The organism is Rhodococcus xishaensis, from assembly GCF_004011825.1.
GTDB classification, from domain to species: Bacteria; Actinomycetota; Actinomycetes; order Mycobacteriales; family Mycobacteriaceae; genus Prescottella; species Prescottella xishaensis.
This window is the reverse complement of record NZ_RKLO01000005.1, coordinates 1-57167: the sequence shown is the minus strand read 5'-3', so window position 1 is coordinate 57167 and position 57167 is coordinate 1. Positions and strand designations below refer to the sequence as shown.

Here is a 57167-nt window from a genome sequence, read left to right as displayed (position 1 = left end):
CGCCCCGATACCGCGATCGGTGGGGGGATCAGCCAGCTCGCGACGACTCTGGGGAAGGATGTTGTCCATGGCGACCGGTCCGCAGTTGATGCCAACCGAACCTGAGGTACCTCAGGCGGCGTTCCCCGATTTCAACGCGTTCGTCTCACAGCGCCACGGCGATATCGGGTTGGGGCGCCCCGCGGCCCCGGCGTCACAGGGCCAGCACGCGACCATGTCTTCCGCAACGCCGTGCCGACAGGTCGGGTGAGGGCGTGCCAGTCAGAATGATCGGTAGGGACGAACAGCGGGCGCGAGTCTCGTCCATCGCAACCGCCGCGGCCGCGACTATCGGTGTCCTCGTCCTTACCGGGTGTGCAGCGACGGTCCCGGGCGCTCCGAGGCCTGAGGGCGCGGCTACGCCGGGGACGTCGTCGAGGTATGCGGCGCTGCTCACCGAATGCGATGCCGTCGATTCTGATCAGATAGCCCACGCGGTCGGTGGGGGAGCGATCGACCGGGGGTTCTTCGGTGCGATCTGTCGCTGGTCGGTGGCAGGACCGGCCGGTCCGGTTCGTGTGACGTTCAACTGGTTCGAGACCGGTTCGCTCGCTGTCGAGCGCGAAACCTCGCACCGTCTGGGCTACGCGGTCGAGGATGTGAGCGTCGACGGCCGGCGCGCGGTGCTTTCGCGGCAACCGCAGGACCCCGGCACGTGTGGGATCGCTTCGGGCGCACCGGACTCGGGCGTGATCGGCTGGTGGGTGCAGTATCAGGCCGCGGAACATCCCGATCCCTGTGAGGCAGCGGCCACGCTGGTGAAACTGACGCTCGAGCTGAGCGCCTGACCCCCCGGCCGCTTTGACCTCGAATGGAGCCGTTAGGTATTGTTGGGGGTCGTGTCCGACCACCGGGGTCGCTCCACAGGCATTGCTCCGGTGCGCCCGGGCCGATTTGTGTGCCTATGCCGGGGCATCGCCGTGCGCGCGTTTCTGTGTTCTGCAGGTACGAGCATCCGGTTGCCTGTGTGGGGGTACGCGACACGCCCGACCTCGTGTGCACGCGAGGGGCGGGTGCGGGGCAGCAGCGTTCTTGTCCCAACCGATGGATCCCTAATTTCAGAACAGCCAAGGTTGCTCATGTGAGCAGTCTGGAAACAACGAAGAAAGCCGGTACATGCCAACCATCAATCAGTTGGTCCGTAAGGGCCGCCGCGACAAGGCCGCCAAGGTCAAGACCGCGGCCCTGAAGGGCAGCCCGCAGCGTCGTGGCGTGTGCACTCGCGTGTACACCACCACCCCCAAGAAGCCGAACTCCGCGCTGCGGAAGGTCGCCCGTGTGCGCCTGACCAGCTCCGTCGAGGTTACCGCTTACATCCCGGGTGAGGGCCACAACCTGCAGGAGCACTCGATGGTGCTCGTCCGCGGCGGCCGTGTCAAAGACCTCCCGGGCGTGCGCTACAAGATCATCCGCGGCTCGCTCGACACCCAGGGTGTCAAGAACCGCAAGCAGGCCCGCAGCCGCTACGGCGCCAAGAAGGAGAAGAGCTGATGCCACGTAAGGGCCCCGCTCCCAAGCGCCCGCTGGTCGCCGATCCGGTCTACGGTTCGCCGCTGGTCACCCAGCTCGTCAACAAGATCCTGCTGGACGGTAAGAAGTCGACTGCCGAGCGTATCGTTTACGGTGCACTCGAGCAGGCTCGTGAGAAGACCGGCACCGATCCGGTCGTCACCCTCAAGCGCGCGCTCGACAACGTCAAGCCCGCCCTCGAGGTGCGCAGCCGCCGCGTCGGTGGTGCCACATATCAGGTGCCGGTCGAGGTTCGTCCGGGCCGGTCCACCACGCTGGCCCTGCGTTGGCTGGTCACCTTCTCGCGCCAGCGTCGCGAGAAGACGATGGTCGAGCGTCTCGCGAACGAGCTCCTCGATGCGAGCAACGGCCTGGGCGCTTCCGTGAAGCGTCGCGAGGACACCCACAAGATGGCTGAAGCCAACAGGGCGTTCGCGCACTACCGCTGGTGATAGTGCGCCAGGCCGGGGGCCTGACGGGTACGAGACCGTTGCGAACTCCCGGCCTGGCGTCGTCACTACTGTGTCGGTTCCGTCACGGGCCGGCTGACAACGACAAGAGACGTGGCCCCGGAAGGGCCGACACGATTTACGAGCGGGGAAGAATCCTGTGGCACAGGAAGTGCTGACCGACCTGAACAAGGTCCGCAACATCGGCATCATGGCGCACATCGATGCCGGTAAGACCACCACGACCGAGCGCATCCTCTACTACACCGGTGTCAACTACAAGATCGGTGAGACCCACGACGGCGCGTCGACGACGGACTGGATGGAGCAGGAGAAGGAGCGGGGTATCACCATTACCTCCGCCGCTGTCACCTGTTTCTGGAACAAGAACCAGATCAACATCATCGACACCCCCGGTCACGTCGATTTCACGGTTGAGGTCGAGCGCTCGCTCCGCGTCCTCGATGGCGCTGTCGCTGTCTTCGACGGCAAGGAAGGCGTCGAGCCCCAGTCCGAGCAGGTCTGGCGGCAGGCCGCCAAGTACGACGTTCCGCGTATCTGCTTCGTCAACAAGATGGACAAGATGGGCGCGGACTTCTACTTCACGGTGCAGACCATCATCGACCGCCTCGGTGCGAAGCCGCTGGTCCTGCAGTTGCCCATCGGTGCTGAGGACGCCTTCGACGGCGTCGTCGACCTGGTCGAGATGAAGGCCATCACCTGGCGCGGCACCGTCGCGATCGGCGCGGAGCCGACCATCGAGGAGATCCCGGCGGACCTGGCCGACAAGGCGGCCGAGTACCGCGAGAAGCTGCTCGAGACGGTCGCCGAGTCCGACGAAGTTCTCATGGAGAAGTACTTCGGCGGCGAGGAACTCACCGTCGAGGAGATCAAGGGCGCGATCCGCAAGTTGACGGTCGCCTCCGAGCTTTACCCGGTGCTGTGTGGCTCCGCGTTCAAGAACAAGGGTGTCCAGCCCATGCTCGACGCGGTCATCGACTACCTGCCGAACCCGCTCGACATCGGTGAGGTCCACGGCCACGCCGTGAACAACGAGGACGAGGCGCTGACCCGCAAGCCGAGCAAGGACGAGCCCTTCTCGGCTCTGGCCTTCAAGATTGCGGCACACCCGTTCTTCGGCAAGCTCACCTTTGTGCGCGTCTACTCGGGTCGTGTCGAGCCGGGTGCCCAGGTGCTCAACGCCACCAAGGGCAAGAAGGAGCGCATCGGCAAGCTCTTCCAGATGCACGCCAACAAGGAGAACCCGGTCGACGAGGCCGTCGCCGGCCACATCTACGCCATGATCGGCCTGAAGGACACCACAACCGGTGACACCCTGTGCGACCAGGCGAACCCGGTCGTGCTCGAGTCGATGACGTTCCCGGACCCGGTCATCCAGGTCTCCATCGAGCCCAAGACCAAGTCCGACCAGGAGAAGCTGGGTACCGCGATCCAGAAGCTCGCGGAAGAGGACCCGACGTTCTCGGTCGAGCTGGACGAGGAGACCGGCCAGACCGTCATCGGCGGCATGGGCGAGCTGCACCTCGACATCCTCGTCGACCGTATGCGCCGCGAGTTCAAGGTCGAGGCCAACGTCGGCAAGCCGCAGGTCGCCTACCGCGAGACCATCACCAAGCCGGTCGAGAAGCACGAGTTCACGCACAAGAAGCAGACCGGTGGTTCCGGACAGTTCGCGAAGGTGATCATCGCCCTCGAGCCGTTCGTCGGCGAGGACGGCGCGAGCTACGAGTTCGAGAACAAGGTCACCGGTGGCCGCGTACCCAGGGAATACATCCCGTCGGTCGACGCTGGTGCCCAGGACGCGATGCAGTACGGCGTTCTTGCCGGCTACCCGCTCGTGAACATGAAGCTGACTCTGCTCGACGGCGCATACCACGACGTCGACTCGTCGGAAATGGCCTTCAAGGTCGCCGGTTCGCAGGCGCTCAAGGAAGCCGCTCGCAAGGCCGGCCCGGTCATTCTCGAACCGCTCATGGCTGTCGAGGTCACCACGCCCGAGGACTACATGGGCGAAGTGATCGGCGACCTCAACTCCCGCCGTGGTCAGATCCAGGCCATGGAGGAACGCAGTGGTGCCCGTGTCGTGAAGGCGCTGGTTCCGCTCTCGGAGATGTTCGGCTACATCGGTGACCTGCGGTCGAAGACCCAGGGTCGAGCGAACTTCTCCATGGTGTTCGACTCCTACGCAGAGGTTCCCTCGAACGTCTCGAAGGAGATCATCGCCAAGGCGACCGGCGAGTAACCTCGGTTTTCGTCGGCCGCAGCACGACCAACGTAATAACAACCGCACTGCTGCATACCGCAAGCACAATCAGTCCAGGAGGACATTCCAGTGGCGAAGGCGAAGTTCGAGCGGACCAAGCCGCACGTGAACATCGGCACCATCGGTCACGTCGACCATGGCAAGACCACCACCACCGCGGCCATCACCAAGGTGCTCGCCGACAAGTACCCGGATCTCAACGAGAGCTTCGCGTTCGACCAGATCGACAAGGCTCCCGAGGAGAAGGCTCGCGGCATCACGATCAACATCGCGCACGTCGAGTACCAGACGGACAAGCGTCACTACGCTCACGTCGACGCTCCCGGTCACGCCGACTACATCAAGAACATGATCACCGGCGCCGCTCAGATGGACGGCGCGATCCTGGTCGTGGCCGCCACCGACGGCCCGATGCCGCAGACGCGTGAGCACGTCCTGCTCGCTCGTCAGGTCGGCGTTCCCTACATCCTCGTTGCCCTGAACAAGGCCGACATGGTCGATGACGAGGAAATCCTCGAGCTCGTCGAGATGGAGGTCCGCGAGCTGCTGGCCAACCAGGAGTTTGACGAGAACGCTCCGGTCATCCCGATCTCGGCCCTGAAGGCGCTCGAGGGCGACCCGAAGTGGGTCAAGTCCGTCGAGGACTTGATGGCGGCTGTCGACGAGTCGATCCCGGACCCGGTCCGCGAGACGGACAAGCCGTTCCTGATGCCGATCGAGGACGTCTTCACGATCACCGGTCGTGGCACCGTCGTCACCGGTCGCGTCGAGCGCGGTGTGATCAACGTCAACGAGGAAGTCGAGATCGTCGGCATCCGCACGGACACCACCAAGACCACGGTTACCGGCATCGAGATGTTCCGTAAGCTGCTCGACTCGGGTCAGGCCGGTGACAACGTCGGTCTGCTGGTTCGTGGCATCAAGCGCGAGGACGTCGAGCGCGGCCAGGTTGTGGTCAAGCCCGGCACCACCACTCCGCACACCGAGTTCGAGGGCCAGGCCTACATCCTGTCCAAGGACGAGGGCGGCCGCCACACGCCGTTCTTCAACAACTACCGTCCGCAGTTCTACTTCCGTACGACTGACGTGACGGGTGTTGTGACCCTGCCCGAGGGCACCGAGATGGTCATGCCCGGTGACAACACCGAGATGTCCGTCGTGCTGATCCAGCCGGTCGCCATGGACGAGGGCCTGCGCTTCGCGATCCGTGAGGGTGGCCGCACCGTCGGTGCCGGTCGCGTCACCAAGATCATCAAGTGAGCTAGCTCTCGCTGACGCCAATGGCGCTCGCTCCTTCGGGAGTGGGCGCCATTCGGCGTTTCAGGGCATGAATGCGCGTCGAGCGTGATCGAGAAGTTCTCGCAGGGCCGGAGAGGTTGCCGGCTTCCAGACGAGCGCTAGGACCGCCTCGAGATCGGCGTCCACGATGGGGATCGGCTCGAGGTCCGGGTATGACGCTGCCATCGATTCGCTCAGGATCGCCACCCCGAGTCCGCGTCGCACGAGATCCGCGACCGCGTCGGGTGCGCTGGCCTGCATCGCGACAGTCGCGGTGACGTTCTGCGCCGCACAGTTCCGGTCCAGGACGCTGCGGACGCCCGTGCCCGTGGACAGGCAGATCAACGGCTGGCTACACAGCTCGGACAGTCGCAAGGCCGCGGACGCGGTCAGTGGATGACGCGACGGGACGAGCGAGACGAGCCGTTCGGACACGATCGTCAAGGACGCGAGATCGGCCGGTGGACGCTCCGCCACCCCGACGAGGGCTAGGTCGAGCGTGCCCGCCCGGACACGGTCGACGAGCCGGTCGGAGTTGTCCTCGACGAGATCGGTGGCGATTCCGGGGTGCGCTCGGCGGCAAGCCGCCAGGGCGTCGAACAACGGCGTCACGGTGCATGCCGTGACCATTCCGACCGCGAGCCGACCGCGCACCAACTGGTTGACGTCGTCCACGGCGTCACGCACTCCGGCCGCGGCGGCCAGCGTCGCGCGAGCGTGAGGCAATGCGGCTTTCCCCGCCGCCGTGAGCGTCGCGACCCTGGTCGAGCGGTCGAACAACGCTGCACCCAGTTCGCTTTCGAGCTGCCGGATCTGCGCGCTGATGCCGGGTTGGCTGATGTGCACGCGGTTTGCGGCCCGAGTGAAGTTGGCTTCCTCGGCGACGGCCACGAAGTACTCGAGGTGACGCAGTTCCATGAGCCTTGAGTCTATAAGAATTTCTTCTAGTTTCGAGAAAAACTATCTGTTGGACTTCTCTTTCGCTTGCCTCGATGCTGGAGTGACCGATTCCGGTTCACGAGAGGAAGACCATTCATGTCGAAGAGCGAGTTCGAGAAGGCCCGGTTCGAGAAGGCTAAGACCCCGGAGGAGATCACCCGGTTGTTCGTCGAGCGGTCCAACGCCGGGGACGCGGACGGTGTCGCCGCGCTGTACGAGGAGGACGCCGTCATGGCATACCCGCCGGGGTCGGTCACGGTCGGTCGGGCCGCGATCCGGGAGTTGTGGGCGCGGGTCCTCGATGACGGCCCGCGCTTCGAGCCCGAGCCGCCGCTCCCGACGCTCGTCAGCGGCGACCTCGCGTTGACGTCGACACCACCGCGGGACGGCGCCGGAGCCCGTGCCCAAGTAGTCCGGAGGCAGCCTGACGGCAGCTGGCTTCGGGTGCTGGACCAACCCGAGTTCCTACGTCCCGAAGGCTCTCGCTAGTGCTCGACGGCGCGCAGTCCGGGGGCGGCGACACTCGCGGTCTGCGCTGACATTTCACGTACTCGGTCGGTCTGCTCCGCCCGGCGCGGCGGACGGTCGTTCGGGCTCGGGGGCGGGTGGGTGGTCGGCGCGGTCGAGGTGCAGCAGCACGCGAACCGCCACATCGGTCACGCCGGGGCCGCCAAGGGCGGACGTCGTCGCGGCTGCGACCTCCTCCGAGGTGCGGATGAGGGAGTCCGTGTCGCTGTGTGGGTCAGCGTCCAAGGTCACCTGGATCGTCGCGAGACCTCGGTCCGAGAACGCCCGCCCGCGGGCCTGCCGCACTCCGGGCAGTCGGCCGAGTTCGGCGGCGACACCGGTGGCGATGGGACCGAGGTCGATCGCAACGGCGGTTCCGGTGGTCGTCTCGTGCAGTGTGCTCGGTGCCGCTCGTCGTCGCACGAGGTCGACCAGCAGCACTACGGTCCCGAGCACGAAACAGGCGGCGATCGTGGCGCCGAGAGCCCAGTTCCACCACCGCTGGTCCGGGATCGCCGTGACCCAGTCCGGATCGATGTGGGCGGCCGCATCGTGGACCGCCTGGACGTCGCGATCCCACGCGAGTGCGACGCCCCCGGCAGCGGCCAGCAGCAAACCGACGGCGAGTACGAGTATGCGATTCAGGGCCGCCGTCCCGCGCTTCACGTCGGGCCCTTCTTGTGGCGAATCTTCACGCGTAGCTTCAGTTTTCGGTCGAGAAGCGCCAGAGCGTCTTCGACGGTGGTCTCGACGGATGTTCCGAGATCATCGATCGGGGCACCGGGCTGCGCGGTCACGTGGACCGTGGCGCGCCGGCGGTCGACCGTCGTGTGCACGTCGGCCACCCCCGCGACGGCGCCGGCGCGGGTGCTGCACAGCCGGGCAACATCGACCGGGCGAAGCCACACCGTCGGCGTATCGCTGTCGGCACGCACCGGCACGTGGGTGCGGGCGCGGGGCGACAGCGCCAGTAGCACGAGGAGGATGCCGAGTGCCAGCGCGGCGAGCGCGACGATAACGAGCCAGTGGTTCCAGTGCTGTCGGCCCGCCCACTCGAAGGTGTTGCGGAGCCACGGGGCACCCGGCAGCGTTCCCCGGGAGATGAGAAGTTCTCTGGCCGCGACCACGCCGAGAGCGAGCAAACCGAGTGCGATCGAGACAGCGGCGGGGACAGCCGCCGGAGCCGCCGTCGGTTGTCGCGGCGCGTTGACGGTATCGGCCTGTGTGGGGGTCGGGTACTCGACGGCGGCGTCGTCGTCCGTGGTCTCCGCGTCGGTGCCGGCGACGAAGACGCCGAGTTGATGCAGTGGCATACCGGTCAGGTTCTCGACCTGGTCGCCGACCTTGCGGTGAACCCGCCGGGTCAGTTCAGCAACGTCACACGGCCACTGCACGCCGAGATACAGGTTGATGGCCACCGAGTGGCTTCCCGTCGAGACGTCGGCGCGGGGGAGGTCGCGGCCGGTGATTCGGATGAGCCCGCCGCGCTGCAACACGACGCCCGGAACCTCGAGCGCCGCCGTTGTCGCGATCCTCGCGATCGCACGGTCCTTGAGGATCAGCCGTCCCCGTGTGTCCGGTTCGTGGAAGTTGTCGGACGGATGGGTAGCGGTGGCGGCGGTGTCAGCCACGGCCGCGGGACCGGAGGAGGGCGCCGAGGTCGAGGTGGCCGTCGCGGTGGGCGCCGATCGCCATGCCGACCGCCCCGAGGAGGACGGCGAAGACGAAACCGCTGAAACCGCCGAGGATCCCGGCGAGCGCGAGGAGCAGTCCTGCAATCAGTCCCATGGTCGTGCTGGTCATAGTTCTGGTCCTGTCTCGTCGGTGAGGTCCTCGATAGTGACGTCCACCGGGACGCCCACGATTGCGTGGACGGCGGCGCGGACACGTTCGGCGGTCTCGAAGAGGTCGGCCGGGTACCGGAGGGTCACGTGCACGGCACAGCTGTCCGCGTTGATCTGGACACCGGTGACCCGCCGTCCGGGAAGATAGGTGGCGATCGTGCCGAACTCGCCCCCGTGCAGGCCCGCCACCCCCGGCACGGCCAGAACCGCCTCGGCGGCACGCTCCGCCGCCGAGATCGGCGCAGTCACGGGTTCGGTCACTGCACTCGGGGCTTGGTGTCGGTGTCGGTTTCGCCTTGGCCGAGGAGCACGACGTCGAAGACGGTGATGTTCACCTCGGTCACCTCGAGGCCGGTCATGTTCTCCACAGCAGCGATCACGTTGCGCCGGATTCCGGCCGCGAGTTCGTGCAGGGCCACGCCGTACTCGGCGACGATGCCGATGTCGATCGCGGTCTGCTTCTCGCCGACCTCCACCGCGACACCCTGACCGTGGTTGACCCGGGCCCCGGGAATGCGGTCGCGTAAGGCGCCGACGACGCGTGCGGTGCCACCACCGATGTCGTAGACGCCGCTGATCTCCCGGGTGGCGATGCCGGCGATCTTCGCGACCACAGCGTCCGCGATGATCGTCTTGCCTTGCGCGTCGATCAGGTCGTGGGATGCGCTCGTTCCGAATCGGATCCGTTCGCCTTGGGTTCTCATCCGGCCGTTACCCGGATCAGTGGTCATCATCGCTCCTCTTCCGGTGCCGTTCCGTGCCGGCGCCGGTTCCGCTTCAACTCTAGTGAATCGGGTGCTTCGTCGCGCTTTGCCCACCCCCCGCCCCGGCCGGTATCCGCCAGCAGGTGGGTTTGGTAGAACATGTTCTAGCTGTGGCGTGGCTCGCGAGAGTGCGTCTGGTGAAGTATCGAACTTGGTGACGGAGGGTGTGCAGGATGACCAGTAGCGAGAAGGTCGGCGGTCCGGTCGTGATCGTCGGGGCCGGTCTGGCCGCCGTCCGGGCCGCGGAGGAGCTGCGTCAGTCGGGTTACAGCGGTGAACTCGTCATCGTCGGCGGCGAGCCGCACCTGCCTTACGACCGCCCGCCGCTGTCGAAGGAGGTCGTCCGTGGGGAGAGCGACGACACCACGCTGCGGCCACGAGAGTTCTACGACGAGCGCCGCATCGACCTGCGCCTCGGGGTGGCCGCGACCGGCATCGACCGCGGTGGGCAGGTGCTGTTTCTCGCCGATGGCAGCGAGATCGCCTACGCCGACTTGATCATCGCGACCGGGCTGCGCCCACGTCGCATCCCTGGGCTGCCGGATCTGAGCGGGGTGCACGTGCTGCGGTCGGTCGACGAGAGTCGCGCGCTGCGCGCCGACCTGCGCGGCGGTGCCCGCGCGCTGGTCGTCGGCGCAGGCTTCGTCGGTTGCGAACTCGCGGCCAGCATGCGTTCGCTGGGCCTCGACGTCGTGCTCGTCGAGCCGCAGCCGGCGCCGCTCGCGGCGGTGCTGGGGGCGAAGGTCGGAGCCTTGGTCGGGCGCATGCACACCGAGGAGGGGGTCGACGTTCGCGTCGGGGTCGGACTGACTGCCCTCACCGGGGAGGGACGGGTGAGCGGCGCGGTGCTGTCCGACGCCACCCAACTGGAGGTCGATGTCGTGGCCATCGGTATCGGTTCGGTGCCGGTCACCGGGTGGCTCGAGGGGTCGGGTATCGACCTCGGCAGCGATCCCGGCGACGGCGTCCTCTGTGACGAGGTGGGCCGCACCAACGACCCCCACGTGTGGGCCGTCGGTGACGTCGCGGCCTGGCGGCACGAATCCGGTGGGCACAAGCGCATCGAGCACTGGAGCAACGCCGGCGATCAGGCGAAGATCCTCGCAGGAGCGCTGACCGGAACGAGCGATCCGAACGCGCCGACGCAGGTTCCGTACTTCTGGAGCGACCAGTACGGCCTGAAGATCCAGGCCCTGGGAACCGTCTCGGCCGACGATGACGTACACGTGATCAAGGACGACGGGCGCAAGTTCGTCGCCTACTACTCGCGTGGCGGGGCGCTTACCGCGGTCGTAGGACTGGGTTCGGCAGGTGCGGTGATGAAGATGCGCGCGAAGATCGCGGCGGGCACTCCGGTCGCGGAATTGCTCGAATCGGCACCCGCCTGAACCTGCCTGCCAGACCTGGCGCGAGCCGACCGGCTAAATTTGTCGGGTGATCGTAGCGCTCATCGACTCGGGTCTCGGACTGCTCCCGACATCTGCGTGGTTACGCCGGTTGCGCCCCGATCTCGATCTGATGCTCTCGCTCGACCCCGACGGAGCGCCGTGGGGTCCGCGTGACGAACAGTGGGTGATCGACAGGGTCGTCGGCAGTGCCCGCCTGGCCGTCGATAGTGGTGCCGGAGTCGTGGTCCTGCCCTGCAACACTGCCAGCGTCACGGCACTCGACCACGTTCGCGCCGAGTTGGGACCGGAGGTTCCCGTGATCGGCACCGTCCCGGCGATCAAGCCGGCGGCGGCGATGTGCGACTCAGTCGCGATCTGGGCCACGGCGGCGACGACCGCGAGTGCGTACCAGGCGAAACTGGTCGAGCAGTTCGCCAACGGCAGTTCGGTCGTCGGGGTGGCATGCCACGGTCTTGCTGACGCGATCGACCGCGGGGACCTCGACGGGGCACGTGAGGCGATCGCGTCCGCGGCCGACCGCACACCCGTCGACGTCACCGGCATCGTGCTGGGGTGCACCCACTACCCGCTGGTGGCCGACGAGATCGTGACCCAATTGCGCGACGACGTCGTGTTGTTCGACAGCGCCGAGGCCGTCGCGGCCCAGACTCTGCGGCGCATCGACGCGCTGGGTCGAGACTCGACCGGGAACGGCACGGTCGAGGTCATCCTCAGCGGGAGTCGGGGTGTGCTGCCAGCCAGCGCCGCGAGCTTCGACGCCGGACGGCTGCTGCTCACGTCTACGCGTTGAATCTGCCGCTGATGGCTGTCAACCCAGCTGGACCATCCCGGCAGCCACCACCTGTGCGACCGTGCGCAGTTCATCGCGTTGGAGGCGGGGGATGTCGTCGAGGTCGCGCATACGGTCGGCGCCGGCGGCCGAGAACATCGCCGCCACCCACGCGTTGGCGCACGCGCGCAGAGTCCCTGGTTGGACCGGTGACACCGCGCTGGCCTGGAGGATCCACATGGTCGCATCGCGCAGGTACGAGCGAAATCGCCGTAGGTAGTCGCGGACGTCGGGGTGGGTCTCGGCTTCACGCCAGATGATCACGCGCATCACCGACGAGTGGTTGTCGCGCAGATTGAGCGCGTCATCGAGGTTTACCAGGCTGCTCGCCGGATCGCCGGGTGCGATGAGGGGGGAGAGGTCGTCGAGTGGTTCGGTGGGAAGACGTTCGGCAAGCAATGCCGTGAGGATGTCGGTCTTGGTGGGGAAGTAGTAGAAGATCAGGCCCTTGGGAACTCCCGCCGCCTCCGCGACCGCAGCGGTGGACGTGGCGTCGAAGCCGCGGGCGGCAATCAGTGTTTCAGCCGCATCGAGGATCGCCTCGCGCGCATCCCCGTCAATCTTGGCGCTACGCCTGCGATGGTGCATGGGTGCGCTCCTCCTCCAGTCGGACGTCGGTGGGGCGAGCGCGCGTGCGCCCGTCCCACCGACGTATCAGGTTCCGGTCAGTGCGCGGCGACTCCTCCACGTCCGTGCATACGGGCGCTCATCGCCGGCATTCCGGCAATGGCGACCAGCACCATGAGTACGCCGACGACCCAAGCCGTCCATGCCGTTGCGGTCGTGGTGTGAAAGTCCATGACCCACGGCGAGACGAACATCAGGACGCCGAACACGCCTATCGCGTAGTCCGCCGTTGCCATTGCAGGCCGGGCCATGCGGGCCAGGCCGACGAGGGCGACGAGTACACCCAGCACGATCAGCGACCACCGGGCGCCGACACTGGTGTCGAGCCACAGCGGCGAGAGTGCTGCGAAGGCGCCGATGACTACGGCCGCGTAGTCCTGCCAACGAGTTGATGCCTTCATGACCCGCCTCCTCAGGGATAAGGATTTTGCCCTCGACCTCAGTCTCATGCTGACTGACCGCCCGATCAATACTGTCCGTATTGCACTACGGTCACGGGTTCGTGCAGTTCAGGCCACAGATTCCACGTCGACTGTCACAGCTCTTCCTGAACGAATGTGGGTGACCTCCGGTTGGCGCTCCCGGATGAATGCTCCCGGACGCCAAGAAGGGCCCGACCCCACCGGACGGCGGAGTCGGGCCCGTTCTGCGCGGGAACCGAGCGTCAGAACTCGATCTTGAGATGGTCGCTGACCGGCTTGGCCTGGCAGCCCAAGATGTAACCGTTGTCGATGTCTTCCTGATCCAGGACGCCTGCGTGGTCCATCTCGACCTTGCCCTCGAGGACGGTGCAAGCGCACGAGCCGCACTCGCCTTCCTGGCAGGAGTAGGGCACGTCCAGGCCCTTGGACAGCATGACGTCGACGAGCGTCTGCTTGCGCGGCCAGCTCAGGTTGTGTGTCTCGCCGTCCAGCTCGACCTCGACGGTCGCGGCGTCGGCCGCCTCCTCGTCGGTGATCTCCTCGGGGTCGACGTCCTTGAAGGGATCGCCGGCGAGCGAGTTGAAGATCTCGGCGTGGACCCGAGTGCGCGGCATGCCCGCCTGCGCCAGTGCTTCGTGGACGGTGTCCATGAACGGGCCGGGGCCGCACATGAACGCCTCGCTGGACGCGAACGGCGCCGCGAGCGTCGCGATCTGAGCAGCCGTGGGCAGGCCCTGGATCGACTCGACCCAGTGGACGATCGTCAGGCGGTCGGCATACTTCGCGGCCAGCTCGCGCAGCTCGGCGGCGAAGATCACCGAGTTCTCGTCGCGGTTGGCGTAGAAGAGGACGACTCTGCCCTTGCCCTCGGTCAGCGCCGCCTTGAGGATCGACATGACCGGAGTGATGCCACTGCCGGCGCCGAGGAGCAGGAAGTCGTGGTCGAGCGACTTGGGAGTGAAGACGCCGGACGGGGGAAGGACCTCTATCTGGTCGCCCACCGAGATGTTGTCGCAGAGCCAGTTGGAGCCGTAGCCGTCAGCGGTCCGCTTGATCGTCACCTTGGGAGCGTCGTCGGTGAACGGCGAGCTCGCGAGGGAGTAGCAGCGGGCCACGGAGCCGGTCAGGTCGCTGGGGATCCGCAGCGTCAGGAACTGGCCGGGCTTGTAGTGGAACTTGCTCTTCATGTCCGCGGGGACGTCGAAGACCAGCGACCGCGCGTCGGGTGTCTCCTCGATCACCCCGGACACGGTGAGCACCGCGGATCGAGAGCTGTGCGGCACTTCGATAGTGGTCATGCGAACGCGGGTCCTCTCGTGGATCAATCATGATTCTAGAACATGTTCTAGTTTCAGGGTAGCAGCGGAGCGGCGCAACCGAGGATCGTAGTTCTCCGATCCAGCTCCTGCTGACTGGAACGTTCCCGGGAGCGTACAGAGCAGTGGAGAGGGCGGGGTAGTCCAGAGGTCGGGACAGTCGAGAGGTCAGGCCTCGAGGACGAGCCAACCGCCGTGATGGTCGAAAACCTCGAACGGTTGCCCGGTCGATGCGCCGAGCGCGTGCAGCGCACGTGCATCGAAAGTGCGCACATGTCCGTGGCAGGCCGAGGCAACGTCCTCATACGGCACCGCGACGACGACCCGCTCGCGGGCGATCCGCAGCGCCTCGGCGAGCACCGCCGCCCCCGCCGCCTGGTCGACGTGCTCGAGGAGGTGCACTGCGGTCACGGTGTCGGCGAAGTCGTCGGGCACCGGTACGTCCGCGGCATCGCACACGAGTGTCTCGATCTCGAAGCCCAGGGTGGGAGCCACCGCGTCGAGCAACGTCATGGTGCCGGGCAGGATGTCGGTTGCAGTGACCGCGACGCCCGCGCCGGCGAGTCGCAGCGGCAGGAAACCGAAGCATGAGCCCAGGTCGAGGACGCTGCCGCGCACGAGTTCGGCTGCCTTGTCGTGAATCGGGGCGAAGTCCGCGGTGCCGTCCAGGAGTTCGGCGAGCGAGTTGCGGTAGTAGACCGTCCACGACTCCAGCGCGTCCGGCACCGTCGAGCGGACGAGCCCGACCATCGTGAGCTCGAACTCGGTCTGACCGAACCCGGCGCCACCGATCGACGCGGTCACCTCCGCCACCAGCCGTTCGCTCAGTGATTCCGGCCCGAGCGAGTGACGTACGTGCAGGAGGCCGCCCGTGTCGGTGAGGGTGATGGGCCCGCTCGGGACGCGCTCTACGGTTACGTGCTCGTGCGACCATCGGCCGGGCGCACAGGGCGCGAGGGAATCAAGAGTCATGGTGGGCGTCCCCGTTCAGCAGTGGTTCGTTCAGGTCGGACAGACTTGTGTAGAGGAGACGACTGCCCTTCGTGAGCAGGTCGATCAGGTCGGTGGAATTGTCGGTCAGCCACGTTTCGTAGGCAGCCAGCGCGACGCCCAGCAGCAGATAGCCGACGGTGCGTGGCAGTTGGTCGGTGGGCTCGACTCCGAGTCGGCGTGCGACGTATTCGGCGACCACGTTGCGCCAGCCTTCGTACATCACCACCGAGTAGGCCTGCAAGGACGGCACCACGAAGATCAGCCGCATGCGTTCGCGGTGCCCCGTAGCTACCTCGGGCGGGAAGGTGTTGAACGCCAGCAGCGCCGACACCAGGCCGTCGAGCAGGGGTATGTCGTCCGGCAGGTCGGAGAGCATGAGGCGCATCTCCGACAGGTGCGCGTCGAAGTCGCCCCAAGGAACCGCGTTCTTCGACGGGAAGTACCGGAAGAACGTTCGACGTGCGATTCCTGCGGCCTCCGCGATGTCGTCGACGCTGGTGTCGTCGAATCCTCGGGCGGCGAACAGGTCGAGACCCACCGCGGCGATACGTTCGCGGGTGGTCGTCGGCCTCCGTCCGATCTTCGACGACGAGTTCCTACGGGTTTGCAACCTCTGTGACCTCCTTCACTGGTTATTGTGCACTCGATGCCATTACAGTGGTGAGTCGAGTCACAGTGAACACGTCACTGTGGCCGCAGACTCCGATCGGAGTCTGTCGGAAGGCCCGTCTTCGGGGTCTGATGTGAAGACTCCGTCTTCGGGGTCCGATGTGGAGGAGGAATCGATGTCCGATCGCGATGGTGTTGTCTCTGCCGACGAGAACTCGCTCGTCGAGGAGTCGCTCGTCGAGGAGGTTTCCATCGACGGCATGTGCGGCGTGTACTGATCGTGTCCGAACAAGCCGCCGACGGTAGTGCTTCGGCCGGCACGATCGCTCTCGACACGGCGTGGAAGCTTCACCCGCAAGTGGCGCTGCGCCCCGAACCGTTCGGGGCGCTGCTCTACCACTTCGGAACGCGCAAGCTCTCGTTCCTGAAGAACCGGACCATCGTTGAGATTGTCGAAAGCCTGCCCGATCACCCGGACGTGCGGGCAGCGCTCGACGCCCACGGCGTAGGCGAGGACGCGGCCCGACCGTATCTACGCGCCCTCGAGACCCTGGCCGACTCGCACATGATCGTGCCGTCCTGATACCCGCCTGCTCCACATCCTGTACCCAACCAGACATCCCTGAAATTCCAGGCACATTCCGTGCGAGGACGCAGCCTGTTTCGAGGATGCAGCCACATTCGAGGATCCAGCCATGACCTCTGTTCTCGAGCCGCCCGCCCCTGGGACACCTCCGAAGGTGGGCCGATTGGTCGACCAGTTCGAACTCGGTCTCGACGCGCCCATCTGCCTCACGTGGGAACTCACTTACGCGTGCAACCTGTCGTGTGTGCACTGCCTGTCGTCCTCGGGACGGCGTGACCCGCGCGAACTGTCCACCGAGCAGTGCAAGGCGATCATCGATGAGCTGCAGCGCATGCAGGTCTTCTACGTCAACATCGGCGGGGGCGAGCCAACTGTGCGCGCGGACTTCTGGGAACTCGTCGACTACGCCACCTCCCACCAGGTGGGCGTCAAGTTCTCGACCAACGGCGTCCGGATCGACAAGAAGGTCGCCGAGCGCCTTGCGGCCAGCGACTACGTCGACGTCCAGATCTCGCTCGACGGCGCGACGGCCGAAGTGAACGACGCCGTGCGCGGTCCGGGTTCGTTCGCGATGGCGACCCGGGCACTGGAGAATCTGTCCGAGGCGGGCTTTCAGGACGCCAAGATCTCGGTCGTCGTCACCCGCGAGAACGTCAGCCAGCTCGACGAGTTCAAGGCACTGGCCGACAAGTACGGTGCGACGCTGCGTATCACGCGGCTTCGTCCGTCGGGCCGAGGCGCCGACGTGTGGGACGACCTGCACCCCACCCAGGAGCAGCAGCGCGAACTCTATGACTGGTTGGTCGCCAACGGCGAGGGCGTGCTGACCGGTGATTCCTTCTTCCACCTGTCGGCCTACGGCGACGCGCTGCCCGGTCTGAACCTGTGCGGCGCCGGTCGAGTGGTCTGCCTGATCGACCCGATCGGTGATGTCTATGCGTGCCCGTTTGCAATCCACGAGCAGTTCCTCGCGGGGAACGTCGTCGCGGACGGCGGATTCCAGCGGGTGTGGCAGCACTCGGAACTGTTCCGTGATCTGCGGTCACCGCAGACCGGGGGTGCGTGCAGCAAGTGCGATCACTACGACTCGTGCCGCGGCGGCTGCATGGCGGCCAAGTTCTTCACGGGCCTGCCGATGGACGGCCCGGACCCCGAGTGCGTCCAAGGCTATGGGGCGTCAGCCCTGGAGGCCGAGCGGACGGTCCCGAAGTCGAGCCAGGACCACTCCCGCACCGGTCAGCGGCGCACCCCGCGTGCGCCCGTCCCGCTGACCCTGCTGACTCGTCCCCCGGCCAAGATCTGCGACGAGAACCCCCTTGCCGGAATGCAATAAAGCAATCAGCTGAGCTGTACGAGAGGTAGTAGATGGCCAAGAATGCGTGGTTCGAGACGGTCGCCGAGGCACAGCGGCGGGCCAGGAAGCGTCTACCGAAGTCGGTGTACGCGGCGCTGGTCGCAGGTTCCGAGAAGGGGCTGAGCGTCGATGACAACGTCGGCGCGTTCGCCGAACTCGGATTCGCTCCGCACGTGGCAGGCCTGTGCGGCGAACGGGACCTGTCGACCACCGTCATGGGCCAGCCCATCTCGATGCCGGTGTTGATCTCGCCGACCGGTGTGCAAGCCGTGCACCCCGACGGCGAAATCGCCGTGGCGCGTGCCGCTGCGGCGCGCGGAACCGCGATCGGCCTGAGCTCGTTTGCCAGCAAGTCCATCGAGGACGTCGCCGCGGCCAATCCGCAGACCTTCTTCCAGATGTACTGGGTGGGTGATCGGGACACGTTGGTCCAACGCATGGAACGTGCCCGCAAGGCGGGGGCGACAGGGCTGATCATCACCCTCGACTGGTCGTTCTCCAACGGCCGGGACTGGGGCAGCCCGTCGATCCCCGAGAAACTGGATCTCAAGGCGATGTTGCAGCTCGCCCCCGAAGGCATCGCCCGTCCGAAGTGGTTGTGGGAGTTCGTCAAGACCCGGAAGCTACCGGATCTGACGACACCCAACCTGGCGGCGCCCGGCGAGGAAGCACCGACGTTCTTCGGCGCGTACGGACAGTGGATGGGCACCCCGCTGCCGACGTGGGAGGACGTCGCATGGCTGCGTGAACAGTGGGACGGGCCGTTCATGCTCAAGGGTGTCATGCGCGTCGACGACGCCAAGCGTGCTGTGGACGCCGGGGTCTCGGCGATCTCGGTGTCGAACCACGGCGGCAACAACCTCGACGGCACCCCGGCGCCGATCCGCGCGTTGCCGGCGATCGCAGAAGCCGTCGGTGATCAGGTGGAGATCCTGCTCGACGGTGGAATCCGCCGAGGCAGCGACGTCGTCAAGGCACTTGCGCTCGGGGCGAAGGCAGTGATGATCGGTCGCGCCTACCTGTGGGGACTGTCCGCGAACGGCCAGGCAGGCGTCGAGAACGTCCTCGACATCCTCCGCGGCGGAATCGATTCGGCCGTCCTGGGCCTGGGACACAAGTCTGTTCACGACCTGAGCCCCAAGGACCTGGTGATCCCCGACGGGTTCCGCCGGGACCTGGGCGTGGAATAAGAACCCGCGCCGGACGAGACGCTGTGCCCGACACGCTGACCGAGCAGCTCACCCTGGCCGGGCGCACCGCCCCGTCCCGGGTGATGTTCGGTCCGCACGAAACCAACCTCGGTGACGGTCGAGCGCTCTCGCCGCGGCACGTTGCGTACTACGCACGTCGGGCCCGCGGCGGCGCCGGCGTGATCGTCACCGAGACGGCTTCGGTCCACCCGAGTGACTGGCCGTACGAGCGCGCACCGTCCGCCGACGAGTGCGCCGGCGGGTGGCGAGATGTCGCCGTGGCGTGCCGGCCGCATGGAACCTTGGTACTCGCCGGACTGGGACACACCGGGCTCCAGGGATCCAGCGCCTACTCGCAATCGGTGCTGTGGGGCCCGTCGCGGGTTCCGGACGTGGTTACCCGGGAAATACCGATGGAGATGGAGCGCGCCGAGATCGCCGCGCTCGTAGACGGATTCCGATCCGCCTCTGCCGCCGCGGTGGAGGCGGGTGTCGACGGCGTCGAACTCGACGCCGGACCGTCGAGCCTCCTCCGGCAGTTCCACTCCGGGTTGACGAACCTGCGGGACGACGAGTACGGGGCCGACCCGCTCCGCCTGACCCGTGAAGTCCTTGCGGCGGTCCGTGCGGAACTCGGTCCCGACCGTGTCCTGGCGCTCCGGCTCAGCTGTGACGAACAGGCACCCTGGGCGGGGGTGACCCCAGACCAGGGTGCGGACCATGCGCGGGCTCTGGCCCCCGAACTCGACCTCCTCGTTGTCGTCCGTGGTGGGGCGATGTCGACGAGCTCCTACCGCCCCGACTTCCATGCACCGCCCGCCTTCAATACCGAACTTTGCCGCGCCGTCCGGGCGGCGGTCGCCGGTGTCGTCCCAGTGGTGTTGCAGGGCAGCGTCGTCGACCCTGTCGAGGCCCAGCACGCCCTCGACACGGGGGTCGCCGACGCAGTGGAAATGACCCGCGCACAGATCGCGGACGCGGATCTCGTGGACGTCTGGCGTGCAGGGCGCAGCCCACGCCCCTGCGTGCGGTGCAACCAGACTTGTCTCGTGCGGGACCCCCGCAACCCCGTCGTCACGTGCATCGGGAATCCAGCGGCGGGGCACGAGTCGGTGGATCCGACGGAAGCGGATGCGGAGAGGCTACGTGGGCCGGTCGTGGTCGTCGGCACCGGCCCGGCCGGGTTGGAGGCCGCCCGGGTGCTCGCAGGCCGCGGTGCCCAGGTCACTGCTGTCGAGGCCGAACGGCATCCAGGCGGGATGGTCCGTACTGCGTCGGCGGACGCCCCCCACCTGACCGCGCTGACCGACTGGCTGGAAGACGAATGCCGCTCCAGGGGAGTCGAATTCCGGATGCACTCGCCAGCGTCCGAGTCCGACCTGGACGGCTGGGAACGTGACGGGATTCCCGTCGTCCTCGCCACCGGCAGCGTGCCGAGGCCATTGCCCTTTCCGATCGACGCCGATATCCAGTGCCAGGACGCGGCCGCCGTGCTTGCCGGCACGACCCTCCGCGAAGGCCCGATCGTCCTGTTTGACCCCGTTGGAGGTCCCGTAGCCGTCGCGCTCGCCGAGTGGCTTGCGGCAAGCCGGAGCGAGGTCGCGATCCTGACACCGGACACCGTCACCGGATCACGACTCGGCATGACGGGGGACCTTGCCGACGCGAACGCCCGTCTGCATCAGGCGGGCGTGACGCGCTACCTCACCAGTCGCATCGTCTCGGGAGGGTCCGGCACCCTTCGGGTCCGCAGCCGGTACACCGGTGAGGAGTCAACGGTGCCGTGCGCTGTTCTCATCGACTGCTCGCACCGCCTGCCCGACGATCGCCTGCACACATCCAGGCGCACCGCGGTGCGGGTCGGCGACTGCGTGGCGCCCCGCACGATCCTCGAGGCGATTCGAGAAGGGCGCGCTGCGGCACTCGCCGAATCAGGCCTCGGTTCGGATTCCGCAGTCCACAATCGATTCACGATGATCACCGAGAGTTAGGAATATCCATGGGTCAGTTCGATGGCAAGGTAGCGTTCGTCACCGGGGCCGCTCGCGGCCAGGGACGCACTCACGCGGTGCGGCTTGCGCGCGAGGGTGCGTCGATCATCGCGGTGGACATCTGCGGTCCGGTTTCGGAGTACAACACCTATGAACCGGCCACGGTGGACGACCTTGCCGAGACGGCGCGTCTGGTGGAGGCAGAGGGCGGAAAGGTCCTCGCCGAGCAGGCCGACGTCCGGGACAGTGCCCAGCTGTCGGCGGTGGTCGCTCGCGGTGTCGAGCAGTTCGGTCGACTCGACATCGTGGTCGCGAACGCCGGCATCTGCAATTGGAATCGCTTCTGGGAGATGCCCGACGAGCAGTGGGAGACGCTGATCGACGTCAACCTGACGGGTACGTGGAAGACCCTCAAGGCCGCGGTCCCGGCAATGATCGAGGGCGGCCGCGGTGGTTCGATCATCGTGGTCAGCTCGGTGGCCGGCATCAAGCCCCTGCCGGGGCAGGCGAACTACGCCGCCTCCAAGTTCGGGCTCGTCGGTCTCACCCAGGCGGCGGCGAAGGAACTGGGAGAGTTCAAGATCCGGGTCAACTCCATCCATCCGTACGGGGTGAAGACAGCCATGGGAACCGACGCCGGAAGCCTCGTGCTCCTCGAGAAGCACCCGCACTACCTGTCGAGTTTCGGAACGATCCTCACCGACCACCCTCTCGCGGACACCGACGACATCACCGAGGCAGTGTTGTGGCTGGCAGGCGACGGCTCCCGGACTGTGACCGGTAGCCAGGTCGCCCTGGACATGGGCAATACGAAGGTGTGAGTCCCGCGTACCCACAGCTGTTCAGCCCGCTCCGACTGGGACCCCTGACCCTTCGCAACCGGGTCGTTTTCTCCGCGCACCTCACCGGGTACGCCGTCGGTGGAAAGCCCACGGCCCAGCACGCGGCCTACTACGCCGCGCGCGCGAAGGGCGGGGCGGGACTGATCATCTCGGAGGAGCATGCCACCCACCCCGGTGACTGGCCGTACGAGAAGGTCATTGCCGGGTACAGGCCCGAGGTGGTCCCGGGATACCGACTGATCACCGACGCGGTTCACGAGCACGGCGTCCCGATACTCGCGCAGATAAACCACAACGGCGGTCAGGGCTCGAGCATGTACTCCCGGCGGCCGCTGTGGGCGCCGAGCGCCGTCCCGGACCCGCTGTTCCGTGAAGTTCCCAAGGCGCTCGATCAGCGGGAGATCCGCACCCTCGTCGAGGGGTATGCACGAGTCGCCGAGCACTGTGTACGAGGAGGGTTCGACGGAATCGAACTGCAGTGCTCCCACTCCTCATTGGTGCGGAGCTTCCTCGCCCCCGCCACGAATCTGCGAACCGACGGATACGGTGGATCGCTCGCCAACCGCGCCAGGTTCCTTCTCGAGGTTGCGGCGGCCGTGCGTGAAGCGATCGGTCCGGAGCGTGCGCTCGGAGTCAGACTCGCCGGTGAGGACATGTTCGACGGCGGGGTGCGACTCGACGAGGCAGTGAAGGTCGCCGCATTGATCGAGGCCGATGGCCGGGTCGACTACCTCAACACGTCCATAGGGATGGCCACCGAAACGCTCCACATGATCGAGGCGTCCATGGCGGTGCCCCCCGGCTATGCACTGTTCATTCCGAACGCCATCCGGCAACGGGTTTCCCTCCCGGTCGTGGGCGTCGGCAGATTCAAGGAACCGTGGCAGGCCGAGCGGGCGCTCGCCGAGGGACACTGCGATCTGATCGGTGTGGTGCGGGGCCAGATCGCGGATCCGGACTTCGCCGCGAAAGCACTGGCCCGCGAGAGCACCGAGATCCGCAGATGTCTGGCGTGCAACCAGGAATGCGTCGGCCGCATGGGACTCGGACGGTGGCTCGGCTGCGTCGTGAACCCCCGCGCGGGCAAGGAGTCGACGACTCTGCCCGAACCGAGGATGCCCGGCAGGCGCGTGCACGTGATCGGCGGCGGACCGGCCGGACTGAAGGCTGCCGCGACCGCAGCGCGCCGTGGTCACCACGTGACTCTGTTCGAGCGCGCGAGCGCCGTCGGCGGGCAGATCCGGACGGCGGCGGTCGTACCGGGCCGACGCGAGCTACTCGACCTGGTGCTGGACCTGGAAGCCGAGTGCCGTCGGCTCGGGGTTGACCTGCGGACCGGTACCGAGATGACCGCGGACCTCGTCACGGAGAGCCGTCCCGACGCGGTCGTGCTCGCGACCGGGGCGCTTCCGCAGCGTCCGAACTGGGCGGGCGGGGTGGATCGGGTGGTCGACGTCCGCGACGTTCTGGAAGGTCGTGCGCATCCGTCCGGGACGGTGCTGGTGGTCGACGAACTGGGCTTCCATCAGGGAACGTCCATCGCGGAGTACGCCGCCGACGCCGGGTGCGAGGTCACCATCTGCACGCCGGGGATGATCGTCGGGCAGGATCTCGGCATCACTTTGGACCTCGAGGACTGGAACCGGCGGGCACACCGCAAGCGGATCACCCAGCTGACCGACGTGACGCCGACGGGTTGCGTGGCGAGCGCCGGAGGCGGGCTCGCGGTAACCCTCCGGCATCACCCGACCGGCCGGTCCACGCGGTTCATCGCCGACTGGGTGGTGTCCTCCGCGCATCAGCGGCCAGAGGACGAACTCTGGAAAGTACTAGCCGACAGCGGCATCGAGATACACCGTGTGGGAGACGTGCTGGCGCCCCGACGTGCGCACTCCGCCGTCATCGAGGGCGAGAGGGTCGCGCTGTCGTTGTAGTGGGCGAAAGACGCACGTCCACGGCACTCCACGCTTGTGTTCCCTCCGGTTCTAGAACGGTTCGCGCCTCTTCAACCACCCCACCGGAGTCACCATGTCCGACAGCTGCCGTGCTCCCAAGGCAATCGCCTCATGCGCGAACGCGGGATGCGGGTTTCGAACCACCATCTCTGTGCCATCCTCGGGAATCTCCACTCGGGTGAGCTCCCGGATCGTCGGCACGCTCTTGATTGCAGCTATCGTCACCACTAGTCCGGGGATGACGAGCAGCGGCCGAGGACTTTCCGGTATCCACTCGGTCAGCGGCGAGATGGGGCCGGTGACGAGGTAGGCGGCGAGGGCAGCCAACATGAGACTCAACGTCCATCGAACCAAGCGATACCCCCGACACGACGGGCAGGCCGCCCATCGCATGTCTTCCACCCAGACCATGCGAGCGCGACGTTCTGTGCGACGCTTTCGCCGGTTACTTGGTAGTTGATCGTGAAGGACCTTGCGCGGCCATGACAGATCGTCGTAGGCAACGCGCGGCACGGAAAACAGGCGAGCCCTGAACGTCCATGTTCCGGGTGCGCCGTGCAGCACGCAGACAGACGGCAGCTTCGCATCGAGTTCACGCAGCTGCTTGCGTTGGCGCTCGGTGGGGTCAGGGATAGTGGTGTGACGCAGTGGGAATGAGACGGACGGTTCGGGCACGCTCTTGATGGTGTGACATCGTTGGTCACCTCTGCAAGTCCGGTTGCAGGGGAGAGAGGCCATGCAGCCAGGGTTGCCGGGCTGGTACTTTCATGCGGATCGTCGAGGAGGGGGCGGAATGACTTTCGAGGTAGATCCTGTAGAACTGGAGCGATTCTCACGTCGGACGGGTGAACTGTCCACCCAATGCGTGAATGCTGCCGATCATGTGGAGCAATGGCTGTCGATCGGTGCATCCGATGTGGGGGCCATCTTCCTGCCGGTTCTGTCACAGGTGAACGACATGCGCGAAGCGCTCGTGGCGAACCTTGATTCCCTGCGGCGTCTGACCGACGGGTCTGCGCAGAATCTCGCTGTCGCCGCGTCGAGTTACAGCGAGCAGGAAGCGGCCAACACAGATGGGATTGCCGCGGTGGGGGGTTGGTGTTGATGACCGAGCCCATCTCGGCACTGACGGTTCCCGTTGCGGAGGATCCGGTACCAAACCTCCTCGAGAACGCCCTGGACGGTTCGCTGACGAGCCCGACCTACCTGGTCGGTGAGGCGATGGTCTTCTGCGGAATGGTCGGATCGAACGACCCGTGGGCATTCGTGTCGGACCAGCTTGCCGGAGACTGGCAGGCTCTCCAGGTCGCGGGCAAATCCCTCGAGGGCTTGGCGGAGTTCAGCACCCTTATGGCACAGCAGCTCTCGTCCGCGAAGGATACGGCTCTCAACTCATGGAACGGTGATGCTGCCGTCGAGGCCGAACGCTACTTCTCGGAGCTCAGCGAGGCAGTCGAGCGCCAAAGCCACGCGATTCGTGGGATGGCGACGCAACTCGATCAGACCTCGATGGGTCTGTACGAAGCGTCGGAGGCGATCAAGGACCTTGTAGGTATGCTCGTCGACTGGCTGATCGCAATCGTAGTTGATCTTGCTGCGTCGGCTCTTGCGGGTGCGACAGGGGTCGGGGCTGGCTTATCTGCAGGCTTACTCGCGTCAGCCATGCTGATGGCGAGTAAGGCGTGGGGAGTCGTCACCGACATCTACGAAGTGCTCAGCGTGGCCTGGGCAGGTGCGCAAGCGACCGTCGGTTTGGTGGCAGGTCACCTCGCAACGGTCAAGGACAAGCCGCTGCCGGAACTTCCGTCCTCGGCCTATCAGTTCGGGGGTGCGTGACGTGCAACCGAATCAGGAGCCGCTGATGGGCGTGTTGCGTGACGATCCCGCTCTGGCCGCTCAGTTGAGGAAGTCGGTTCAGGTGCTGGCCGAAAAGTCGCCCGACCCTGCGATGCGCGGAATGCTGTTGGAGGTTCTCGCCGGCAGTAGGAGCCTGCGCGATGTCGTCACGACGACGAACTTCGCCGAGGTGTTCCGGCCCTACACCGAGGCTGCGGTTGCCGAAGCGGCACAGATGACCGAGGACGAGAAGGAAGCGTTGGCTGCCGAGGGGCGCCGTCGGATCGATGCGGAGTACGAGGCAGCCCGCTCGGCCGCCGCTCGCCGAGCATCCCCTATACACGGCGATGACGACGAGTACTTCCGGAACCGTGGTTCGATCTTGGACTCTGGCTGGTAGTCACCACCTGTTCGGAAGATCCGATACCAACACGCTTGGCATCGCTCAATGTTGACGTCCCACCACTCTGGATCTTGAATCTGGTCCAGAGCTGCCGAACAACGATAGGGGGATCAGCATGAACGCACGTAGGTTGAAGCAGGTGCTGTCTACGACAGCGCTTTCTGCGGTAGTAGTCGCAGGTATGGGAGTCCCCGCAGCCGCCGCAGCCAGCGCGAATCCATTAACGCCGATTACCGCGGCCGCGGCGAGTGTCTCGGACGGCGGGACCACCGCATCGACTACGCTGCCCGTCGACGTTCTGATCGCCGCTCGCGACGCGGGGCTCCCAATTTACGAGGTCGGTCGAACAGTGGTCACCCACGCATCGAAGATGGGCGCGGTCTATGCCACCGAATATCGCCGAGTAGACGAGGTCGACGCACTTTCCTCGCCGACAACCAAGTTCGTCGCGGTCGGCGCCGCGGCGCCGGAGAACTTTCACGTTGTTCGTGGAAGCGGATACAACCGGTCCGCGATCGCGGTCAACATGCGCCCGGTGAACGGAATCTTTGACAGCTTCACCTACGACGTGACGCCGCAGACGTGGGTGAACAGCCCGCTTGTCGAGCTCCAAGGAGGCGGTCCCGGCATAGGTATCGCACTTGTTCGCTGAGTGGTGGGGGTGATCGTCGGGCGACCCGATGATTGCGTTCCGGGGTACCGGAGTTCGGGGCCGGCCGTCCGCCTGATGGGTTCCGAGTACGTCGAGACGTTCGACTGGTGTTGTGCGCCACTGGCTGCCGACCAGCGGACCCTTGCGGAAGGCGTTGTTGAGTAGAGCGCCTCTCCTATTCGCGTTGTACCGGGTGAGCGATGCGGTGACGCCACGACGCTCCGACGACGGGCTGCGGAACGGCGCGATTGCGATAGGGTCATCACGGAATCCGCTGTCAGGGAGGGCCTCGTGATCACCATCTATCTTGCGTGCCTCGCTATGGGGTTGGTGGGGATCGTCGGGACTCTGGTCGTCGGTGAGGTCGACGGCGATGTGGGCGCAGGGGACGGCACTGGCACAGGACTTCCGCTCCTGAGCGTGACCACAGCTGCCACCGCGCTGTTCGGTCTCGGCGCCGGTGGCAGCGTAGCGGCTTTGGCCGGTGCACACGCCGTGGTCGCGGCGTTGGCCTCAGCTGCGTGTGCGATCGCTCTAGTAGCGCTTACCCGGGGCGTTCTTCTGCCGTTACTGCTGCGCCAGCAGGCCAATTCGCACATCAGCCGACAGCACTACGTCGGCCAGCTCGGTACCGTCACGCTGGCCATCGCGCCGGGCCAGTGGGGTGAGATCGTGTTCACGGACCCTGAGGGAAACCGTGTCCGCGGCCAGGCCATCTCGCCGGAACCGGACACCCTGCCGGTCGGCGCCGCCGTCTACATCGGCGAAGTCGACGACAAGCACCTGCACGTCGTCGCCATCCCACCCGAAGAATCTTCGGATTCGGCACTGCGTCAATAGGACTGACACTGCATCAACCGAACTAAGGAAGCACATGATCATTCTTGTGGGCGCTGTCATCGTCGCCCTGGTGGTCTTTGTCGGACTGCCGTTGATTTACATCCGCAACTACATCAAGGTGCCGCCGAACGAGGTGGCCGTCTTCACCGGTCGCGGCACCCCGAAGGTCGTCCGCGGCGGCGCCCGCTTCAAGATCCCGGGCATCGAGCGCGTCGACAAGATGTCGCTCGAACCCTTCAATGTCAAGATAGATCTTCAGGCCGCCCTGTCCAACGACGGTGTCCCGGTCAACGTCGAGGCTGTCGGTCTGGTTCGCATCGGTTCCGCCGACGAAGCGGTGCAGACCGCAGTCCAGCGCTTCCTGACATCCGATCTCGAAGAGCTTCAATGGCAGATCAATGACATCCTCGCCGGATCGCTGCGCGGCATCACCGCGACGATGACCGTCGAGGACCTCAACTCCAACCGTGAGACGCTCGCCCGCAGTGTCGTCGAGGAAGCGGGCAGCGACCTCGCGAACATCGGTATGGAGGTCGACGTCCTCAAGATTGCGGGGATCAGCGACCACAACGGATACCTGGAATCGCTCGGTCAGCGCCGCATCGCCGAGGTCAAGCGTGACGCTGCCGTCGGCACAGCCAACGCCGAACGTGACGCACAGATCCAGTCCGCCAGGGCCCGGCAGGAAGGGGCGATCGCCAAGGCCGAAGCCGACACCGCGATCGCCACCGCGAACCAGGCCCGCGACGTCGAACTCGCCCGTCTGCGTGCTCAGACCGAAGCCGAGAACGCCGACGCCGACCAGGCCGGCCCCCTCGCCCAGGCGAGGGCCGAGAAGGACGTCGTCATCGCCCGCCAGCAGGCCGAGGCAGCCCGCGTCGAAGCCGGCATCGAGGTTGAGCGCCGCCGCGCCGAGCAGTCCCAGGCCGCACTCGAGGCGGACGTGATCGCGCCTGCCGAGGCCGAACGTCAGGCAGCGATCGCCCGGGCCGAGGGTCAGCGCCAGGCCGCAATTCTCAAGGCGGAAGCCGATTCCGAGGCCGAGAAGCGTGTCGGCGCCGCCCAAGCCGAGGCGCGCACCCTTGCGGCGAACGCGGTCCGCGCCGAGCAGCAGGCCGAGGCAGATGGCCTCGAGGCTCGCCTGGCGGCCGAAGCTGTGGGACGCAAGGCGGCGGCCGACGCGCTGCGGGCCGAGCAAGAGGCCGAAGCCGATGGTCTGCGTGCTCGCCTCGAGGCCGAGGCCGACGGTAAGCGCAAGGTCGCCGAAGCGCTCAACGCCTACACCCCGGCCGCAGCGCAGATGCTGATGCTCCCCGACATCCTGACCGCGCTCGTCGAGGCCACCGCGGCGGCAGCCAAGCCTGTTGGCGAGATCGACCGTATTTCGATCATCGGCGGCGCCGACGGTGTCTCCGGCTCGGTCGGGTCGATACTAGGCATCAGTCCGTCGACGATCGCCGGGGTGATCGAGACTCTCGAATCGTCGGGCGTCGACATCACCAGCATCCTCAACTCCGTCGGTGAACGCACCCGGCAAGGCGTGTCCTCGGAGACGGCGCCTGCTGGCGGCAACGGTGCCGGCGCAGCCACCGTCGACTGACCGGCTCCACCACGGCCCGCTCCACCAGCACGGTGGGGCGGGCCGTTTGCGACTCCGCACTTCTAGTCGACGGAGCGGGCCCGAGTACCCAGCTCAACCTGAACAGGTTGGGCTGAATGAGTAGCCTGATGGCATGCCCTCCGAGCGGGTGCGTCCGCAGTCGATGGCAGCAACGCTCGCGGTGCTCGATGAGCGGGGTCTCGTCCAGCGCCGCCCCGATCCGAACGACGGACGTCGGCAGTTGATCTCGTTGACCGACGAACGCCGAGAGTTCTTCTCCTACAAACAGCATGCAGGCGACGAATGGCTGACCCGATCGCTCGACGAACGCCTCTCCGAGGAGGATCCACAGGCCCACTCGCCCCGGCCCTGAACCTCGGACCACGAAGGAGAACCCCATGGCTGTCACGACCCTCGACCCCACGACCGCCCTGGTCCTGATCGACCTGCAGCGCGGAATCGTGGCCACACCAACCGTTCCGCACACGGCCGCCGAAGTGATCTCCCATTCGGTCGCACTGGCTGACGCATTCCGGTCGCACGGCCTGCCGGTTATCCTGGTCCGCGTCACCGCAGCGCCCGACGGCTCGGATTGGGCCCCGGGGCGGACGGACGACGGAATCACTCCGGGTGACCGACCCGAGGGCTGGGACGTTGTCATCGACGAACTCTCCGGGTACGACAGTGACATTCGAGTCACCAAGCGGAACTGGGGTGCGTTCTACGGAACCGATCTCGACCTGCAACTGCGTCGCCGCGGCGTGACCCAGATCGTGCTGGGTGGAATAGCGACGAGCTTCGGCGTCGAGTCCACCGCCCGTTGCGGGTACGAGCACGGCTACCACGTCACCCTCGCCACCGACGCGATGGCCGACAGGACGATCGAGGGACATCGCGGCAGTGTGGAACGGATCTTCCCGCGACTGGGTGAAACCGGCACGACCAGTGAGATCCTCGCTCTGCTCGCCGAGAGTCGCTAGCCCTATCATCGACCGATGGATCTCGCCCGCACTCCTTGGCCGGACGTGCCGCGCGACGAACTCACGGTCGCGGTCCCGGTCGGCTCGTTGGAACAGCACGGCCCGCACCTGCCGCTGGACACCGACACTCGGATCGCGGCGGCGGTGGTGGGTGCCCTCACGGGCGTAGCGTGCGCATCCGCCATCGAGTACGGCGCCAGCGGCGAGCATGAGGGATTCCCAGGCACGATTTCACTGGGCAGTGCGGCGCTCGAGTTGCTGCTCGTCGAGTACGGACGGTCGGCGTGTCGTTGGGCTCGGCGTGTCGTATTCGTCAACGGGCACGGCGGCAACGGTCCCGCGCTGGTGAAGGCCGTCGACCTGCTGCGGTACGAGGGGCGGGACGTTGCCTGGATTCCGTGTGCGGTGCCCGGCGGCGATGCGCACGCCGGACGCACGGAAACATCCATGTTGCTGCATCTTTCGCCGGAAGATGTCGCGATGGACCGCGTGGAGGTCGGGAACAGGGCCCCGATCTCCGAATTGATGCCGCGGCTACGGGCAGGAGGTGTCCTCGCGGCCACGGCCAACGGTGTCCTCGGCGATCCAAGGGGTGCCTCGGCCGAAGAGGGCCGGCGGTTGTTCGATGATCTGGTCGATCGCGCCCGTGAGGCACTCTCGGCCTGGGCCCCCCTGGTGGACGGGAGACTGATGTGACGGGTCTGGTGATCGGCCGCCCGTGTCCGGAATTTTTCCAACAAGGTCTGCCTACCTGCCCCGTCAGCTTTACCATCATGTGATGCACGATGCTCGACTGCCCGACGGGTTCGGGATCCGGATCGACCCCATGGTGCGCTCCTACTCCGGCGGCCGCGTTCTGATCGGTGGGTCCCCTACCCGCATGCTCAAGCTCGCGCCTGCCGCTGTCGACATGATCGGCGACGGCTACCTCGAGGTTGTCGACTCACGAACAGCCGTTGTTGCGCGGCGACTGCTCGATTCCGGGGTGGCGAACCCGCGGCCTATGGCCACCCCGTCGCCGAGCGATGTCACCGTCGTGGTGCCGGTTCGGGACAACGTCGACGGAATCGCGCGTTTGATGCCCGTGCTCCGGGGGCTCGAGCTCGTCGTCGTCGACGACGGTTCCGCGAATCCGCTCGAGCTGCCGGACCTTCCCGGGTGCACCGCGCACGTGACCCTTCTACGTCACGACCGCTCCCGCGGACCGGCCGCGGCACGGAACACCGGATTAGAGGCGGCGAAAACGCCTTTCGTTGCCTTCCTGGACTCGGACGTGGTTCCTCAAACGGGGTGGCTCGAACGCATGCTCGGGCATTTCAGCGACCCCTCGGTCGCGCTCGTGGCACCGCGAATCGTTGCCCTCGAGCCGGACGGCGCGATGCTCGCTCGGTACGAGCACGCGCGCTCGTCGCTCGACCTGGGCCGCAAGGAGGCCGCGGTCCGTTCGGGCAGCCCGGTCTCGTACGTACCGAGCGCTGCAATGCTCGTGCGTCGCGAGATCCTGGTGGATACCGGTGGCTTCGACGAGGCTATGCGCGTCGCCGAGGACGTCGACCTGTGCTGGCGGTTGCAGGAGTCCGGCTGGCGCCTGCGCTACGAGCCTGTCGCTCACGTCGCGCACGATCATCGCGTCTCGTTCGGGAAGTGGTTCACCCGCAAGGTGTTCTACGGAACCGGAGCAGCCGAACTCGCGGCACGGCACGAAGGTATGGTCCCGCCGATCGCTATGTCCAAGTGGACGCTGGCGTCCGTGCTGGCCGTCGCGAGCTGTACCCGAACCGGGATCCTGTCAGGGCTGGTGACTTTCCTGATCACCGTGCTGCGGCTACGCCGCACGTTCGCCGACCTCGATCGGCCCACTCGCATCGCCGCGATCCTCGCCGCACGTGGTTTCAGCAGCGGCGCGTGGCAGGTCGCGTCGGCAACGTGCCGGTCGTACTGGCCTGTCACCCTGCTCGCTGTTTTGTTCTCACGTCGGATCAGGCGCCTGGTCGTGGCAGTCGCGATCACCGAAGGCGCGGTGGACTGGGCGACACATCGAGAACCCGGTGGGCTCGGGCCGATCCGGCACACGATGTTCAAGCGCCTCGACGATGTCGCCTACGGTGCAGGCCTGTGGCGAGGGGTGATCCGGGCCCGGGACCTGCGGGCGCTCAAGCCGCGCCTCGGTAGCTGACCGTGGGGTCGGCCGACGGGTTCCCGGAATCTGCAGACGTGGCCATCGTGGGCGCAGGCTCGTGCGGGAGTGTCCTCGCCGGTCGGCTGAGTGAGGATCCCGACCGCCACGTCGCGCTCGTCGAATCCGGCCCGGGCCATCGTATTCCGGAGGAATTTCCACCTGACCTGATCGACGCAGGTGTGCTTCCTGTGGGCCCGGACAGTCGCTGGACCTGGCCCTACCCGGTGGAATTGACGAGCGGTCGATCCGGGTGGATCGCGCGTGGTCGGGTACTCGGCGGATCGGGCGCGGTCAACGGGGGTTACTTCGTGCGGGCTCGAGTCGAGGATTTCGGTGACTGGCCGGCGTCGTGGTCGTACGAGCAGGTGCTCCCGTTCTACCGGGCAATCGAAGCCGATGCGGACTTCACCGGACAGTGGCACGGGACGGACGGCCCCATTCCGGTTCGGCGTGAACAGCCGGAGGCATGGCATCCGATCAGCAGTGCGTTCGCCGATGTCGCGCACGCTGCGGGCCATCCCGACGACCCCGACAAGAACGCACCCGGTTCGAACGGTATCGGGCCGGTGCCGTTGAACATCCGCGACGGAGTCCGCGTGGGGCCGGCATCTGCCTACCTGATCCCCAATCTCGACCGGCCCAATCTGACCGTCCGGTCCGCCACGACCGTTACTCGGGTCCTGTTCTCGGGCACACAGGTCACGGGGCTCGAGGTCTCGACCGACTCCGAGGTGCGGATGATCCGTACCTCGGCGGTGATCCTCACGGCCGGTGCCGTCGCGACACCGCACCTGCTGATGCTCTCCGGCATCGGAGATGCCGACCACCTCGCCGCCCTGGGTATTCCGGTGGTCGCGGACCTGCCGGAGGTCGGTGCGGAGTTCACCGATCATCCCGAGGTCGTGGTGCCCTACCGCTACCGGCGGCCAGTGACACGAACTCGGCAGACACCGGCCTTACAGGTGGCCCTCAACGACGGCGTGATCGAGATGCGCCCTTATACAGCGCCGTTCGGTGACCTCATCCCCGGGGCGGGGGTCGGCAAACCGTGCCTCGGTGTGGTTCTGATGCGTCCGCGCAGCCGTGGTGAGATCCGTCTGGTCTCGGCCGACCCTGGTGACATCCCGCGGGTGTCCTACCGCTATCTCGAGTCGGCCGACGACCGGCGGGCCCTGCGTGACGCGGTGTCGCACGCGGCGGATCTCATGCATGCCGGGCCGATGAGCCGACTGCTCGAGCCCGAGCCGATCGAGCTCTCGGACGCCTGGCTTGCTGATCACCTCGGCACATCGCTACACCTGTCGGGGAGCTGCCGGATGGGCCGCAGCGAGGACGACTCGGTGGTCGACGAGCGGTGCCGCGTCCACGGCGTCGACGGGTTGTTCGTCGCCGACACGTCCATCCTTCCGACCGTCCCCAGCCGCGGACCCCACGCGACCGCGGTCATGGTCGCAGAGCGTGCCAGCACCTTCTTGTGACGGGCGTTACAGTGGCCTCGTGAGCTGGCCTCGCGAGCTCGAGACGATCGGCACGCGAACGGAGGTGTTGATGACGATGCGGGAACCCGCACCCAATCCGTGGATCGCGGTGCGGCCAGGCGAGGACGTCGGCCTGCTCGCCGAGCGGACCTCCGTCGCGCACCAGTCATTCGTCGAGTCGGCCGGGGCTGATGCGGCCGTACGGTCCGTCGTGCGCGACTCGTGGCTGCGCAGCCGCGGGAACGGCGTAAACCCCGACGGGCCCGACGACTCGGTTGCGCTGGGCGGAATCGAGCTCGAGAGGTACCGCAAAGCGCACCAGCTCGCGGCCATACGTCCGGTGGTGCGACGCCTGCTCGTGGACGATGCCGTCGACTCGGGGCTTCTGGTCGCGATCAGTGACGATCGGGGCCGGCTGTTGTGGGTCGAAGGCGATGTCGCCGCGAAGGACCGCGCGCTGCACATGAATTTCGTCGAGGGCGCCGACTGGAGCGAGGACCGGGTAGGCACCAATGCACCGGGTACCGCCCTCGAACTCGACCACGGGGTGCAGATCTTCGCAGCCGAGCACTTCAACCGGGCGGTCCACGACTGGAGTTGCTCCGCTGCCCCAGTTCACGACCCGGTGACCGGCCTCATCCTCGGGGCCATCGACATCACCGGCGGTCCCCGCGTCGCGACGCCGGAGGCGCTGGCGCTGGTTCGGGCCACGGTCGCTGCCGTCGAGGCCGAACTGCGCGTGCAAGCGCTCATAGCGCCGCCGATCGCGTCGGGTCAGGCTCGGCTCGAGGTTCTCGGCCACGGACGTCCGGTGCTGCTCCTCGACGGGGAGCGGCTCGAGGTGTCCCGGCGGCACGCCGAGATCCTGGTGTTGCTTGCCGAGCACCCGGAAGGGTTGACGGCCGATCATCTCGCCGTGCTACTCGACGAAGGCGAACTCGACACGGTGACGGTGCGGGCCGAGATGTCGAGGCTCCGTAGGGTGTTCGGGGCCCATCGCCTAGGTTCGCGGCCCTACCGGCTGCTGGCTCCGTTGGAGTCCGACCTGTCGGATGTGCGTGCGCGCCTCGACCGTGGCGACGTGGAATCGGCCTTGCGCCTGTACGAGGGGCCGGTCCTCGCGGGGTCGGATGCGCCGGGAATCACCGAGATACGCGAGGACTTGTGGGCTCGGGTGCAGGCCACGGTGCTGCGCTGCGGCGACCAGCGTGTGCTGGCGTCCTGGACCACTTCGATCCACGGGCGCCTGGACCGCGATTCCTGGGTCGAATACCTGTCGACGCTCGATAGTCGTTCGCCGCTGCATGCGCAGGCGGTCGCACACCTGCGCACGCTCGACCGTCGGTTCGGAGCCCACTTGTGACCGTGTTTGCAACGTGGTTGCAACGTTTTCCCAACTAGTGTCGAGAATCACATTGAGTGTGACTACACAGACAGGAGACTTCGATGACCGTGTTTGCCCGTCCGGGTTCGTCCAACGCACTGATGGCCTTCGAGTCGCGGTACGGGAATCTGATCGGCGGCCAGTGGGTGGCCCCGGTGAAGGGTCAGTACTTCGACAACCCGACGCCGGTCACCGGTGAATCGTTCTGTGAGATTCCTCGTTCGACGGCCGAGGACATCGAACTCGCGCTCGACGCCGCGCACGCCGCCGCTCCGGCTTGGGGCAAGACGTCGGCGGCCGAGCGTGCCGTCGTTCTCAACAAGATCGCTGACCGGATCGAGGAGAACATCGAGAAGATCGCGCTCGCCGAGTCATGGGACAACGGCAAGCCGATCCGGGAGACGCTCAACGCCGACATCCCCCTCGCGGTCGACCACTTCCGGTACTTCGCCGCCGCCATTCGTGCGCAGGAGGGTTCGCTGTCGGAAATCAACGCCGACACTGTCGCCTACCACTTCCACGAGCCGCTCGGCGTGGTCGGTCAGATCATTCCGTGGAACTTCCCGATCCTGATGGCCACCTGGAAGCTCGCGCCTGCCCTCGCGGCCGGCAACGCCGTGGTCCTCAAGCCGGCCGAGCAGACCCCGGCGTCGATCCTTTACCTGTTCAGCATCATCGGTGATCTGCTGCCGCCCGGCGTCGTGAACATCGTGAACGGATTCGGTACCGAGGCGGGCAAGCCACTCGCGTCGAGCCCGCGGATCCGGAAGATCGCGTTCACCGGCGAGACCACCACGGGCCGACTGATCATGCAGTACGCGTCGCAGAACCTCATCCCGGTGACGCTCGAACTCGGCGGCAAGAGCCCGAACATCTTCTTCTCCGACGTCCTCTCCGCCGCCGATGCCTTCCAGGACAAGGCGCTCGAGGGGTTCACGATGTTCGCCCTCAACCAGGGTGAGGTGTGCACCTGCCCGTCGCGCTCGCTGATCCAGGAGGACATCTACGACGAGTTCCTCGAGATGGCAGCAATCCGCACCAAGGCTGTGCGCCAGGGCGATCCGCTCGACACGGAAACGATGATCGGTGCGCAGGCATCCAACGATCAGCTCGAGAAGATCCTGTCGTACATCGAGATCGGCAAGGGCGAAGGCGCCAAGATCGTCACCGGTGGTGAGCGTGCCGAACTCGGTGGCGACCTGTCGGGCGGCTACTACGTACAGCCGACGATCTTCACCGGCCAGAACAAGATGCGGATCTTCCAGGAGGAGATCTTCGGCCCCGTCGTCTCGGTCACGTCGTTCAAGGACTACGACCAGGCCATCGAGATCGCCAACGACACCCTCTACGGTCTCGGTGCCGGTGTGTGGTCTCGGGACGGCAGGGTCGCATACCGCGCCGGCCGCGACATCCAGGCCGGTCGGGTCTGGACGAACACGTACCACCAGTACCCCGCGCACGCGGCATTCGGTGGCTACAAGCAGTCAGGCATCGGCCGGGAGAACCATCGGATGATGCTCGAGCACTACCAGCAGACCAAGAACCTCCTGGTGAGCTACTCCGAGACGGCTCAAGGCTTCTTCTGATGGAGGGCTCTCGGGCGCCACGGCGCCTGAAGGCAACTGCCGGGGCGGCGGAGCTGCTGCGCCGCCTCGGTAGTGTCCACGGGCCGCTGATGATGCATCAGTCGGGTGGTTGCTGCGACGGTTCCGCCCCGATGTGTTACCCCGACGGTGAGTTCATCGTCGGCGATCGAGACGTGCTACTCGGCGTCCTCGATCTGCGACTCGACGTAGGGGAGACGGCACCGACCCCGCCCGATGCCGCCGCCGCGGTGCCGGTGTGGATTTCCGGCTCGCAGTTCGAGGCGTGGAAGCACACCCAGCTGATCCTCGACGTCGTCCCCGGCCGCGGTGCCGGGTTCAGTCTCGAGAGTCCCGAGGGGCTGCGGTTCCTCAGCCGTGCACGCGCCTTCACTCCCGAGGAGAACGCACTACTTGCCACCGAGGATGTCATCGACGGCGAGGGATGGGAGCGAGGTCGCAGGTACCCGGCTTCGACCGAGCCGCAGATTGTGTCTGAGGCGGTCGACGCGTGCCCGGTTCCGCGGTCGCACACTGACTCGTAACACCTTGCAGGGATTCGTATCTGGGGTTCACGTCGTTGTCACGATCCGTTGACGCGACGGGCACACATCGCACCTAACGTTCGCTGCGGCGCAACCGCGTCGCAGCGAGCGGCCGATATGGGGGACTGAATGTCTCGAGTCGAAGATTCCACGAACGCCGGAGCGGTCCAGCATCACGATGCCGCTGACTTCCACGCGGAAGACAGCAGCTATCTGGAGAAGCGAACGCTCCGTAAGGGATCGGCGGGCTGGCTGTTGTTGGCCGGCCTCGGCGTCAGCTACGTCATCTCCGGCGACTACGCCGGATGGAACAACGGGCTCGCCGAAGGCGGCTTCGGTGGCCTGCTCATCGCGGGTGTGCTCATCGCGGGTATGTACCTGGCCATGGTGCTGGGAATGGCGGAGTTGTCGTCCGCGCTCCCCGCGGCCGGCGGCGGATACACCTTCGCCCGGCGTGCACTGGGGCCGTGGGGCGGATTTGCCACGGGCACAGCCATTCTCATCGAGTACTCGATCGCTCCCGCCGCCATCGCCACCTTCATCGGAAGCTACGTCGAGTCGCTGAACCTGTTCGGGATCACCGACGGATGGTGGGTGTATCTCGCGGTCTACGCCATCTTCATCGGGATCCACCTGACCGGCGCCGGTGAGGCTCTCAAGGCAATGTTCGTCATCACCGTCATCGCACTCGTGGGCCTGGTGGTCTTCGCGATCTCCGCAGTCGGCTTGTTCGACTCGGGCAACCTCTTCGACATCGCCCCCACGGATGCGGTCGGGGCGTCGAGCTTCCTGCCGTTCGGGCTGATCGGCATCTGGGCGGCAGTGCCGTTCGCGATCTGGTTCTTCCTTGCCATCGAGGGTGTCCCCCTGGCTGCCGAAGAAGCGCGAGATCCGGAGAGGAACGTCCCGCGCGGGATCATCATCAGCATGGTCGTGCTGCTCGTGACCGCTGTCACCGTGCTTTTCCTGGCCACCGGGGCCATGGGCGCGGAAGGGCTGTCCACTTCGGGTAACCCACTGGTCGAAGCCCTCGGCGACGGCACCGCGGCCAAGGTTGTCAACTACATCGGACTCGCGGGCCTGGTCGCAAGCTTCTTCTCGATCATGTACGCGTACTCCCGGCAGACGTTCGCATTGTCTCGCGCCGGATACCTGCCGAAGAGCCTGTCGGTCACCAACTCTCGCAAGGCGCCCACCCTGGCCCTCGTGGTTCCCGGAACCATCGGTTTCGTGCTCTCGCTCACCGGCGAGGGGGCGATGCTGCTCAACATGGCCGTATTCGGTGCCGCCGTCAGCTACGTGCTGATGATGGTCAGCCACATCGTGTTGCGTAAGCGCGAGCCTGGCATGCGACGGCCGTACCGGACGCCGGGCGGCGTCGTGACCACGTCGTTCGCCCTCGTGATCGCCACGGCCGCGGTGATCGCGACCTTCCTCGTCGACCCGGTGGCAGCTCTGTGGACATTCGTCGCGTTCGCGGGCTTCATGACGTACTTCGCCCTCTACAGCCGGCATCACCTTGTTGCCAATTCGCCCGACGAGGAGTTCGCTGTTGTAGCAAGGGCGGAGGAAGAACTGGTATGACCACCTACAGCCAACAGGTAGCCGGAGTCGGGTACACATTCGACGGCCTGGTGGACCTCATGGCCAAGGCCACGCCCCTGCGAAGCGGTGACGAACTTGCCGGGTGTGCGGCTTCCTCCGACGCGGAACGTGCTGCCGCGCAGTGGGCGCTCGCCGACGTCCCTCTGCAGACCTTCCTCGAAGACCTGGTCGTGCCCTACGAGGACGACGAGGTCACCCGACTCATCATCGACTCGCATGACCGGGCCGCGTTCGGGGAGATCGCGCACCTCACTGTCGGCGGATTCCGGGACTGGCTACTGCACACCGCGGCGGGGGAGGACGCGGCGGACACCTTCCGCCGCATCGCGCCCGGCCTCACCCCCGAAATGGTCGCCGCGGTCAGCAAGATCATGCGAAACCAGGACCTGATCGCCGTGGCCGGAGCCGCGGTCGTGACATCGGCCTTCCGTACGACCGTCGGTGTACCGGGCCGGCTCGCGACCCGACTGCAGCCGAACCACCCGACCGACGACCCCCGCGGCATCGCCGCGGCCACGCTCGACGGTCTGCTGCTGGGGTGCGGCGACGCGGTGATCGGGATCAACCCGGCGACGGATTCACCACGCGCGACGAGCGAGCTGATCAACTTCCTCGACGACATCCGCGAACGGTTCGACATCCCGGTGCAGTCGTGCGTGCTCTCTCACGTGACAACGACACTCGACCTGATCCACCAGGGTGCACCGGTCGATCTGGTCTTCCAGTCGATCGCGGGCACCGAGGGCGCCAACTCCGGCTTCGGCGTGAACCTCTCCCTGCTGCGGCAGGCCGACGCGGCGGCGCGCGCCCTGGGGCGCGGCAGCGTCGGCAGCAATGTCATGTACTTCGAGACCGGTCAGGGATCGGCGCTGTCGGCGGGCGCGCACCTCGGAACCGGCGGACGCCCCGTCGACCAGCAGACGCTGGAGGTCCGGGCGTACGGGGTGGCGCGGGAGTTCGCGCCGCTGCTGGTGAATACCGTCGTCGGATTCATCGGGCCCGAGTACCTCTACGACGGGAAACAGATCATTCGGGCCGGCCTCGAGGACCACTTCTGCGGCAAGCTCCTCGGGCTGCCGATGGGCGTCGACGTCTGCTACACCAACCACGCCGAGGCCGATCAAGACGACATGGACACCTTGCTCACGCTCCTCGGTGTCGCCGGCACCGCGTTCGTCATCACGGTTCCCGGCGCCGACGACGTCATGCTCGGCTACCAGAGCCTGTCGTTCCACGATGCCCTGTACATCCGCCGGGCGCTGGGACTGCGCCCGGCGCCCGAGTTCGAGGCATGGCTGCAGCGTCAGGGGATGGCCGACGAATCCGGCCGGATCCTGCCCGTCGACCTCGCGTCGTCGCCGCTGCGGGAGTTGGTCCGATGACCGACGCGTGGGCAGAGCTGCGGAACACCACCCAGGCACGTATCGGACTCGGAAGGGCAGGCGACGCACTGCCCACCCGGCGGGTGCTGGAACTCCGAGCCGCCCACTCGGCAGCACGCGACGCCGTGCACGAGCCACTCGACGTGGAAACGTTCGCCGCGCAGATCGCGGATTTGGGGCTCGGAGCTCCCATCGTCGTGCAGAGCCGTGCCCGCAATCGCAGCGAGTACCTGCGCCGACCGGACCTCGGCCGCATCCCCACGACACTCGATTCGCTCGCCGACACCGGCGCCGAGATCGGTGTCGTGCTCGCCGACGGCCTCTCGCCCCGAGCCTTGACCGACCACGGGGCGCCACTGCTCGCCGCGCTCGTCGACGTGCTGGGGGAGCGGCACCGCATAGCGACGCCGGTGATCGCGACGGAGGCGCGGGTTGCCCTCGGCGACCACGTCGGGCAGGCGCTCGGTGTCGGCACCGTGCTCGTCGTGATCGGGGAACGCCCCGGTCTGTCGGTGGCGGACAGCCTGGGGATCTACCTCACCCATCTGCCGCGTCCGGGCCGTGCCGATGCCGACCGGAACTGTGTCTCGAACATCCATCCACCCGACGGTCTCGGCTACCAGGACGCCGCGCTTGTCGTGTCCGCGCTGGTCGACGGAGCCCGCCGGCTGGGACGTTCGGGCGTCGCGCTCAAGGACACCTCCGGAGCCGACCCGCTGGCGTCCCCTGCCCCGATCGTCGAGCTCTAGGTTCCCGAGGGCCGGTTTCGAGAACACCAGGATTCGAGAACACTGGGACGCGACTGATCGGTGCCACCGAGAAGGCGTGATGCGCGCTACCGGGGCTATCGTCCAAGCATGGCCCTGCGCAACCCCCGAGGGGTCGCAATTGTCGCATTGCTTCTGTCCGGTATGGCCGGATTCGTGGATGCGCTGGGATTCCTGACGCTCGGCGGCTACTTCGTCTCGTTCATGAGCGGCAACTCCACCAGGCTCGCGGTCGCGATGGCAGACGGCTCGTTCGTAACGGCGTTGACCGTCGCCGGAATCATCGCCCTGTACGTCCTCGGGGTGATGGCAGGGTCCCTCACAGGCCGGACCGCCGGGCCTCATCATCGCCCGACCGTCATGGTGCTGGTAACCGGGCTGCTCATACTCGCAGCTGCGGCACACGCTCTGGGTGCGACTCCTGTCGCGGTCAGCTTGATGGTGCTTGCGATGGGTGCCGAGAACGCGACCTTCGAGCGCGAGGTCGACGTGAGCGTCACCCTCACCTACATGACCGGGACGCTCGTGAAGATGGGTCAACGCCTCGTGACCGCCCTGACCGGAGGCGAACGCTGGGGCTGGGTGCGGCACTTCCTTCAGTGGCTGGCCATGGTGATCGGCGTCGTCATCGGGGCCGCTGTGTACCGGGTCCTCGGACTGAACGCGCTGTGGCTCGCGGCACTGTGGGGTGCGACCCTCGCGGGCGTCTTGTCGCGGATGCCGCCGTCCGTAGGGCGCATCGACGCCGACCGTAGCGGCGCACAGGGGTGACGGTTGACAGTGACCGGGAAGATCCGCGACGTGGAGATGCACAATTTGTCCGTCGCACTGATCGATCGGACCTGACCGTGACGCGAAAGTCTGGGACGGACTCGCTCGTACAACGATTCGCTTGATCGCCCGGCAGGGCTTGGAGCCGAACCATACCGTCGGGCCAGGGCGGAGGTGCATCCGTCCGAATGGCGGCGGACGGAAGGAGCCCCACATGGGTGAGGTCATCGGCCTTATCATCTTCGGCGCCGTGATCGGCGTGCTCGCCCGTCTGGTGATTCCGGGCAAACAGGCGATAGGCTGGGTCATCACGGTGATCATCGGCATCGCAGGCGCGCTCATCGGCTACTGGGTGTGGGGAATGATCAGCGACACTGGCGATACTCCTGGAATCGACTGGTGGCGTTGGATCATCAGCATCGCGGCGGCCGTTGTTCTCACGCTCGTCTACACGTCGCTCACGAGCCGCCGGACCTGAGTTCGCCGGCTCCCGGTCACCGCACCACGCCCGGCGGCAGTGCGGCCAGTGCCATGCGCCGCAACACCGCCCGGGTCGGGTCCCCGTCCGCTCCCCCCTCGGCGGACGGGGACGCCGCGCTGTACGGGGTGGAGTTGATGAGCCCGAACGTCGCGTGCGCTGCGATCCGGGCACGCGTCGCGTCCTGTCCCGGGTCGATGCGCCGAAGCACCTCCACCCAGATCTCGACGTAGCGGCGCTGGGTCAGCCTGACGCGGTGGCGTGCCTCGTCCGGAAGTGAATGGAGGTCGCGATCCTGAACCCGAATGAGGTCCGGCTCGGCGAGCGCGAAGTCGAGGTGGAAGTCGACGAGTTCCTCGAGCGCGGTCACGGGGTCGGCAGCCCGCGCGACCACGTCCGTGCCCCCGGCGAGCAGGCGCTCGCTGATGTCGGTGAGCAGTTCGACGAGCAACGCGTCCTTGTTCGGGAAGTGGCGGTACACGGCAGGTCCGCTGATGCCGACCGCCGCGCCGATGTCTTCGAGTCGCACACCCGGGAAACCTCGCTTGGCGATGAGTCGAGCCGCGGCGCGCAGCAGTTCGCGCCGTCGGTCGGCCTTCGCGAGGCTGCGGCGGTTCGCGGGTCTGCCGTCGTGAACCTGTTTACGCGTGTCGGGTCCGAGGTCGGTCATGGCGCGTTCCCTGCAGTGTGTGATCTGGACAACTCAGTTAATCATGGATAACCTACGTTCAGTTAGTCGAAATTAACTTGAATGATGTCAACCGGGGAATCTCCGGGAGGACGGTGACGTGACAACCCTCCGAAATCCGCCGCAGTCAGCGAACCGGGAACAGCACCTCGAACTGCTGGCAGAGCTGCGCGAAAAGCTCGAGGTCGCGGCACGTGGTGGCAGCGAGCGCTCTCGCGAACGCCACGTTGCGCGCGGCAAGCTGTTGCCTCGCGATCGGGTCGATGCGCTACTCGATCCGGGCAGCCCGTTCCTCGAACTCGCCCCGTTGGCTGCTAACGGCATGTACGGCGACGAGTGCCCCGGCGCCGGCGTCATCGGCGGCGTAGGGCGGGTCTCGGGCCGCGAGTGCGTGATCGTCGCGAACGACGCCACCGTCAAGGGCGGCACCTACTACCCGATGACGGTCAAGAAGCACCTGCGAGCGCAGGAGATCGCGCTGCAGAACAGCCTGCCGTGTATCTATCTCGTCGACTCCGGTGGCGCGTTCCTGCCGATGCAGGACGAGGTGTTCCCGGACCGCGAGCACTTCGGCCGCATCTTCTACAACCAGGCGACCATGAGTGCCAAGGGTATTGCGCAGATCGCAGCGGTCCTAGGATCGTGCACGGCTGGTGGTGCGTACGTGCCGGCGATGAGCGACGAGGCCGTGATCGTGCGCAATCAAGGCACGATCTTCCTTGGCGGTCCGCCGTTGGTGAAGGCGGCGACCGGTGAGGTCGTCACGGCCGAGGACCTCGGTGGTGGCGATCTGCACTCGAAGGTTTCCGGCGTCACCGACCATCTCGCCGCCGACGACCGCGACGCGCTGCGCATCGTGCGGAACATCGTGTCGACGCTCGGCCCGCGCGCACCTAGGCCTTGGGACGTCGCCGAGACGGTCGCGCCCGTCGCGGACCAGAGCGAGCTCTACGACGTCGTCCCGACGGACCCACGCATCCCGTATGACGTCCGCGAGGTCATCGAGCGAGTGGTGGACGGCGGGCAGTTCCAGGAGTTCAAGGCCGAGTACGGCAAGACACTGGTGGCTGGGTTCGCCCGCATCCACGGGCACCCGGTCGGCATCGTCGCCAACAACGGTGTGCTGTTCAGCGAGTCGGCGATGAAGGGCGCGCACTTCATCGAGCTGTGCGACAAGCGCAGCATCCCGCTCCTGTTCCTGCAGAACATCACGGGGTTCATGGTCGGCCGCGAGTACGAGGCCGGCGGCATCGCCAAACACGGCGCCAAGATGGTCACCGCAGTCGCATGCGCCCGGGTGCCGAAGCTGACGGTCGTGATCGGTGGCTCGTACGGTGCGGGCAACTACTCGATGTGCGGGCGCGCATACTCGCCGCGGTTCCTGTGGATGTGGCCCAACGCGCGCATCTCCGTGATGGGGGGCGAGCAGGCCGCGTCCGTACTCGGCGCCGTCGGGTCCGGGAAGGACCCCGACGAGATTCGCGACCAGTACGAAGCCCAGGGCAATCCCTACTACTCGACGGCCCGGTTGTGGGACGACGGTGTGATCGACCCGGCCGATACCAGAACCGTTGTCGGGCTGGCGCTATCGGCGTGTGCGAATGCGCCACTCGAGCAGGTCTCCTACGGCGTCTTCCGGATGTGAGGGCACGAATGACTGACAATTCGTCCACCCAGTTCTCCAAGCTGCAGAACGCCACGTTCGACACGGTCCTGGTCGCCAACCGCGGCGAGATCGCGGTCCGGGTCATCCGCACGCTCCGACGCATGGGCATCCGCTCGGTCGCGGTGTACAGCGAGGCCGATTCCGGTGCTAGGCACGTCCGCGAGGCCGACACCGCGGTGCTGATCGGACCCGCGCCCGCCCGCGAGAGCTATCTCGACATCGACCGGGTGCTCGATGCAGCGAAGCGTACGGGCGCGCAGGCGATCCACCCCGGCTACGGATTCCTCTCCGAGAACACCGCGTTCGCCTCCGCTTGTGCGGCGGCCGGCATCGCGTTCCTCGGGCCGTCGGCGCGGGCCATCGAGGTGATGGGTGACAAGATCACCGCAAAGAATGCGGTCGCCGCGTACGACGTGCCCGTGGTTCCGGGAATCGCGAAGCCGGGGCTGTCCGACGCCGACCTGATCGCCGCCGCCGACGACATCGGGTACCCGGTGCTGGTCAAACCGTCGGCCGGTGGCGGTGGCAAGGGCATGCGGTTGGTCGAGGATCCGGCCGACCTGTCCGATGCTCTCGTCAGTGCGCGCCGCGAGGCTGCGTCGGCGTTCGGCGACGACACCCTCTTCCTCGAGCGTTTCGTGCTGCGGCCCCGCCACATCGAGGTGCAGATCCTCGCAGACGGCCACGGCAATGTTGTCCATCTGGGCGAGCGCGAATGCAGCTTGCAGCGCCGGCACCAGAAGGTGATCGAGGAGGCGCCGTCCCCGCTGCTCGACGACGAGACCCGCGCCCGCATCGGGGCCGCCGCGTGCGACACCGCCCGCAGCGTCGACTACACCGGAGCCGGCACGGTGGAGTTCATCGTGTCGTCCGACCGCCCCGACGAGTTCTACTTCATGGAGATGAACACACGCCTGCAAGTCGAGCACCCGGTCACGGAGATGGTGACCGGACTCGACCTCGTGGAGTGGCAGGTCCGGATCGCCGCCGGTGAACCACTCGCCTTCGCGCAGGACGACATCTCGCTCACCGGGCACGCCATCGAGGCCCGCGTGTATGCGGAGGACCCCGCCCGTGGCTTCCTGCCGACCGGCGGCACCGTCCTCGGCCTGAGCGAACCCGGCCGGGTGGGCGGAGTGCCCGAGAACGGTGTGCGCGTCGACTCCGGTTTGCACGAAGGCACCGTCGTCGGCAGCGACTACGACCCGATGCTCTCGAAGGTGATTGCGCACGGCGCCGATCGTGCGGAGGCACTGCGCCGGCTCGACCGCGCCCTCGCCGACACTGCGGTGCTCGGGGTCGTCACCAACATCGAGTTCCTCCGGTTCCTGCTCGCCGACGAGGACGTCTGCGCCGGACGCCTCGACACCGGCCTGCTCGACCGCCGCGTCGCCGATTTCCATGCTGAGTCGGCCGGTGACGACGTCCTTGTCGCCGCAGCGGCCTACTACTGGCTCGGGCTGTGGTCGGCGGGAACGCGGACCGGTGCCGATCCGTGGGACGCGCCGACCGGGTGGCGCGTGGGCAACCCGCAGCCGCTGTCATTTCGGCTCCGTGCGGGAGAGCGCACCGAGCATGTCCTGCTGACAGGCACGCCCTCCGAAGGCCAGGCTCGTATCGAGAGTGGCGAGAACCGTTCACTCACAGCACGACTCGACGACGGTGTGCTCGCCGTCGTGATCGACGGGCGCAGCGACACCTACCGCGTGGCCACGTCCTACCGGGACGACGAAACGTTGTGGCTGACGAGCGGCGGCGTTGCGTGGGCCGTCTCGCAGCTGCGTGAGGCCAGTGTCCGCGGAGCCGACGCGCATGCCGGTGAGGCGGAGCTGACGAGCCCCATGCCCGGTGCGGTCATCGCGGTCGATGTCTCGTCCGGCGACTCGGTCGCCGCCGGAACCGCGATCGTGGTCGTGGAGGCCATGAAGATGGAGCACACCTTGTCCGCACCGATCGACGGGGTCGTCGAGGTCCTCGTCTCTGCCGGGGACCAGGTCAAAGTCGACCAACCGCTCGCGCGGGTCCACCCCACCGAATCCGAACAGTCACCCGAACCCGCAACGAAGGATGCCGCGTCATGACTGCCACTTCCGAGTATCTGTCCACCGGCTCACTGCCCGACGAGTACCAGCAGCTCGCGAAGACCGTCCGGGACTTCGCACGCAATGTCGTAGCACCGGTCTCCGCGGAACACGATGCCAACCACACCTTCCCCTACGAAGTCGTGGACGGTATGGCCGAGATGGGGCTGTTCGGTCTGCCGTTCCCGGAGGAGTACGGCGGCATGGGTGGCGACTATTTCGCTCTGTGCCTCGCGCTCGAGGAACTCGGCAAGGTCGATCAGTCCGTCGCGATCACCCTCGAGGCCGGCGTCTCACTCGGCGCCATGCCGGTGTTCCGGTTCGGCAACGAGGACCAGAAGCGGGAGTGGTTGCCGCAGCTGACGAGCGGAAAGTCGTTGGCGGCCTTCGGTCTCACCGAACCGGGCGCGGGTAGCGACGCCAGCGGTACCCGCACCACCGCAAAGCTCGACAACGGTGAATGGGTCGTGAACGGCAGCAAGCAGTTCATCACCAACTCGGGCACTGACATCACGAAACTGGTCACGGTCACCGCCGTCACCGGGACCGGTGAGAACGGGAAGAAGGAGATCTCCACGATCCTCGTTCCGACGTCCACCCCCGGATTCACCGCCGAGCCGGCCTACAACAAGGTCGGCTGGAACGCGTCCGACACCCATCCGCTGACCTTCCAGGACGTGCGGGTGCCCGAGGCGAACCTGCTCGGCGAGCGCGGACGTGGCTACGCGAACTTCCTCCGCATCCTCGACGAGGGCCGAATCGCGATCGCGGCGCTGTCCGTCGGTGTTGCCCAGGGCTGCGTCGACGAGAGCGTCCGCTACGGGAAGGAGCGGGAGGCGTTCGGGCGTCCGATCGGTGCCAACCAGGCCATCGAGTTCAAGATCGCGCGCATGGAGGCACGTGCCCATGTCGCGCGGACCGCATACTACGACGCCGCGGCATTGATGTTGTCGGGCAAGCCGTTCAAGAAGCAGGCATCGATCGCGAAGCTGATCGCGAGCGAAGCCGCGATGGACAATGCGCGCGATGCCACTCAGATTTTCGGTGGATACGGCTTCATGAACGAGTACCCGGTGGCACGTCACTACCGCGACAGCAAGATCCTCGAGATCGGCGAGGGCACCACCGAGGTCCAGCTGATGCTGATCGCACGAGAATTGGGGGTGTGAGAAGTGACGGCGCGCAAGATCGTCCAGCGCGGACTGTGGTTCGAGGAATTCGAGACCGGGGTGGTGTACGCACACCGGCCGGGGCGCACCATCACCGAGGCCGACAACGTCTTGTTCACGACACTGACGATGAACGCGCAGGCACTGCATCTCGACGCCGCTTTCGCCGCCGGGACGCAGTTCGGTGAGCGCCTGGTCAACTCGATGTTCACCCTGTCGACCCTCGTCGGCCTGTCGGTTGCGCAATTGACGCAGGGCACGATCGTCGCGAACCTCGGCTTCTCCGAGATCGCCTTCCCGAAACCGCTCTTCCACGGCGACACGTTGTACGCCGAGACCGTCGTGACCGACCTGCGTGAGTCCCGCAGCCGGCCAGGGGAGGGCATCGTGACGTTCGAGCACACCGGGCGCAACCAGCACGGCGACGTCGTCGCGACCGCGGTCCGCAAGACGCTCGTGCGGAAGAAGCCGGCATGAGCAGCGAACCGTCCACCGAAAACATCTGGGCCGGGGTCGTTCCCGGCCCGGCCTGGCTGTTCTGCCCCGCGGACCGGCCCGAGCGATTCAGGAAGGCCGCCGACGCTGCCGACGTCGTCATCCTCGACCTCGAGGACGGCGTCGCACCCGCGGACAAGCCGGCCGCGCGTCGTGCTCTCGCCGACGTCCCGCTCGACCCCGACCGGACGATCATCCGGGTCAACGCGCACGGTACCGATGACTACGCGCTCGACTGTGCCGCACTCGACCGCACGCCCTACACCGCGGTCATGCTGCCCAAATGCGAATCCGTCGATCAGGCCCTCGATCTCGCGCCACTGTCGGTGATTGCTCTCGTCGAATCACCGCGCGGTGCTCTCGCGATCGAACGGGTTGTCGAGGCCGAGAACGTCGTCGGTGTCATGTGGGGAGCCGAGGACCTTGTCGCAGGTCTCGGCGGGGCGTCGAGCAGACGCATCGACGGAACCTACCGGGACGTTGCCCGGCACGTCCGGTCGACCGCACTGCTCGCCGCGAAGGCGCACGGAAGGTTCGCGCTCGACTCGGTGTTCCTCGACATCCCGGACCTGGAGGGACTGGGACAGGAGTGCGAGGACGCGGTCGCCGTCGGATTCGACGCCAAGGTCGCGATCCACCCGAGCCAGATCGACGTCATCCGCCGCGCGTACGCTCCGAGCGCGGAGCAGTTGGGTTGGGCAGAAAGGGTTCTCGCGGCGGCGTCTCGTGAGCGGGGTGTGTTCGCGTTCGAGGGCCGCATGGTGGATGCACCCGTGCTGCGGCACGCGGAGGAGATCGTGCGACGCTCGGGTGTCGCATCCCAGGGGGAGAGGTGACCGCATGACGAGCGACCAGAGAGCCGACAACCGACCCCAGTGGGTGCCGACGGCCGCCGACATCGAGCAGGCCCGGATCACCGAGTTCACGCGCTGGGTCGAGCGTCGCACGGGCTTGTCCCTGCCGGACTACTGGTCGCTGTGGAGTTGGTCGGTCGACGACCTGGGCGGCTTCTGGCAGTCGGTGTGGGACTACTTCGACGTGAAGTCCGCCGCGGAGCCGGGTCCGGCGCTCGCCGACGACACCATGCCGGGGGCCGTGTGGTTCCCCGGCGCGAGGCTCAATTACGTCGACCAGGTGGTGCGTAGCGCGCGCCCCGACCGGGCCGCGATCGTCTACGAGAACGAGGCCGGCGAGCGCGAGTCGCTGAGTTGGGCCGAGCTGATCCGGCAGGCGGGGGCACTCGCCGCCACGCTCCGTTCTATGGGGGTCGGGCCGGGCGACCGCGTCGTCGGCTATCTGCCCAACGTGCCGGAGGCGATCGTTGCGTTCCTCGCGACCGCGAGCCTCGGAGCGGTGTGGGCCGCGTGCGGCCAGGATTACTCGGCTCCGGCGGCACTCGATCGTCTCGGCCAGCTCGAGCCGAAGGTGCTCGTGACCGCGGACGGCTACCGATTCGCGGGCAAGGAGCACCGCAGGGACGCCGAGATTGCGCAGGTGCGTGCGGGCTTGTCGTCGCTCGTGGCCACGGTTCTTGTCCCGCGACTCGGCGGAGGGACGCTCGCGGGCACTCCCTCTGCGGACACTGCCCCCACGGACGCCGTCCTTTGGGGCGACGCGACTGCCGGTGACTTCCCACTCGAACCCGCTCCGGTTCCGTTCGACCATCCGTTGTGGGTGGTGTTCTCGTCGGGCACCACCGGGCTGCCCAAGGGCATCGTCCACGGCCACGGCGGTGTTCTGCTCGAACACCTCAAAGCCATCGCGTTGCAGATGGACCTGGGGGCCGACGACGTCTTCTTCTGGTACACCAGCCCGAGCTGGATGATGTGGAACTTCCAGGTCGCCGGCCTGCTGGTGGGGGCCACGATCGTCTGTTACGACGGCAGCCCGGCCTACCCGGCGCAGGACCGATTGTGGGAGATGGCGTCCGGCCTCGGCGTCACCGTTCTCGGCACCAGCCCGGGATACGTCATGGCGTGTCAGAAGGCCGGGACCGTTCCCAGGGCGGATCACGACCTGGGTTCGCTGCGCACGGTCGGGATCACCGGGTCGACGCTCCCGGCGTCGTTGTCGTGGTGGCTGTCGGACAACGTCGGGCGTCACGTTCCGGTGGCGTCGATCAGCGGAGGCACCGACGTCGTGTCGGCGTTCGTCGGCGGCTGCCGGACGGTGCCCGTCTGGCCGGGTGAGTTGTCGGCGCCCTATCTCGGCGCGGCGCTCGATGCCTTCGACGAGTCGGGAAGCCCCGTCCGTGGCGAGGTGGGCGAACTGGTGATCACACGGCCGATGCCGTCGATGCCGGTGCGCTTCTGGAACGACGACGACGGCACCCGCTACCGCGGCAGCTACTTCGACACCTACCCCGACGTGTGGCGGCACGGTGACTGGATCTCGATCACCGCCCGAGGCGGGGTCGTCATGCACGGGCGGTCGGACTCGACGCTCAATCGGCAGGGGATCCGGATGGGCAGCGCCGACATCTATCAGGTCGTCGAGCGGATGCCGGAGGTCAACGAGGCATTGATCATCGGCGTCGACGGCCCCGAAGGCGGGTACTGGATGCCGCTGTTCGTCGTGCTCGCAGACGGCGTCCGTCTCGACGACACCCTGCGGGATCGGATCCGGGACGAGATCCGTACCCACGCGTCGCCGCGGCACGTTCCCGACGAGATCGTCTCGGCGCCCGGTGTCCCTCACACCCGAACCGGAAAGAAGCTCGAGGTGCCGATCAAGCGTCTGTTCCAGGGCGGCGATCCACTGCGTGTCGTCGATCGCAGCGCCGTCGACGACCCCGCGCTGATCGACTGGTTCGCCCATTTCGGGGCGGCGCGACAGCCCCCTCTTGTCGGCGGTTAGCGGGATCCGGCCACTGCAGGGCCGGCAGTCTCACGGGCCCCGCTCGCACCCTGAATCCGGAACACCCGGACCCGTCTCGGTACCCGGGTGACTGCCGACACCGACGAAATGGTCCGTAGGAAGGCGAGGAAACAACTAAACTCTTGTACTCTTCTGGTGTCGAGTCCGGGCGTGGGTCGGGACCGTAGCCGAGGAGAGGGACAACGTGACGGTCGGATCGAGATCGACTGTGGTGCGGGTGCCCAAGGCGGGCGAGCTCGTGGCCGCCAACCTACGTCGACGGATCATAACTGGCGAACTCGGTGCGGGTGACCCGCTACCGAACGAATCGGTATTGATGGAACAGTTCGGCGTGTCCAGGCCCACGCTCCGTGAGGCATTCCGCATCCTCGAATCAGAGTCGATCATTACGGTGCTACGCGGTTCGCGCGGAGGCGCCCGGGTGATGGCCCCGGACGCATCGGTTGCCGCCCGCTACGCAGGGCTTCTGCTGCAGTACAAGGGGACGCCCCTCGTCGATGTGTACCGGGCCCGGGCCTCGCTCGAGGTGTCTGCGGTGGGCGTGCTCGCCGGACCCGGCCATTCCGAACAGTTGGACAAGCTCGCGGAACTCATCGCCGAGGGTGCCGAACTGGTCGACGACGGGGTGCGGTTCGCGCATCACGATGTCCAGCTGCATCAGAGCCTGGTGGACCTGGCCGGAAACGAGACCCTCACCGTTCTCGCCGGCATGCTCGTCCACATCATCGAGGCGCACAACGAGTTGTTCATCGCCGCGCACGGGGACGGTCACGAGCGTCCCGCAGCACGTGCAGCGCAGCGCGCCTACACCAAGCTGCTCGGGTATCTGCGCAGTGGTGACGCGATCGCGGCCCAGGAATTCTGGCGCAAGCACCTCGACGGAATCGAGAAGTACATGGTGGGCGATTCCGCGACGACGCTGGTGGAGGTACTGTCCTGAGGGCTACGGCCGGAGGCAGCTATCAGCTGGCAACGCGCGAATACGACGAGGTCGGCCGGTCGCTGCAGCACCCGCCGCTACACCCTGACCGTGTGACATCTTCAACGGAAGCCTAACTCCGAGAGCCGCGGTCCTGTAGATTTGCGCGGGTGCTCAACCCAGAAACTCCGGTGATCCATAGCCGCACTTGACCTCCTCGGAAAAGACCGGGGCGCGGCTGGTGTGTTCGATCACGGTGCGAGTGGTTGGCTATCTCATCCTCATCTCGGTGACTGGGTCCGCCTTTGTCTCGGTACTGTAACGGAGCAGGTCGGATCGGCAGATACACACCTAGTACGGGCTATTCCGGCGAATCTCCGGTGTTTTGTCGGGTTCGGAAGCAGAATATGCACGGTGCCTGCCGCGTGTCGATCCGTCGACGCGGGTGAGGGACGTGTGATTGTGGGAAGAAAGGCTCTGAGTTTGGACTCGCTAGGCGTCGGTGGACTAGAGGGTGACAATTCGTTCGGCGGTGAGGCGAAGCTACGGCCGTTCCCACTCTCGCAGGCGCAGCTCGGTATGTGGTTCGCGCAGCACGTCGACCCGTCCGTTCCCGCCAACATCGCCCAGTACGTCGAACTTCACGGCGACCTCGACATCGCGCTCCTGCACAAGGCCTGCGTCGACGCGGCGCGGGAGACCGGTTCCGGTTACGTCCGGTTGCTCGAGATCGACGCCGAACCACACCAGGTGGTCGACACGGCCCTCGAGGGCACGCTCGGGTATATCGATCTGCGGTCTGAGGCGGACCCACGTGCCGCGGCCCTCGCGCGGATGCGCGCCGACTACAGCGCACCGGTAGATCTTCTGCATGATCGGCTCGTGGCCGGGGCCGTGCTCCACATCGAGGACGACGTCTATTTCTGGTACAACCGCGGGCACCACGTCGTGCTGGACGGGTTGGGCGCGGCGACGTACCTCAACCGTGTGGCAGAGCTATACACCGCGGCCGTGGAAGGGACGGCGCCGTCGCCGAATCTGGCGTCGCCGCTCGAGAAGGTGTGCGAAGCCGAGCTGACCTACCGCGCCTCGACCCGCTTCGCGTCCGACCGCGAGTACTGGATCGAACGGCTCAGCGGCGTCGAGGAGACCACGAGCCTCGCGGGTCGTGCGGCCCCGCCCGCACCGCTGAGTCGCGTCGACAGCGCCACGCTGCCGGTGGGCGCCTCCACTCCCGTGGACGCCTTCCTCGAACGCGAGAACACGACCATCGCGACGGTCGTCATCGCGGCGTTTGCGGCCTACCTCGCACAGATGACCGGCCGCGAGGACGTCGTGTTGAGCCTGCCGGTCTCCGGGCGCACGACCGCGGTGCTGCGTCGCTCGGCCGGCATGACCTCCAACATCGTGCCGCTCCGCCTGCGGGTCGGCCTGGACACGACGGTGTCGGAGTTGCTCGGCCGCGTCGCCACCGAGGTCTCGGGGGCGCTACGCCACCAGCGCTACCGGCACGAGGACATCCGCCGAGATGTCACCGGCACGGCCGGACAGGCGTCGTTCTTCGGTCCATGGGTCAACATCATGATGTTCCGCCGCGAACTCCGGCTCGGCGACATGTCGGGCGCGCTGCACATCCTCTCGACGGGCCTGGTCGAGGACCTCGGCGTCAACGTCTACCCGAGTGTCGCCGGCACGGCAACTCACATCGACTTCGAGACGAACCCCAATCTGTACGGTGACGACGAGGCCCGACGCAACCACGAGCGCTTCGTCGAGTTCCTCGACCGATACATCGCGGCCGACGCCGACCGGCCGGTGTGGGAGATCCCGCTCGGCACCGAGAGCGAGCGTCACACCGCCCTGAACGCATGGGTCCGCACAGAGCACAGCTTCCGGCAGCGCTACCTTGCCGAGGCGTTCGAAGAACAGGTTGCCCGTACGCCAAACGCCACCGCGATCGTCTACGAGGGAACTTCGCTCTCCTACGGCGAGCTCGACGCTCGCGCCACCGGTCTTGCGCGCCTACTGACCGAGCGCGGTGTGGGTCCGGAATCGCTTGTGGGCCTTTCCATCCGGCGATCCCTGGATCTGATAGTCGGCCTCTACGCGATCGTCAAATCCGGCGGTGCTTGGGTACCGATCGATCCGGACCACCCCGCCGACCGCACGTCGTACATCCTCGAGTCGGCGCGGCCGGTGTGCGTGCTGACCACTGTGTCCGACCGCGTCGAACTGCCTGCCGGTACCGCCACCATCGAGATCGACACACTCGACTACAGCTCGCTCGACACCCGGCCTCTCACCGACGCGGACCGGTCGGCGCCTCTGCGCCCCGAGAACACCGCGTACGTGATCTACACCTCGGGCTCGACCGGTCGGCCCAAGGGCGTCGCGGTCTCGCACGCCGCGATCGACAATCAGCTCGAATGGATCCAACACGAGTATCCGATGACCGAGTCGGACGTGTACCTGCAGAAGACCGCGACCACGTTCGACGTGTCCCTGTGGGGCTTCTTCAGGCCGCTGCGTGTCGGTGCCTCGATGGTCCTGGCGACGCCCGACGGGCACCGCGACCCGGTGTACGTCGCAAACACGATCGCCGAGAACGCGGTAACCGTCACCGACTTCGTCCCGTCGATGCTGACGGTGTTCATCGCGAACATGCCTGCTGGACTGTGTGATTCACTCCGAGACGTCTTCGTGGCCGGGGAGGCGCTGCCCCCCGAGACCGCCGCCGAGTTCCGGCGGGTGTGTGGTGCCGAGCTGCACAATCTGTACGGGCCCACAGAGGCCGCGGTGTCGGTGACCCGTTACGAGCCCGGTCCACAGGATGTCACGACGGTCCCGATCGGCCAGGCCGTATGGAACACGCGTGCGTATGTGCTCGACCACCGGCTTCGTCCGACCCCGATCGGGCAGCCGGGCGAGTTGTATCTCGCCGGCGATCAGCTCGCCCGAGGCTACGTCCGCCGACCGGACATCACGTCGGATCGCTTCGTCGCGGACCCGTTCGCGGGCAACGGCGGCATCGGTGCCGCCGGTGGGCGGATGTACCGTACCGGCGACCTTGTCCGCTGGCGGGCGGACGGCACCCTCGACTACATCGGTCGTACCGACTTCCAGGTGAAATTCCGAGGTCAACGTATCGAGCTCGGCGAGATCGAGACTGTGCTACTGGCCCATGAGGACGTCTCGCAGGCAGTCGTGCTCGTGGTCCCGACCGCAACCGGAGACCAGTTGGTGGCGTACGTGGTGCCCGCACCGGGACTCGAGATCGTGCCCGGGGAGCTCGCCGAGTTCGCGGGCAGGTCACTGCCGACATACATGGTTCCTTCGTCGGTGACCGTGCTCGACGCGTTCCCCCTCGGCACCAGCGGCAAGCTCGACCGCAAGGCGCTGCCGGAGCCGATGTTCCTGAGCAACAAGGAATTCCGGGACCCACGCACGGAGACGGAGAAGATCGTCGCCGCGGTGTATGCGGAGGTGCTGGGTGTCCCGCAGGTGGGACTCGACGACGACTTCTTCGATCTCGGCGGCAACTCCCTCGTGGCAACCCAGGTCGTCACACGTGTCGGTGCCGCTTTGGGTATTCAGCTGGGTGTGCGCGAGTTGTTCGAGGCGTCGACGGTCGCGGCGCTGGCCGCTCGCGCCGCGGGTGCCGCCACGCAAGGCACCGGCACCCCCGCGCTCGGCTCGGTGGCGAGGCCCGCACCTATCCCGCTGTCGCTCGCACAGCAGCGGATGTGGTTTTTGAACCGGTTCGACTCCAACACTGCGGTGTACAACCTGCCCTTCGCGGTCCGGCTGTCGGGCACGGTCGACGTCCAGGCGCTCTCGGACGCCTTCGCCGATGTGGTCGAACGGCACGAGGCCCTGCGGACCGTCTATCCCGAGATCGACGGCGCCGCGCAGCAAGTGATCCTGCCCGCGGCCGACGTCGCACGAGCGCTGGAACCAGTCGTCGTCGCAGCGGACGATTTCGAGTCGGCCCTGTTCGACCTCGCCTCGCGCGGCTTCGATGTGGCGACCGAGCCGCCGTTCCGCATCGAGCTGCTGGAACTGTCCGACGGCGAGTACGTCGTCGCGATGGTCCTGCACCACATCGCTGCCGACGGTTGGTCGTTCGGACCACTCGCCGCCGACCTCATGAACGCGTACGCCGCGCGAGCGACGGGATCGGCACCGCAGTGGGCACCACTGCCCGTCCAGTATGCCGACTACGCGGTATGGCAACGCGAGATGCTCGGAACCGAGACTGACGCGGATTCAGTTGCCGGACAACAGATCGCGTACTGGACGCGGGCACTCGCAGGGCTGCCCGACCAGCTCGATCTACCGACCGACCGCCCACGTCCAGCAGTCGCGACCAACGCCGGGGCCAAGGTCCGCTTCGAGATCCCCGCCGAAACGCACGCACGCATACAGGGTCTCGCGCGTGAGCACGGCGTCACGCTGTTCATGGTCGTCCATGCGGCGTACGCGCTGCTGCTGTCGCGGCTGAGCGGGAAGTCGGACATCGTCGTGGGGAGCCCCGTCGCCGGTCGCGGCGACGAAGGGCTCGACGGGTTGATCGGCATGTTCGTCAACACGCTCGTGCTGCGAACCGAGGTGGATCCGGCTGCGTCGTTCGCCGAGCTGCTGGCAACGGTCAAAGAGACGGACCTCGAGGCGTACAGCAACGCGGACGTCCCATTCGAATGGTTGGTCGAGGCTCTGAATCCAACCCGATCGCCCGCCCGTCACCCGTTGTTCCAGGTGATGCTGTCGACCGAGGTGACCAGCGTGCGCGATCTGAGCTTTGCTGGTCTGCGGGCGAGCGCGGCCGAGTTGGACGTGCCGATCTCGAAGTTCGATCTGCAGCTTCAGATCTCGCAGGCATTCGAAGACTCCGGTGCTCCGGCGCCGATCGCGGCGGTCCTCGAGTACGCCACCGATCTGTTCGATGAGGCCACGATCGTCTCGTTCGGGCAGCGGCTGGTGCGGGTGCTCGAGGCGGTCACCGTCGATCCGGTGGCGCCGGTCGGTGATGTCGAGGTGCTCGATGGGCCGGAGC

General features: G+C 66.7%; 56 protein-coding genes. 43 read left to right on the top strand and 13 right to left on the bottom strand.

Features of this window, described 5'->3' with window-relative positions; all coding sequences use genetic code 11:
• Window positions 1-67 precede the first annotated feature (67 nt).
• The 6 genes from EGT50_RS12450 to tuf all read left to right on the top strand — a co-directional run bounded on the left by EGT50_RS12450 (window position 68) and on the right by tuf (window position 5541).
• On the top strand, window positions 68-250 hold the full coding sequence (locus EGT50_RS12450) for a hypothetical protein (RefSeq protein ID WP_127954989.1): 183 nt from the start codon (window positions 68-70) through the stop codon (window positions 248-250).
• Between the two features lie 16 nt (window positions 251-266).
• The gene (locus EGT50_RS12445) at window positions 267-827 is read left to right on the top strand and encodes a DUF3558 domain-containing protein (protein WP_127955287.1); all 561 of its coding nucleotides are present in this window, start codon (window positions 267-269) and stop codon (window positions 825-827) included.
• Between the two features lie 328 nt (window positions 828-1155).
• Window positions 1156-1530 carry a 30S ribosomal protein S12 gene (rpsL, locus tag EGT50_RS12440; RefSeq protein ID WP_127915634.1) on the top strand — a complete coding sequence of 125 codons (375 nt, stop codon included), beginning with the start codon at window positions 1156-1158 and terminating at the stop codon, window positions 1528-1530.
• Complete coding sequence (gene rpsG, locus EGT50_RS12435) at window positions 1530-2000, top strand: 30S ribosomal protein S7 (protein WP_127947799.1); 471 nt, start codon at window positions 1530-1532, stop codon at window positions 1998-2000. Before rpsL ends, rpsG begins: the two co-directional genes overlap by 1 nt.
• 157 nt (window positions 2001-2157) lie before the next feature.
• Window positions 2158-4260, top strand: a complete 2103-nt coding sequence (fusA, locus tag EGT50_RS12430; protein WP_127954988.1) for an elongation factor G — start codon at window positions 2158-2160, stop codon at window positions 4258-4260.
• A gap of 90 nt (window positions 4261-4350) precedes the next feature.
• Complete coding sequence (gene tuf / locus EGT50_RS12425) at window positions 4351-5541, top strand: elongation factor Tu (RefSeq protein ID WP_127947797.1); 1191 nt, start codon at window positions 4351-4353, stop codon at window positions 5539-5541.
• Between the two features lie 60 nt (window positions 5542-5601).
• Here the strand turns inward: tuf and EGT50_RS12420 are convergent, their stop codons facing one another.
• Complete coding sequence (locus EGT50_RS12420; protein ID WP_127954987.1) at window positions 5602-6477, bottom strand: LysR family transcriptional regulator; 876 nt, start codon at window positions 6475-6477, stop codon at window positions 5602-5604.
• Between the two features lie 117 nt (window positions 6478-6594).
• Here EGT50_RS12420 and EGT50_RS12415 point away from each other — a divergent pair, with 117 nt between their 5' ends.
• A complete protein-coding gene (locus EGT50_RS12415; protein ID WP_127954986.1) occupies window positions 6595-6987 on the top strand; it encodes a YybH family protein in 393 nt (130 codons plus the stop codon).
• 54 nt (window positions 6988-7041) lie between these two features.
• On the opposite strand, the gene EGT50_RS12410 is transcribed toward EGT50_RS12415, so the two are convergent.
• Genes EGT50_RS12410 through EGT50_RS12390 form a run of 5 tightly spaced genes read right to left on the bottom strand, consistent with a single transcriptional unit; the run spans window position 7042 to window position 9580 of the window.
• A complete protein-coding gene (locus EGT50_RS12410; RefSeq protein ID WP_127954985.1) occupies window positions 7042-7671 on the bottom strand; it encodes an Asp23/Gls24 family envelope stress response protein in 630 nt (209 codons plus the stop codon).
• Window positions 7668-8636: a DUF6286 domain-containing Asp23/Gls24 family envelope stress response protein gene (locus EGT50_RS12405; protein ID WP_127954984.1), complete on the bottom strand. Its 969-nt coding sequence runs from the start codon at window positions 8634-8636 to the stop codon at window positions 7668-7670. Before EGT50_RS12405 ends, EGT50_RS12410 begins: the two co-directional genes overlap by 4 nt.
• A complete protein-coding gene (locus EGT50_RS12400) occupies window positions 8629-8808 on the bottom strand; it encodes a DUF2273 domain-containing protein (RefSeq protein WP_127954983.1) in 180 nt (59 codons plus the stop codon). Before EGT50_RS12400 ends, EGT50_RS12405 begins: the two co-directional genes overlap by 8 nt.
• Window positions 8805-9098, bottom strand: a complete 294-nt coding sequence (locus EGT50_RS12395) for an Asp23/Gls24 family envelope stress response protein (RefSeq protein ID WP_408014641.1) — start codon at window positions 9096-9098, stop codon at window positions 8805-8807. The genes EGT50_RS12400 and EGT50_RS12395 overlap by 4 nt, the downstream gene beginning before the upstream one ends.
• Before the next feature lie 8 nt (window positions 9099-9106).
• Window positions 9107-9580: an Asp23/Gls24 family envelope stress response protein gene (locus tag EGT50_RS12390; protein ID WP_127954981.1), complete on the bottom strand. Its 474-nt coding sequence runs from the start codon at window positions 9578-9580 to the stop codon at window positions 9107-9109.
• Window positions 9581-9786: 206 nt separating this feature from the next.
• Between EGT50_RS12390 and EGT50_RS12385 the strand changes: the two genes are divergently transcribed.
• Both EGT50_RS12385 and EGT50_RS12380 read left to right on the top strand, forming a co-directional pair.
• On the top strand, window positions 9787-11001 hold the full coding sequence (locus EGT50_RS12385; RefSeq protein ID WP_206615815.1) for an NAD(P)/FAD-dependent oxidoreductase: 1215 nt from the start codon (window positions 9787-9789) through the stop codon (window positions 10999-11001).
• A gap of 46 nt (window positions 11002-11047) precedes the next feature.
• Window positions 11048-11812, top strand: coding sequence for a glutamate racemase (locus EGT50_RS12380; protein ID WP_127954980.1), 765 nt, complete (start codon window positions 11048-11050; stop codon window positions 11810-11812).
• Between the two features lie 18 nt (window positions 11813-11830).
• Here EGT50_RS12380 and EGT50_RS12375 read toward each other — a convergent pair whose 3' ends face one another.
• From EGT50_RS12375 to mftR, 5 genes are all read right to left on the bottom strand, one after another.
• On the bottom strand, window positions 11831-12439 hold the full coding sequence (locus EGT50_RS12375) for a TetR/AcrR family transcriptional regulator (RefSeq protein ID WP_127954979.1): 609 nt from the start codon (window positions 12437-12439) through the stop codon (window positions 11831-11833).
• Window positions 12440-12516: 77 nt separating this feature from the next.
• A complete protein-coding gene (locus EGT50_RS12370; RefSeq protein ID WP_127954978.1) occupies window positions 12517-12879 on the bottom strand; it encodes an SPW repeat domain-containing protein in 363 nt (120 codons plus the stop codon).
• A 263-nt stretch (window positions 12880-13142) separates the two neighbouring features.
• Window positions 13143-14198, bottom strand: a complete 1056-nt coding sequence (locus EGT50_RS12365) for a ferredoxin--NADP reductase (protein WP_127954977.1) — start codon at window positions 14196-14198, stop codon at window positions 13143-13145.
• Window positions 14199-14384: 186 nt separating this feature from the next.
• The gene (gene mftM, locus EGT50_RS12360; RefSeq protein ID WP_127954976.1) at window positions 14385-15188 is read right to left on the bottom strand and encodes a mycofactocin oligosaccharide methyltransferase MftM; all 804 of its coding nucleotides are present in this window, start codon (window positions 15186-15188) and stop codon (window positions 14385-14387) included.
• A complete protein-coding gene (gene mftR / locus EGT50_RS12355; RefSeq protein WP_127954975.1) occupies window positions 15178-15819 on the bottom strand; it encodes a mycofactocin system transcriptional regulator in 642 nt (213 codons plus the stop codon). Before mftR ends, mftM begins: the two co-directional genes overlap by 11 nt.
• Before the next feature lie 175 nt (window positions 15820-15994).
• Here mftR and mftA point away from each other — a divergent pair, with 175 nt between their 5' ends.
• The 7 genes from mftA to EGT50_RS12320 all read left to right on the top strand — a co-directional run bounded on the left by mftA (window position 15995) and on the right by EGT50_RS12320 (window position 23715).
• Complete coding sequence (mftA, locus tag EGT50_RS12350) at window positions 15995-16096, top strand: mycofactocin precursor MftA (protein ID WP_127947784.1); 102 nt, start codon at window positions 15995-15997, stop codon at window positions 16094-16096.
• Complete coding sequence (mftB, locus tag EGT50_RS12345) at window positions 16081-16401, top strand: mycofactocin biosynthesis chaperone MftB (RefSeq protein WP_408014640.1); 321 nt, start codon at window positions 16081-16083, stop codon at window positions 16399-16401. Before mftA ends, mftB begins: the two co-directional genes overlap by 16 nt.
• A 112-nt stretch (window positions 16402-16513) precedes the next feature.
• Window positions 16514-17737 (top strand): mycofactocin radical SAM maturase, encoded by a 1224-nt coding sequence (mftC, locus tag EGT50_RS12340; protein ID WP_127954973.1) that lies wholly within the window; start codon window positions 16514-16516, stop codon window positions 17735-17737.
• A 32-nt stretch (window positions 17738-17769) separates the two neighbouring features.
• A complete protein-coding gene (gene mftD, locus EGT50_RS12335; protein ID WP_127954972.1) occupies window positions 17770-18948 on the top strand; it encodes a pre-mycofactocin synthase MftD in 1179 nt (392 codons plus the stop codon).
• Between the two features lie 23 nt (window positions 18949-18971).
• Window positions 18972-20939, top strand: a complete 1968-nt coding sequence (locus EGT50_RS12330; protein ID WP_127954971.1) for a mycofactocin system FadH/OYE family oxidoreductase 1 — start codon at window positions 18972-18974, stop codon at window positions 20937-20939.
• 8 nt (window positions 20940-20947) lie between these two features.
• Complete coding sequence (locus EGT50_RS12325) at window positions 20948-21760, top strand: mycofactocin-coupled SDR family oxidoreductase (RefSeq protein ID WP_127954970.1); 813 nt, start codon at window positions 20948-20950, stop codon at window positions 21758-21760.
• The gene (locus tag EGT50_RS12320; protein WP_127954969.1) at window positions 21757-23715 is read left to right on the top strand and encodes a mycofactocin system FadH/OYE family oxidoreductase 2; all 1959 of its coding nucleotides are present in this window, start codon (window positions 21757-21759) and stop codon (window positions 23713-23715) included. Before EGT50_RS12325 ends, EGT50_RS12320 begins: the two co-directional genes overlap by 4 nt.
• A gap of 51 nt (window positions 23716-23766) precedes the next feature.
• Here the strand turns inward: EGT50_RS12320 and EGT50_RS12315 are convergent, their stop codons facing one another.
• Window positions 23767-24411 (bottom strand): hypothetical protein, encoded by a 645-nt coding sequence (locus tag EGT50_RS12315; RefSeq protein WP_127954968.1) that lies wholly within the window; start codon window positions 24409-24411, stop codon window positions 23767-23769.
• A 61-nt stretch (window positions 24412-24472) separates the two neighbouring features.
• Here EGT50_RS12315 and EGT50_RS12310 point away from each other — a divergent pair, with 61 nt between their 5' ends.
• From EGT50_RS12310 to EGT50_RS12220, 19 genes are all read left to right on the top strand, one after another.
• Window positions 24473-24841, top strand: coding sequence for a type VII secretion target (locus tag EGT50_RS12310; RefSeq protein ID WP_127954967.1), 369 nt, complete (start codon window positions 24473-24475; stop codon window positions 24839-24841).
• A complete protein-coding gene (locus tag EGT50_RS12305; protein ID WP_127954966.1) occupies window positions 24841-25572 on the top strand; it encodes a hypothetical protein in 732 nt (243 codons plus the stop codon). Before EGT50_RS12310 ends, EGT50_RS12305 begins: the two co-directional genes overlap by 1 nt.
• A gap of 1 nt (window position 25573) precedes the next feature.
• Window positions 25574-25972, top strand: coding sequence for a hypothetical protein (locus EGT50_RS12300; RefSeq protein ID WP_127954965.1), 399 nt, complete (start codon window positions 25574-25576; stop codon window positions 25970-25972).
• Between the two features lie 118 nt (window positions 25973-26090).
• The gene (locus EGT50_RS12295; RefSeq protein ID WP_127954964.1) at window positions 26091-26627 is read left to right on the top strand and encodes a hypothetical protein; all 537 of its coding nucleotides are present in this window, start codon (window positions 26091-26093) and stop codon (window positions 26625-26627) included.
• 291 nt (window positions 26628-26918) lie between these two features.
• A complete protein-coding gene (locus EGT50_RS12290; RefSeq protein ID WP_127954963.1) occupies window positions 26919-27467 on the top strand; it encodes a hypothetical protein in 549 nt (182 codons plus the stop codon).
• Window positions 27468-27501: 34 nt separating this feature from the next.
• Window positions 27502-29067, top strand: coding sequence for a flotillin family protein (locus tag EGT50_RS12285; RefSeq protein ID WP_127954962.1), 1566 nt, complete (start codon window positions 27502-27504; stop codon window positions 29065-29067).
• A gap of 133 nt (window positions 29068-29200) precedes the next feature.
• The gene (locus EGT50_RS12280; protein ID WP_127954961.1) at window positions 29201-29440 is read left to right on the top strand and encodes a MarR family winged helix-turn-helix transcriptional regulator; all 240 of its coding nucleotides are present in this window, start codon (window positions 29201-29203) and stop codon (window positions 29438-29440) included.
• A 25-nt stretch (window positions 29441-29465) separates the two neighbouring features.
• Window positions 29466-30047, top strand: coding sequence for a hydrolase (locus tag EGT50_RS12275; RefSeq protein ID WP_127954960.1), 582 nt, complete (start codon window positions 29466-29468; stop codon window positions 30045-30047).
• A gap of 15 nt (window positions 30048-30062) precedes the next feature.
• A complete protein-coding gene (gene mftE / locus EGT50_RS12270; protein WP_127954959.1) occupies window positions 30063-30743 on the top strand; it encodes a mycofactocin biosynthesis peptidyl-dipeptidase MftE in 681 nt (226 codons plus the stop codon).
• Between the two features lie 82 nt (window positions 30744-30825).
• The gene (gene mftF / locus EGT50_RS12265) at window positions 30826-32223 is read left to right on the top strand and encodes a mycofactocin biosynthesis glycosyltransferase MftF (protein ID WP_127954958.1); all 1398 of its coding nucleotides are present in this window, start codon (window positions 30826-30828) and stop codon (window positions 32221-32223) included.
• A 38-nt stretch (window positions 32224-32261) separates the two neighbouring features.
• Window positions 32262-33704, top strand: coding sequence for a mycofactocin dehydrogenase MftG (mftG, locus tag EGT50_RS12260; RefSeq protein ID WP_235870732.1), 1443 nt, complete (start codon window positions 32262-32264; stop codon window positions 33702-33704).
• A gap of 70 nt (window positions 33705-33774) precedes the next feature.
• Complete coding sequence (locus EGT50_RS12255; protein ID WP_127955285.1) at window positions 33775-35067, top strand: sigma-54-dependent transcriptional regulator family protein; 1293 nt, start codon at window positions 33775-33777, stop codon at window positions 35065-35067.
• A gap of 83 nt (window positions 35068-35150) precedes the next feature.
• Entirely contained in the window at window positions 35151-36674 is a 1524-nt protein-coding gene (gene adh, locus EGT50_RS12250; RefSeq protein WP_127954956.1) for an aldehyde dehydrogenase, read from the top strand.
• Window positions 36674-37216 (top strand): DUF779 domain-containing protein, encoded by a 543-nt coding sequence (locus tag EGT50_RS12245; RefSeq protein WP_127954955.1) that lies wholly within the window; start codon window positions 36674-36676, stop codon window positions 37214-37216. The genes adh and EGT50_RS12245 overlap by 1 nt, the downstream gene beginning before the upstream one ends.
• Before the next feature lie 129 nt (window positions 37217-37345).
• Window positions 37346-38800 carry an ethanolamine permease gene (eat, locus tag EGT50_RS12240; protein ID WP_127954954.1) on the top strand — a complete coding sequence of 485 codons (1455 nt, stop codon included), beginning with the start codon at window positions 37346-37348 and terminating at the stop codon, window positions 38798-38800.
• The gene (locus tag EGT50_RS12235; protein ID WP_127954953.1) at window positions 38797-40203 is read left to right on the top strand and encodes an ethanolamine ammonia-lyase subunit EutB; all 1407 of its coding nucleotides are present in this window, start codon (window positions 38797-38799) and stop codon (window positions 40201-40203) included. Before eat ends, EGT50_RS12235 begins: the two co-directional genes overlap by 4 nt.
• On the top strand, window positions 40200-40952 hold the full coding sequence (gene eutC, locus EGT50_RS12230; protein ID WP_127954952.1) for an ethanolamine ammonia-lyase subunit EutC: 753 nt from the start codon (window positions 40200-40202) through the stop codon (window positions 40950-40952). Before EGT50_RS12235 ends, eutC begins: the two co-directional genes overlap by 4 nt.
• Window positions 40953-41060: 108 nt before the next feature.
• On the top strand, window positions 41061-41741 hold the full coding sequence (locus EGT50_RS12225; RefSeq protein WP_127954951.1) for a YoaK family protein: 681 nt from the start codon (window positions 41061-41063) through the stop codon (window positions 41739-41741).
• 214 nt (window positions 41742-41955) lie between these two features.
• On the top strand, window positions 41956-42219 hold the full coding sequence (locus EGT50_RS12220) for a GlsB/YeaQ/YmgE family stress response membrane protein (protein WP_127954950.1): 264 nt from the start codon (window positions 41956-41958) through the stop codon (window positions 42217-42219).
• Between the two features lie 16 nt (window positions 42220-42235).
• On the opposite strand, the gene EGT50_RS12215 is transcribed toward EGT50_RS12220, so the two are convergent.
• Complete coding sequence (locus tag EGT50_RS12215) at window positions 42236-42889, bottom strand: SACE_7040 family transcriptional regulator (protein ID WP_127954949.1); 654 nt, start codon at window positions 42887-42889, stop codon at window positions 42236-42238.
• 172 nt (window positions 42890-43061) lie between these two features.
• On the opposite strand from EGT50_RS12215, the gene EGT50_RS12210 reads away from it, so the two are divergent.
• From EGT50_RS12210 to EGT50_RS12175, 8 genes are all read left to right on the top strand, one after another.
• Complete coding sequence (locus EGT50_RS12210; protein ID WP_235870755.1) at window positions 43062-44552, top strand: carboxyl transferase domain-containing protein; 1491 nt, start codon at window positions 43062-43064, stop codon at window positions 44550-44552.
• An 8-nt stretch (window positions 44553-44560) separates the two neighbouring features.
• Window positions 44561-46654 carry an acetyl/propionyl/methylcrotonyl-CoA carboxylase subunit alpha gene (locus EGT50_RS12205; protein ID WP_127954947.1) on the top strand — a complete coding sequence of 698 codons (2094 nt, stop codon included), beginning with the start codon at window positions 44561-44563 and terminating at the stop codon, window positions 46652-46654.
• Window positions 46651-47823, top strand: coding sequence for an acyl-CoA dehydrogenase family protein (locus EGT50_RS12200; RefSeq protein ID WP_127954946.1), 1173 nt, complete (start codon window positions 46651-46653; stop codon window positions 47821-47823). The genes EGT50_RS12205 and EGT50_RS12200 overlap by 4 nt, the downstream gene beginning before the upstream one ends.
• Window positions 47824-47826: 3 nt before the next feature.
• Window positions 47827-48300, top strand: coding sequence for a MaoC family dehydratase (locus EGT50_RS12195; RefSeq protein ID WP_127954945.1), 474 nt, complete (start codon window positions 47827-47829; stop codon window positions 48298-48300).
• Window positions 48297-49154, top strand: coding sequence for an HpcH/HpaI aldolase/citrate lyase family protein (locus EGT50_RS12190; protein WP_127954944.1), 858 nt, complete (start codon window positions 48297-48299; stop codon window positions 49152-49154). Before EGT50_RS12195 ends, EGT50_RS12190 begins: the two co-directional genes overlap by 4 nt.
• A gap of 4 nt (window positions 49155-49158) precedes the next feature.
• Window positions 49159-51174, top strand: coding sequence for an acetoacetate--CoA ligase (locus tag EGT50_RS12185; RefSeq protein ID WP_127954943.1), 2016 nt, complete (start codon window positions 49159-49161; stop codon window positions 51172-51174).
• A gap of 205 nt (window positions 51175-51379) precedes the next feature.
• Window positions 51380-52135, top strand: coding sequence for a FadR/GntR family transcriptional regulator (locus EGT50_RS12180; protein ID WP_127954942.1), 756 nt, complete (start codon window positions 51380-51382; stop codon window positions 52133-52135).
• A gap of 435 nt (window positions 52136-52570) precedes the next feature.
• Window positions 52571-57167, top strand: a 4597-nt coding sequence (locus EGT50_RS12175; RefSeq protein ID WP_127954941.1) for a non-ribosomal peptide synthetase, incomplete at its 3' end; no start/stop codon positions are given.

What these genes read in the sequence shown, in the direction of transcription:
- EGT50_RS12450 (WP_127954989.1), top strand. Translation starts at nt 68, where the DNA reads ATGGCGACCGGTCCGCAGTTGATGCCAACCGAACCTGAGGTACCTCAG.
- EGT50_RS12445 (WP_127955287.1), top strand. Translation starts at nt 267, where the DNA reads ATGATCGGTAGGGACGAACAGCGGGCGCGAGTCTCGTCCATCGCAACC.
- rpsL (WP_127915634.1), top strand. Translation starts at nt 1,156, where the DNA reads ATGCCAACCATCAATCAGTTGGTCCGTAAGGGCCGCCGCGACAAGGCC.
- rpsG (WP_127947799.1), top strand. Translation starts at nt 1,530, where the DNA reads ATGCCACGTAAGGGCCCCGCTCCCAAGCGCCCGCTGGTCGCCGATCCG.
- EGT50_RS12420 (WP_127954987.1), bottom strand. Translation starts at nt 6,477, where the DNA reads ATGGAACTGCGTCACCTCGAGTACTTCGTGGCCGTCGCCGAGGAAGCC.
- EGT50_RS12415 (WP_127954986.1), top strand. Translation starts at nt 6,595, where the DNA reads ATGTCGAAGAGCGAGTTCGAGAAGGCCCGGTTCGAGAAGGCTAAGACC.
- EGT50_RS12400 (WP_127954983.1), bottom strand. Translation starts at nt 8,808, where the DNA reads ATGACCAGCACGACCATGGGACTGATTGCAGGACTGCTCCTCGCGCTC.
- EGT50_RS12390 (WP_127954981.1), bottom strand. Translation starts at nt 9,580, where the DNA reads ATGACCACTGATCCGGGTAACGGCCGGATGAGAACCCAAGGCGAACGG.
- EGT50_RS12385 (WP_206615815.1), top strand. Translation starts at nt 9,787, where the DNA reads ATGACCAGTAGCGAGAAGGTCGGCGGTCCGGTCGTGATCGTCGGGGCC.
- EGT50_RS12375 (WP_127954979.1), bottom strand. Translation starts at nt 12,439, where the DNA reads ATGCACCATCGCAGGCGTAGCGCCAAGATTGACGGGGATGCGCGCGAG.
- EGT50_RS12370 (WP_127954978.1), bottom strand. Translation starts at nt 12,879, where the DNA reads ATGAAGGCATCAACTCGTTGGCAGGACTACGCGGCCGTAGTCATCGGC.
- EGT50_RS12365 (WP_127954977.1), bottom strand. Translation starts at nt 14,198, where the DNA reads ATGACCACTATCGAAGTGCCGCACAGCTCTCGATCCGCGGTGCTCACC.
- mftM (WP_127954976.1), bottom strand. Translation starts at nt 15,188, where the DNA reads ATGACTCTTGATTCCCTCGCGCCCTGTGCGCCCGGCCGATGGTCGCAC.
- mftA (WP_127947784.1), top strand. Translation starts at nt 15,995, where the DNA reads ATGTCCGATCGCGATGGTGTTGTCTCTGCCGACGAGAACTCGCTCGTC.
- mftC (WP_127954973.1), top strand. Translation starts at nt 16,514, where the DNA reads ATGACCTCTGTTCTCGAGCCGCCCGCCCCTGGGACACCTCCGAAGGTG.
- mftD (WP_127954972.1), top strand. Translation starts at nt 17,770, where the DNA reads ATGGCCAAGAATGCGTGGTTCGAGACGGTCGCCGAGGCACAGCGGCGG.
- EGT50_RS12325 (WP_127954970.1), top strand. Translation starts at nt 20,948, where the DNA reads ATGGGTCAGTTCGATGGCAAGGTAGCGTTCGTCACCGGGGCCGCTCGC.
- EGT50_RS12310 (WP_127954967.1), top strand. Translation starts at nt 24,473, where the DNA reads ATGCAGCCAGGGTTGCCGGGCTGGTACTTTCATGCGGATCGTCGAGGA.
- EGT50_RS12305 (WP_127954966.1), top strand. Translation starts at nt 24,841, where the DNA reads ATGACCGAGCCCATCTCGGCACTGACGGTTCCCGTTGCGGAGGATCCG.
- EGT50_RS12295 (WP_127954964.1), top strand. Translation starts at nt 26,091, where the DNA reads ATGAACGCACGTAGGTTGAAGCAGGTGCTGTCTACGACAGCGCTTTCT.
- EGT50_RS12285 (WP_127954962.1), top strand. Translation starts at nt 27,502, where the DNA reads ATGATCATTCTTGTGGGCGCTGTCATCGTCGCCCTGGTGGTCTTTGTC.
- EGT50_RS12280 (WP_127954961.1), top strand. Translation starts at nt 29,201, where the DNA reads ATGCCCTCCGAGCGGGTGCGTCCGCAGTCGATGGCAGCAACGCTCGCG.
- EGT50_RS12275 (WP_127954960.1), top strand. Translation starts at nt 29,466, where the DNA reads ATGGCTGTCACGACCCTCGACCCCACGACCGCCCTGGTCCTGATCGAC.
- mftE (WP_127954959.1), top strand. Translation starts at nt 30,063, where the DNA reads ATGGATCTCGCCCGCACTCCTTGGCCGGACGTGCCGCGCGACGAACTC.
- mftF (WP_127954958.1), top strand. Translation starts at nt 30,826, where the DNA reads ATGCACGATGCTCGACTGCCCGACGGGTTCGGGATCCGGATCGACCCC.
- EGT50_RS12255 (WP_127955285.1), top strand. Translation starts at nt 33,775, where the DNA reads ATGACGATGCGGGAACCCGCACCCAATCCGTGGATCGCGGTGCGGCCA.
- adh (WP_127954956.1), top strand. Translation starts at nt 35,151, where the DNA reads ATGACCGTGTTTGCCCGTCCGGGTTCGTCCAACGCACTGATGGCCTTC.
- EGT50_RS12245 (WP_127954955.1), top strand. Translation starts at nt 36,674, where the DNA reads ATGGAGGGCTCTCGGGCGCCACGGCGCCTGAAGGCAACTGCCGGGGCG.
- eat (WP_127954954.1), top strand. Translation starts at nt 37,346, where the DNA reads ATGTCTCGAGTCGAAGATTCCACGAACGCCGGAGCGGTCCAGCATCAC.
- EGT50_RS12235 (WP_127954953.1), top strand. Translation starts at nt 38,797, where the DNA reads ATGACCACCTACAGCCAACAGGTAGCCGGAGTCGGGTACACATTCGAC.
- eutC (WP_127954952.1), top strand. Translation starts at nt 40,200, where the DNA reads ATGACCGACGCGTGGGCAGAGCTGCGGAACACCACCCAGGCACGTATC.
- EGT50_RS12225 (WP_127954951.1), top strand. Translation starts at nt 41,061, where the DNA reads ATGGCCCTGCGCAACCCCCGAGGGGTCGCAATTGTCGCATTGCTTCTG.
- EGT50_RS12220 (WP_127954950.1), top strand. Translation starts at nt 41,956, where the DNA reads ATGGGTGAGGTCATCGGCCTTATCATCTTCGGCGCCGTGATCGGCGTG.
- EGT50_RS12215 (WP_127954949.1), bottom strand. Translation starts at nt 42,889, where the DNA reads ATGACCGACCTCGGACCCGACACGCGTAAACAGGTTCACGACGGCAGA.
- EGT50_RS12205 (WP_127954947.1), top strand. Translation starts at nt 44,561, where the DNA reads ATGACTGACAATTCGTCCACCCAGTTCTCCAAGCTGCAGAACGCCACG.
- EGT50_RS12200 (WP_127954946.1), top strand. Translation starts at nt 46,651, where the DNA reads ATGACTGCCACTTCCGAGTATCTGTCCACCGGCTCACTGCCCGACGAG.
- EGT50_RS12190 (WP_127954944.1), top strand. Translation starts at nt 48,297, where the DNA reads ATGAGCAGCGAACCGTCCACCGAAAACATCTGGGCCGGGGTCGTTCCC.
- EGT50_RS12185 (WP_127954943.1), top strand. Translation starts at nt 49,159, where the DNA reads ATGACGAGCGACCAGAGAGCCGACAACCGACCCCAGTGGGTGCCGACG.